Annotated in this window: 27 protein-coding genes and 3 pseudogenes; 21 read left to right on the top strand and 9 right to left on the bottom strand. The window is 61.7% G+C overall.

What is annotated here, in order from left to right; all coding sequences use genetic code 11:
• The first annotated feature begins 171 nt into the window (after positions 1–171).
• From BMZ69_RS28910 to BMZ69_RS28900, 3 genes and pseudogenes are all read left to right on the top strand, one after another.
• Complete coding sequence (locus BMZ69_RS28910) at positions 172–633, top strand: IS66-like element accessory protein TnpA (RefSeq protein ID WP_092163429.1); 462 nt, start codon at positions 172–174, stop codon at positions 631–633.
• A gap of 127 nt (positions 634–760) precedes the next feature.
• A complete protein-coding gene (gene tnpB, locus BMZ69_RS28905) occupies positions 761–985 on the top strand; it encodes an IS66 family insertion sequence element accessory protein TnpB (RefSeq protein WP_244543602.1) in 225 nt (74 codons plus the stop codon).
• Between the two features lie 98 nt (positions 986–1,083).
• Positions 1,084–2,562 (top strand): annotated as a pseudogene (locus BMZ69_RS28900) (IS66 family transposase).
• Between the two features lie 59 nt (positions 2,563–2,621).
• On the opposite strand, the pseudogene BMZ69_RS32270 reads toward BMZ69_RS28900, so the two are convergent.
• Both BMZ69_RS32270 and BMZ69_RS28890 read right to left on the bottom strand, forming a co-directional pair.
• Positions 2,622–2,795, bottom strand: a pseudogene (locus tag BMZ69_RS32270) (transposase); the annotation flags it as partial.
• A gap of 198 nt (positions 2,796–2,993) precedes the next feature.
• Positions 2,994–3,383, bottom strand: coding sequence for a transposase (locus BMZ69_RS28890; protein WP_348272509.1), 390 nt, complete (start codon positions 3,381–3,383; stop codon positions 2,994–2,996).
• Between the two features lie 102 nt (positions 3,384–3,485).
• Between BMZ69_RS28890 and BMZ69_RS28885 the strand changes: the two are divergent.
• Positions 3,486–5,079 (top strand): annotated as a pseudogene (locus BMZ69_RS28885) (IS66 family transposase).
• 4 nt (positions 5,080–5,083) lie between these two features.
• Complete coding sequence (locus BMZ69_RS32510) at positions 5,084–5,299, top strand: hypothetical protein (protein ID WP_092163426.1); 216 nt, start codon at positions 5,084–5,086, stop codon at positions 5,297–5,299.
• Here BMZ69_RS32510 and BMZ69_RS31385 read toward each other — a convergent pair.
• The 7 genes from BMZ69_RS31385 to BMZ69_RS28845 form a co-directional block, all read right to left on the bottom strand.
• Positions 5,259–5,726: a hypothetical protein gene (locus tag BMZ69_RS31385; protein ID WP_139219289.1), complete on the bottom strand. Its 468-nt coding sequence runs from the start codon at positions 5,724–5,726 to the stop codon at positions 5,259–5,261. The genes BMZ69_RS32510 and BMZ69_RS31385 overlap by 41 nt on opposite strands.
• Positions 5,727–6,419: 693 nt before the next feature.
• Positions 6,420–7,895 (bottom strand): HlyD family type I secretion periplasmic adaptor subunit, encoded by a 1,476-nt coding sequence (locus BMZ69_RS28870; protein ID WP_092163422.1) that lies wholly within the window; start codon positions 7,893–7,895, stop codon positions 6,420–6,422.
• On the bottom strand, positions 7,892–10,078 hold the full coding sequence (locus tag BMZ69_RS28865) for a type I secretion system permease/ATPase (RefSeq protein ID WP_092163420.1): 2,187 nt from the start codon (positions 10,076–10,078) through the stop codon (positions 7,892–7,894). Before BMZ69_RS28865 ends, BMZ69_RS28870 begins: the two co-directional genes overlap by 4 nt.
• A gap of 212 nt (positions 10,079–10,290) precedes the next feature.
• The gene (locus tag BMZ69_RS28860) at positions 10,291–11,946 is read right to left on the bottom strand and encodes a glycosyltransferase family 4 protein (RefSeq protein WP_092163418.1); all 1,656 of its coding nucleotides are present in this window, start codon (positions 11,944–11,946) and stop codon (positions 10,291–10,293) included.
• A gap of 87 nt (positions 11,947–12,033) precedes the next feature.
• Positions 12,034–13,494, bottom strand: a complete 1,461-nt coding sequence (locus BMZ69_RS28855; protein WP_175507031.1) for a calcium-binding protein — start codon at positions 13,492–13,494, stop codon at positions 12,034–12,036.
• A gap of 222 nt (positions 13,495–13,716) precedes the next feature.
• Positions 13,717–15,567 carry a class I SAM-dependent methyltransferase gene (locus tag BMZ69_RS28850; RefSeq protein WP_092163415.1) on the bottom strand — a complete coding sequence of 617 codons (1,851 nt, stop codon included), beginning with the start codon at positions 15,565–15,567 and terminating at the stop codon, positions 13,717–13,719.
• 11 nt (positions 15,568–15,578) lie between these two features.
• Positions 15,579–16,580 (bottom strand): acyltransferase family protein, encoded by a 1,002-nt coding sequence (locus BMZ69_RS28845; RefSeq protein WP_092163414.1) that lies wholly within the window; start codon positions 16,578–16,580, stop codon positions 15,579–15,581.
• Between the two features lie 151 nt (positions 16,581–16,731).
• Here BMZ69_RS28845 and BMZ69_RS28840 point away from each other — a divergent pair, with 151 nt between their 5' ends.
• The 16 genes from BMZ69_RS28840 to BMZ69_RS28770 all read left to right on the top strand — a co-directional run bounded on the left by BMZ69_RS28840 (position 16,732) and on the right by BMZ69_RS28770 (position 39,787).
• Complete coding sequence (locus BMZ69_RS28840; protein WP_175507030.1) at positions 16,732–17,805, top strand: acyltransferase family protein; 1,074 nt, start codon at positions 16,732–16,734, stop codon at positions 17,803–17,805.
• Positions 17,806–17,899: 94 nt separating this feature from the next.
• Positions 17,900–19,357 carry a class I SAM-dependent methyltransferase gene (locus tag BMZ69_RS28835; protein WP_092163411.1) on the top strand — a complete coding sequence of 486 codons (1,458 nt, stop codon included), beginning with the start codon at positions 17,900–17,902 and terminating at the stop codon, positions 19,355–19,357.
• Positions 19,354–20,601 (top strand): glycosyltransferase family 4 protein, encoded by a 1,248-nt coding sequence (locus tag BMZ69_RS28830; protein ID WP_244543601.1) that lies wholly within the window; start codon positions 19,354–19,356, stop codon positions 20,599–20,601. The genes BMZ69_RS28835 and BMZ69_RS28830 overlap by 4 nt, the downstream gene beginning before the upstream one ends.
• Complete coding sequence (locus tag BMZ69_RS28825; RefSeq protein WP_092163408.1) at positions 20,598–21,650, top strand: acyltransferase family protein; 1,053 nt, start codon at positions 20,598–20,600, stop codon at positions 21,648–21,650. Before BMZ69_RS28830 ends, BMZ69_RS28825 begins: the two co-directional genes overlap by 4 nt.
• A gap of 329 nt (positions 21,651–21,979) precedes the next feature.
• Entirely contained in the window at positions 21,980–22,768 is a 789-nt protein-coding gene (locus tag BMZ69_RS28820) for an ABC transporter permease (protein ID WP_139219287.1), read from the top strand.
• A 7-nt stretch (positions 22,769–22,775) separates the two neighbouring features.
• Positions 22,776–23,531 carry an ABC transporter ATP-binding protein gene (locus BMZ69_RS28815; RefSeq protein WP_092163407.1) on the top strand — a complete coding sequence of 252 codons (756 nt, stop codon included), beginning with the start codon at positions 22,776–22,778 and terminating at the stop codon, positions 23,529–23,531.
• Between the two features lie 123 nt (positions 23,532–23,654).
• Positions 23,655–24,518 (top strand): rhamnan synthesis F family protein, encoded by an 864-nt coding sequence (locus tag BMZ69_RS28810; RefSeq protein WP_139219285.1) that lies wholly within the window; start codon positions 23,655–23,657, stop codon positions 24,516–24,518.
• A 289-nt stretch (positions 24,519–24,807) separates the two neighbouring features.
• Entirely contained in the window at positions 24,808–27,393 is a 2,586-nt protein-coding gene (locus BMZ69_RS28805) for a rhamnan synthesis F family protein (protein WP_175507029.1), read from the top strand.
• 23 nt (positions 27,394–27,416) lie between these two features.
• A complete protein-coding gene (locus tag BMZ69_RS28800; protein ID WP_175507028.1) occupies positions 27,417–28,838 on the top strand; it encodes a glycosyltransferase in 1,422 nt (473 codons plus the stop codon).
• A gap of 96 nt (positions 28,839–28,934) precedes the next feature.
• Positions 28,935–29,903: a sulfate adenylyltransferase subunit CysD gene (gene cysD, locus BMZ69_RS28795; protein WP_280142135.1), complete on the top strand. Its 969-nt coding sequence runs from the start codon at positions 28,935–28,937 to the stop codon at positions 29,901–29,903.
• Positions 29,903–31,780, top strand: coding sequence for an adenylyl-sulfate kinase (gene cysC / locus BMZ69_RS28790; RefSeq protein WP_092163399.1), 1,878 nt, complete (start codon positions 29,903–29,905; stop codon positions 31,778–31,780). The genes cysD and cysC overlap by 1 nt, the downstream gene beginning before the upstream one ends.
• Before the next feature lie 136 nt (positions 31,781–31,916).
• A complete protein-coding gene (locus tag BMZ69_RS31380; RefSeq protein ID WP_139219283.1) occupies positions 31,917–33,347 on the top strand; it encodes a sulfotransferase family protein in 1,431 nt (476 codons plus the stop codon).
• The gene (locus tag BMZ69_RS28785) at positions 33,344–35,359 is read left to right on the top strand and encodes a glycosyltransferase (protein WP_175507027.1); all 2,016 of its coding nucleotides are present in this window, start codon (positions 33,344–33,346) and stop codon (positions 35,357–35,359) included. The genes BMZ69_RS31380 and BMZ69_RS28785 overlap by 4 nt, the downstream gene beginning before the upstream one ends.
• A 19-nt stretch (positions 35,360–35,378) precedes the next feature.
• Complete coding sequence (locus tag BMZ69_RS28780) at positions 35,379–36,023, top strand: class I SAM-dependent methyltransferase (RefSeq protein ID WP_139219281.1); 645 nt, start codon at positions 35,379–35,381, stop codon at positions 36,021–36,023.
• A gap of 202 nt (positions 36,024–36,225) precedes the next feature.
• Positions 36,226–38,727, top strand: a complete 2,502-nt coding sequence (locus BMZ69_RS28775; protein WP_175507026.1) for a glycosyltransferase family protein — start codon at positions 36,226–36,228, stop codon at positions 38,725–38,727.
• Between the two features lie 97 nt (positions 38,728–38,824).
• Entirely contained in the window at positions 38,825–39,787 is a 963-nt protein-coding gene (locus BMZ69_RS28770) for a CgeB family protein (RefSeq protein WP_139219279.1), read from the top strand.
• The last annotated feature ends 651 nt before the right edge of the window (positions 39,788–40,438 follow it).

Genomic DNA, 40,438 nt, shown 5'->3' with positions numbered 1-40,438 from the left:
CCCATCGGCCATCATTGTCCTCCTCGCTCGCACAGGCGATGACCGTGGCATCAACCATCGTGCCGGTCTTGACCGTGACCGCCCTGGCCTTGAGCGTAAGCGGTACGCCGAGCGCACCTTTCCGCCGGAGATCTGAGGGTCGATGTTGGAAGCCTGTGAGGGCTTCGACACATGACGATTTCAGAGCATACGCTTAAAACCAGCGCGGATGAGCCGGTCCGGCGGTTCGAGGTTTTTACCGGAGCGGGACGCCGGCGGGATTGGTCGGACGACGACAAGGCGCGGATCGTGGCGGAAAGCTACGAGCCTGGCGCCACAGTGAGCGATGTCGCGCGCCGCCATGCGATGTCGCCGCAGCAGTTGTTCGGCTGGCGCCGCCTCCTGCGTCGCGCATCCGAGACGGTGTCGCCACGATCCGCGTCGATGTTCGTGCCGGCAGTGATCGAAGCGGCGGTCGCGGAGCCAAAGCCGGCCCGGCAGTCTGCCAAGCGTCGTCGTCGCACGCGACGCGCTTCCGGCGGGTCCAGCGACGGGATCGAGTTTGAGATTGACGGCGTCGTGGTGCGTATCGGCTCGGGGGCGAGCCCGAAGGCGATCGCCGCGGTCATCGGCGCGCTGAAAGGCGGGTCGTGATCGGTCCGACCGGCGCGGTCCGCGTCATGATCGCGACGAAGCCGGTCGACTTCCGCAAGGGCGCGGAGGGCCTGGCCGCAGTGGTGCGCGAGAGCATGGGCGCCGATCGTTCTCCGGCGCGGTCTATGTGTTCCGGGCGCGGCGTGCCGACCGGATCAAGTTGGTCTACTTCGATGGGACGGGCGTTTGCCTGTTCTCGAAGAGGCTGGAAGATGGCAAGTTCCAGTGGCCCACGATTGCCGACGGCGTCGTGCGGCTGACGGCGGCGCAGCTTCAAGCCTTGCTGGAAGGCCTGGACTGGCGCCGGGTGCATGAGCGGCGCCAGACGCGCGTTCCAATCGCCGCAAGTTGATCGTTCGGTACTGGCAAGCCACTGTAATCCATGATTGAATCGGCTTCGTGAGCGACGCGGCCAAACCAGCGACCAATGATCCGATCGCGCTTCGGACGATGCTCGCGGAGGAGCGAGCCGAGAACGAGCGGCTGCGACAGATCATCAAGGAGTTGCAGCGCCATCGCTTCGGCCGCCGGGCCGAGAGCCTGCCAGTCGACCAGTTGCTGCTGGGGCTCGAGGAGGCCGAGCAGATCGAGGCCGACGGCTTTGCCGGCGAGGAGGCCGCCGATCCTGGCAAACGGGCCGACCGGGCCAGGAAGCGCCGTGCCAACCGCGGGTCGCTGCCCGCGCACCTGCCGCGGGGCGAGCAGATCATCGACATCCAGGAGAAAGCTTGCCCGTGCTGCCGGGGTGCGCTGCATGCGATGGGCGAGGATGTCTCGGAGCGTCTCGATATCATCCCTGCCCAGTTCCGCGTGATCGTGACGCGCCGCCCGAAATACGCCTGCCGTGCCTGCGAGGAGGTGGTGGTCCAGGCGCCGGCACCTGCCCGGCTCGTCGAGGGCGGCATCCCGACCGAGGCGACCGTCGCCTACGTTCTCGTCTCCAAATACGCCGACCACCTGCCGCTTTATCGGCAGACCCAGATCTATGCCCGGTAGGGCATGAACCTCGACCGCTCGACCCTGGCTGACTGGGTCGGCAAGGCAGCCTTCCTCCTGCGGCCCGTGCATGCGCGTCTGTTCGAGCGACTGAAGGCATCGACCAAGCTCTTCGCCGACGAGACCACGGCGCCGGTGCTCGATCCGGGCCGCGGCCGAACCAAGACCGGCCAGCTCTTCGCCTATGCTCGCGACGACCGTCCCTCGGGCGGCGGCGATCCGCCGGGCGTGGCCTATATCTACGCTCCCGACCGCAAGGCCGAGCAGCCGATCCGGCCTCTTCAAGGCTTCGCCGGCGTGCTGCAGGTCGATGGCTACGCAGGCTACAGGCTCCTGGCCGAGCGCAACGCGGTGAGCCTGGCGTTCTGCTGGAGTCATGTCCGGCGCAAGTTCTACGAGCTCGCCCAATCAGGCCCGGCGCCGATCGCCACGGAAGCCCTCGCGCGCATCGCGATGCTCTACCAGGTCGAAGGCGAAATCCGCGGCCGCGCGGCCGAGGAACGTCAGGCCGCCAGGCAGGCCAGAAGCCGTCCCATTGTCGCGGCGTTGGAGCCGTGGCTCAGGGAGAAGCTCGGCCTCGTCAGCCAGAAGAGCAAACTCGCCGAGGCCATCCGCTACGCACTCTCGCGATGGGCCGGCCTCAGTCGCTTCCTCAACGACGGCCGCATCGAAATCGACTCCAACGTGGTCGAGCGTGCTATCCGACCGATCGCCTTGAACCGCAAGAATGCGCTCTTCGCAGGCTCCGACGGCGGCGGCGAGCACTGGGCCGTCATCGCTTCGCTGGTGGAAACCTGCAAGCTCAACGGTGTCGACCCGCAAGCCTATCTCGCCGACGTCATCGCCCGCATCGTCGCTGGCCACCCGCAAAGCCAGCTCGACGACCTGCTGCCATGGGCCTACGCGCCTCAGCCGCTCAAGGCCGTGGCCTGAAAACAGCGGTTACCCTTGAGCTGGGCTGTCGCAGTCTCGAACAAGGTCCGAGCTTGTGCTCAACCAGCTTTCCACGATAGCGCACGAAGGCAGTGCGCTCCGGGGGGCGCCTCGGAGCGCGAGAACCCGCAAAAGCGGCGGAACGAGGCGCGGTCATCGAGCGCCTCGGCCAGCTTCATATCGGACAGATCATACCAGACCGACAGCAGCAGGGTCTTGAACATTGCCAGGGGAGGCCGGGCCAACTCACCCTTCGTCGCCGAATAGAGCGGCCTGAGCAACTCCGCGACAGGATTTCAATCAATCAGGCCGTCGAGCTCGTCCAGCGACGACACGCTCCGCGCGCCGATCACAAAGCCAAGCTGCTCCTGGCCGATCGAACGATGCGCCATCGTCGCTCTCCATCTCGGAAAGCCTAACGGAAGCAGATATCAAAAGCGCCATCTCCGCAGACCCGCGCACAGGTCTCTCTGGAGCCTCGGACATTTAATCGGGCGCATACCCTGCGTGTTTGAAGAGGTTTCGGCACTCGGCTGGTGAGAAGAGTTGGCAGACATCTCCGACGGCCTTCCAGAGTGCGTCGAAGGTCCGTGCGGCGGCGGCTCGCAGATGGCCTTGAGTTTTGCGAAGGCCATTTCGATCGGATTGAGATCGGGACTGTAGGGCGACAGGAAGAGGAACCAGGCGCCCCTGTCGGCGAGGCATTTGGCGGCGTGGTCGCTTTTGTGGACGGCGAGATTGTCGAGGATGACGATGTCGCCCTTCGAGAGCGTGGGAGCGAGCTGGGTCTTGAGATAGAGATAGAAGGCGATGCGATCCATTGCCCTATTGACGATCTATGGGGCAGTCAGGCCATAGCGGCGTACCCATCCGGCGAAGGCCGCCTTGCGGAGGTGGGGCGATGACCTGAAATCCTAGGGGTAATCCTAGGAGCAGTCAGATGTCCATGTCGCGAGTGGAGGTGATCACCTCGGTGGGAGGCCGAGGCCGCAGCTTCCTCCGTCGAGGCGACAATCGCCCATTTTAAGCTCATGATCGAGAAGCTCAAACGCGAGCTCTACGGCCAGCGCTCAGAGCGCACGGCGCGACTCATCGTCCGGATGGAGCTCCAGCTCGACGAGTTGGAGGCCAGAGCCACCGAGAATGAGATCGTGACGCAGGAGATTGCGTGCCTGGCATCACTGCCGGCGCCCGCTCCACGCCGGAGGCCCGCTCGCAAGCCCTTCCCCGAGCACCTGCCGCGTGAGCGCGTCATCGTGCCGGCGCCGACCAATTGCCCCTGCTGCGGCTCAATGAAACTGTCGAAGCTCGGAGAGGACGTCACCGAGACCCTCGAGATCGTGTCGCGATCCTGGAAGGTGATCCAGACGGTCCGCGAGAAGTTCACCTGCCGCCAGTGTGAGGCGATCACTCAGCCGCAGGCGCCCTTCCATGTGACGCCGCGTGGCTTCATGGGGCCGAACCTGCTGGCGACAATCTTCTTTGAGAAGTTCGGGCAGCATCAGCCCTTTTTAACCGGCAAAGCGAACGCTATGCCCGCGAGGGCATCGACCTCTCGGTCTCCGCTCTCGCCGACCAGGTCGGCGCGGCGACTGCGGCGCTGAAGCTGCTGCATGAGCTGATCGTTCGGCACGTCATGGCGGCGGAGCGCCTGCACACCGACGACACCACCGTGCCGATCCTGGCCAAGGGCAAGACCGATCCGGGCCGGAGCTGGACCTATGGCGTGACGATCGCCCCTTCGGCGGTGCCGGTCCGCCGGCGGCCCTCTACTTCGCCTCGCGCGACAGGCGGCAAGAGCATCCGGACGCGCAACTCGCGGGTTGGCGGGGCATCCTCCAGGCCGACGCCTACGGCAGTTACAACGGTCTGTATGATCCCGCGCGTCCGGGCGGATCGGTCACGTCGGCGCTTTGCTGGTCACATGCCAGGAGGGGCTTCTTCGACCTTGCCGACATCGCCGCAAGCGCGCTGCGCGGGCCAAGCGCGGCGCCGGTGTCGCCGATTGCATTGGAGGCGGTGAAGCGCATCGACGCTCTCTTCGAGATCGAACGCGGGATCAACGGCTTGAGCGCGGAGGAGCGCCGCGGCGCCAGGCAGAAGCTCAGCCGGCCGCTGGTCGATGACCTGCACGCCTGGCTCGGCGAGCAGCACCTCAAGCTGTCCCGCTCGGCGTCGGTCGCCAAGCTGATCGATTACATGCTCCGGCGCTGGAACGGCTTTACAACCGTCCTCGATGACGGCCGTGCCTGCTTGTCGAACAATGCAGCGGAGCGCGCCTTGCGCGGCTTCGCCTTGGGAAGGAAGGAATGGCTCTTCGCCGGCTCCGACCGAGGCGCCGAGCGCGCAGCCGCCATGGCGACATTGATCACAACGGCGAAGCTCAACGACGGCGACCCACAGGCCTGGCTTGCCGACGTGGTCGCCCGCATCGCAGGGGTACCCTAGGGCCGGCTTGCCGAACTGTTGCCGTGGAACTGGCAAACCGGCCCCCCCGATCGCCTGGAAGCCGCCTGACGGCATGGCCGCCGACGCCAACATCTTCACCATCGCGCTCGCGGCCCAGATGCTGGGCGAAACCGAAGATCGGCTCTGGGCACTCGCCGACCAGATGTATCCGGAGGACGGCCTCGTCTGGATCCATGACACGGATGGACGCCAGACCATGGCCTTTACGTCCCGCGGTCTCGAAACCCTCAGGGATCTGATTGCCGATCAGCCCTCGACCGAAAGCTGAACTCCCGCGGCCCGCGCCGAATGCTCACATGGCAGCGCAGGCCGACGATGAAGCTCTGGGTTCGCCAGTGTCCGAAGGGCGCCGAGGCAGGCAGTCTCTTTCCGCGCAGGCTGCGACCGCGCAGCCTGATCATCTTGGTATTGATCGCGGTCTCGTCGATGAAGACGAGCCAATGAGGTTCAAGCCGCATCAGCGGCTGTCGGCGCGTGATCCAGAGATTGCGCTGCTCCGCGATGTCCACGCGTGCGCATTGCGATGCCATCAGCGGTTTTTTTATATATGTGAAGCCCAACCGGCACAGGAACCGCGACAGGACCGCCGGTGCCGCGCGCGTCCCTGTCGTCTGCACCAGCCGTGCGGCGAGTTTCGGCATGGTCATGTCGGGCGTGGCTTCCACCTGAGCAACCAAGGAAGACGCGGTGCTCATCCAACCTGCTGCCGGGCGGCCGTCCCCGGCGGGCCGGACGCAACGTCTTCAGCCGGGCCGCGCGCTGAAGCAGTTTCACCGCGAAACTCTCGCTCACCCCGAAATGGCACGCCGCCGCTCGACGCCAATGACCCGCCGCGACCAAGCTGGCAACCCGTTCACGAAGATCGTTCGAATAGCTGCGACCCATGATCCGCCTCCAAAACGGTGAATCACAAAGCCGCACCAAAGGGAATCCCGCGATTCCGATTTCAAGTCCGACGATCTAGTCTCGCAACGCGATGCTCGGCTCGGGTTGCGTCTCTCCAAGCGTGTTCTGAAAATTCGCGATGCTCGCACGCCCGCCTTCACCCAAGGGCTCCAGCGTCGCTGACGGATGTTTCCAGGACGTGTTCAAACACGTCAGCCTTCGGTGCCCGGGAAGAGCGCGCTTGTTCGATCGATAGCGATCGGCCGGATCGCGCAGGCAACGTACACGCAAAAGAAACTCTCGTTTCTGAAGCGCCTATCCCCAAGTTTGTATGCCAGCACAGCCGACGCGGGAGACGTCACTTACCTGGCCTCGCAAGCGAACAAGGCCGCTGGATCATTACCTGCCTTTGCTCGGCGATTGAAGCACCCGAACGAGCTCCCCCAACCGCTTGATTTGCCGTCAAGGTGACGATCGACAAATGAGTCTGCCAGTCCAGCGGGTCAGCGCTCAGTTCCTGCTTGAGAAGCGGTCTCTCTCAGCGGCGCCAGGATGTAGTCAATCACGCGGCGAGAACCGGTACGAATTTCGACTGTCACCATCATGCCTGGAGACAACGAAACCGGCTTACCGTCGACGGCGATATGATTCTGGCCCAGTTCCACCGTCACCGGAAAAACCAGATTCTGAACTCGGCTCGTGCCGGTCCCCGTGCCGGAGTTGTTAGACCGAGCCGCCGACGCAGCGTCGGTGATTCCCGCATCCCTTTCATCAACCGCGTCAGGCGAAATGCGACGCACGACACCCGGAATAAAACCATAGCGAGCAAAGGGTAACGAATCCACCTTGATCACGGCCGCTTGCCCGAGTTCTACGAATGCGATGTCCCGGTTTTGTATAAGCGCTTCGACCTCTAGCTTTCCCTCGGTAGGAACCACAACCAGAACCGGCTGCCCGGTGGTCACAACTTGTCCGACCGTGGTTACCGCTAGTTGTTGGACGACCCCGTCAGTTGGAGCAAAGAGTTTTGTTCGGTCTAGCCGCGACGTAGCCTTGACGACGGTTTGCCGGAGTTCATCACGTCGGCGCTCGGCGTCTGTGATCTTGCCGGTCTGAGTTGCCAGAAACTCAAGCTTGAGCTGCTCGATACGCCGACTGAGGGAGGTTTGACCGGCTGCGTTCTCGAGCAGCTGACCCTTGTCGTAGGCGAGGCTGGTTTGTTGCTCGGCGAGCAGTTGCAAGGCATCGATGACGGACGCCCGGCTGCCCGCTTGGCGGGACAACAGCGTCTCGCGCATTTGGGCGCGTTCGTTGAGGAGGCTCATGAGCGATTCGCGGGCCGTGATGCTAATGACCAATCGCTCGCGCTGCGCCACACGCTCCGCGAGTTGCGCCTGCAACGTCGAGCGTTGCGCCCTGTATTGGCCGAGCTCAGCCGCCAGCTGCGTTTCTTGGCGCGTTCTCAACGCCGCACTGACGTTGGACGCAAATTCAAGGGCCTGCTCAGGAGCATCGTCACGCGCGGCGGCTAAAGCCGCATTCCGTCTGATGATCTCGGCGTCGATGGCCTGCAGTTCCTGGACAGCCGCGGTACGATCCGCTTCGGCCTCTGTCGGATCGAGTTCGATGAGAAGATCGCCGGCTTTCACGTGCGAGCCATTTGTCACGTAGATCGCCTGCACCCGACCAGGATCGATTGGCTGGAGGATCTTCGAGCGCCCGCTAGGCTGAATGCGACCTTGGGCAATAGCGTGAATATCGAGATGAGCGAACCAACTCCAGGCGATGAGCGCCGCCAGAATGCCGCACAGCAACCACAGCATCCAACTGGCGCGCGGCGACTCGGGTGTTTCCAGGATCTCCAGATGCGCGGGCAGGAACTCGAGATCCTCGCGCTCGAAGCCCGTGCTGCGCTTCGGAACCAGAGCGAGCCCCTTGGCGCTGCTTTTGAAGTTGTCTTGTCGGACCAGCGCGTTCATTCGCCAACCTCTCCAGCCTGAATTCGCCACAGCCGCCCGTAGAGGCTCGTCGGCATCTCAAGCAACTCGCGATGAGACCCGTCTTCGACGATTTTTCCGTCTTGTAGCGCAATGATACGATCACAGCCGCGGACCGCTGCGAGGCGATGCGCGATGACGATCACCGTTCGCCCGCGCACGATGTGGCGCATGTTCTCCTGAATGATGCGCTCGCTCTCATAGTCCAGCGCGCTGGTCGCTTCGTCCAAGATCAGGATGCGCGGATTCATGGCTAGTGCGCGCGCAATCGCCAAGCGCTGACGCTGTCCGCCAGACAGGTTTGCACCGCGCTCCTCGATCATCGTGTCGTAACCGAGGGGCAAACGCGTGATGAATTCGTCGGCGCCCGACAACCTGGCCACCTGGATCACCTGAGCCCGCGACAGTGCGGGGTTCGCGAGCGCGATGTTGTCGTGAACGGTCTTATGAAACAGCAGATTTTCCTGAAGCACGACGCCGACCTGCCGCCGCAACGAGGCAGGGTCGACCTGCGCGATATCGATCCCATCGACCATGATCTGACCACGTTCCGGCACGTAAAGTCGCTGGATGAGTTTCGTTAGCGTCGATTTGCCCGAACCAGACGGCCCAACAATGCCGATGACCTGTCCGGCCGGAATCTTCAAGCTGACATTGCTCAGAACTTCACGCGAACCTTCCTGATAGCGGAACGTGACATTCTTGATTTGAACGTCGCCTTTCAGAGTCGGCAGGTTTGCTTGAACAAGAGCAGAACTTTCAGGGTAATTGTTCAAGACATCGCCAAGTCGATCGACGGAGATTTTAACTTGCTGAAAGTCCTGCCAAAGCTGAGAGAGCCTCAGCACAGGGGCTGTCACTTGATTCAGAATCATATTGAAGGCGATCAAAGCGCCCACTGTCAGATCGCCTTGGATGACAGCCTGCGCTCCAAAGTAAAGCACCAAAGCCGTGGTCAGCTTGGTTACGAACTGAATCGCGTTCTGACCCGTGTTGGCCACAGACAGCGCGTTGAAGGATGACCTCACATAGGCTGCCAAGCGCTCTTCCCATTGAGCGCGCAGCACAGGCTCCACGGCCATGGCCTTGACGGTCTGCACGCCGACGATCGATTCGACTAGAAACTGCGTGCTCAGCGCACCTTTCTCGAATTTCTCCTTCATACGCGCCTGCAAGGAGGGCCGCGTCAGAGCCGCGATGATCACGTAGCAAGGCAGCGACAGAACCGCGATCGTCGCCAAGAAAGGCGAGTACATAAACAGGATCGCGATGAAGATGACCGCGAAGATCAGATCGAGCCCGGATGCGAGCCCCTGCCCTGTCAGGAAGTTGCGGATGCTCTCGAGCTCGCGCACGCGCGCAACCGTTTGGCCCGTCGCGCGTGTTTCGAAATAGCTGAGCGGCAGCCGCAGCAAGTGATCGAACAGTTTGGCTCCGAGCTCGACATCGATCCGGCTTGCGGTGTGCGCCAAGACATATGTTCGCAGCCACTGCAAGGACACGTGGAAGACGCCGAGCCCGATAAGTCCGACCACGACGAGGACCAGGGTCGAATAACCCCGGTGAACCAGCACTTTGTCGATGGTGATCTGGAACAGCAGCGGGGTAGCCAGCGCGCAAAGCTGCACGAAAAGCGAAGCGACGAGCACGCTGCTGAGTGCGCGGCGATACTTCCACAGCGAAGGCAAAAACCAGTGAAGGCCGAAATTGCCGGGAACCTGCTCCAGTGTGAAGCGTTTCGTAATCAGAATGGCCGTTCCGGACCACTCGGCCTCGAGTTCATCGGCAGTGAGGTTTCGCGCCTCGCGGCTCGCCGCATCGACGATGCGCATGCGGCCATCTTGATGAAGACGCCCGTATATCGCGAAGCGACCATCCTTCAATTCGAGGATCGCCGGTAACGGCATTTTCTGCAGGGACGCGACGCTCGTGCGCGAGGATCTGCGGATCTTCAGGCGCAGCCGCCGGCCGGCGCGAACCAAATCCACCGCACTCGCGGGACGATTACCGATACCGAGCTCATGCCGAACCTGACCGATATCGCAAGCGACGCGATGGAAAGCGGCGACCAGCGCCAAGGCGGCAAGGCCGCTGTCGGGCGCAGCCGAAGGTGCGGCCTGGCTAGCCGCAGGTTGGGCTTGAGATTGAACGGCGCTTGACGGCATCGATTTCTAACCCAAACAAACGGATCGGCGCCCCTCGGACGGACGGCGCCGAACTTCAACATCCGCAATCGTGGAGGGAGTTGTACTACGGTTAGCCCTGATGACAAAGGCGCCGTGCCCCAGCGAGCTGCCCTATGGGGAGATTGTGGCGAAGTTGAGCTTAGGAGTCTCTCGCCAAATCCTTAATGTTGAAGAGTGCATGACTGACCTCGTCAACCTTTCTCAGGTTCTAAGGTGACGATGCCCATCTTTAGAAGCCAGGCGATTGCCAAAAAGAGCTGTGTCCGGGGCATATCGGGATGAGCGGCGGCGATGGCGCTCAGGTTGGCCGCCTCGTTCTCGAGCGTGGCGAGAATCTGCGCGACCAGAGCCTCCGGCGGCAAGACCGGGGCGCTGTAGTTGACCGAAGCGAGCACGCGACGGTCGCCGGCAGCGCTGGGTTCGATCCCCGGCCTCAGTCGCACGCGGCTCGTCCAAGACAGCGCCCTGGTCGGATACGTCCTGAACAGCGCGAACGGGTCGGGCCGGTCGGGCCGGCGGGCGTTCGCAAGCTCTGGCGTCGTGTTCGGATCAGCGCGGCGGCGCTCCGCCAGCTCCTCCCATAGGGCTTGGTAGCGCCTGAAGACGACACGCCAATCGAACAGCTCGGCGACGCGCCGGCGCCCGGCCGCGCCCATCCGCCGGCGTAGCTCCGGGTCAGCGACCAGTTTTTCGTAGGCGTCGGCCGCCGCCTCGACATCGACTGCAACGAACTGGCTGACCGAGCCGACATAGACGTCGTAGTTATCGACATGTTGGTCGAACCGATCGGCGAGGATCGCGCCTGCGCCCGGCGGCGGCATGTGGGTCGCTACGCGGAACCCGTCTACGCCGTCACGCACCGTATCCTTGTAGCCGTCCCAGTCGCTGACGACGACGGGCAGGCCCGCCGCCATGGCCTCCAACGGAGTCAGGCCGAAGGTCTCCTGAATATTGTCGGAGAGCGACGTAAAAAGATCGGCGGCCGCCCAGGCCCGCTCCCTGTTGAGGTCGTCGGCGCCGTCCAGCCGCAGGAGCCGGACAGACGGGGCGAAGCGGCGCGCCTCGGACTCGAATGCACTGGCAACGGCTTCGCTCGGCGCCTGACCAAAGAGGATCAGGCTGATCGGCTTTCCTGTGCGCTGGGCTGCTTGTTCCAGCCCCAGGAACATGGGCATGGGATGGGCCTTGGCGTGAAAGCTCAGGCGCCCGACAAAAAGGGCCGCGACATCGTCGGGGCCCAGCTGGAGCGCTGCGCGGGCCGCGGTGCGCTGGTCGGCGGAGAAGACGAAGTCGGCACCGTGAACCCCGAGTGGAATCATCGGCAGCTGCGGGAGCGTGAAGCGGGTCGCACCGAGGCGGGCGCGCAGATGCTCGATCTGGGTCTCGAGCAGGGCTCGCGTGACGTCGCGCGCGACGGTCGACGTGCAGATCAGCGCGTCCCAGGAATACAGGGGGGCCAGCGGCAGGTTCGCCAGCGTCGTCATCGCGCCCTGCGAGGACAATGTGTGCGTGACGCCGCAAAGACTGTAGCTGCGCGGCGCCGCCATCTGCTGGCGCCGCCAGGCATCGTCCCCGATGCCTGGATCGGCACGGTAAAGCAGGCCTGCCTGCGCCAGCTTCGCCGGCTCGCTCCAAGGGATGAAACGGAGCTCCGGCGGCGTCGAGCTCAGTGCCTGTGCGTCCCGGCCGAAAAGCTCGGCCGATTGGCGGTTCAGGGCGTAGCACCAGATGCGCTCTGGCTGAGCCTCGAGGGCCGCCCTGAGGAAGCCGAGCCCGGCGGATTGCCGGCCCATCAGCTTGCCACGCGTGTCGAAGACATTGGGCGCATAGGTCAGCGCGAATTGCATCGGGACCACCTCATGGAAAAGGGGGCGGCCGAAGCCGCCCCCTCTGTCGCCGTTGCTGGATCCGGCGGCGAAAGCCGCCGGACATCATCACGCGATGAAGTCGCCCTTGTCGAACGTACCGGTGGAGCCGGTGACGCGGACCAGGTAATCGCCAGCAGTGGTGTAAGTACCGCTGCCGTCGATATCGACCACCGCGAAGGTGTCCGAACCTGAGGTGAACGTTGCGGCAGCAATAGTACCGGCGCCACCACCGGCTCCGAAGGCAGCCGCAACAGCGGCGTTGGCCTGGGTGTCAAGGTCACCACCAGCCACAGTGTTCAAGCCGAGGTAGAACGTCGCTGCGACACCGGTCGCAATCTTGTCCTGATCAGCATTGAAGTCCGTGATGATGTCGGAGCTGTTCGCACCACCTTGGTCACCGCCAACAGCGGTAAACAGGTCGTTGCCAGCGCCACCGCTCATGGTGTCGACGCCCGTGCCGCCAGTGATGCTATCATTGCCGGCGCCACCGAAGATGAGGTCATTGCCAGCGCCGGCGCTGAAGATATCGCTGCCGTCGACCGAACCGGCCGAGTCCGCTCCACCGTAGATGGTGTCGTTGCCGGCGTCGCCGATGATCGAGTCGTTGCCTTCGCCACCGTAGACGAGGTCGTTATTGGCACCGCCGATGACCGAGTCGTTACCCAGGCCCGCGAAGACGGTGCTGTTGCCAGCGCCAGAGGCGATGACGTCATTGCCTTCGTTGCCGTAGATGAAATCGTTGCCGCCAGCGGCAACGATCGAGTCGTTACCCGCGCCGCCGATCAGGGTGTTATTGCCAGCGCCAGCATCGATCGTGTCGTTGCCGCCGTTGCCGAAGATCAGGTCGTTGCCGGTGGTGGTCGTGATGACGTCAGCGCCGTCGGTCGAGTCAACGCCACCGACGATGGTGTTGTTGCCGGCATTAGAGGCAACGGTGTCAGCACCTTCGCCGAGATAGATCAGATCGTTGCCGGCAAGCGTGCCAACGACCGAGTCATCGCCCTGGCCGGCATAAATCGTGTTCGCACCACCAAGATCCGAGATCGTGTCGTTGCCCTCGTTGCCGAAGATGAAGTCGTTGCCGACATCGGCCGAGATGTTGTCCGCTCCAACGCCACCCACAACGGTGTTGTTGCCAGCGCCGGCGCTGATGACATCGCTGCCGCCGTTGCCGAAGATCACGTCGTTGCCGTTGCCGCCCGTGAGATTGTCGTTGCCGTCAGCCGAATCCTGGCCGCCGACGATCGTATCATCGCCGTCATCACCGAGGATCGTGTCCTGGCCTTCATTGCCATAGAGCTGGTCGTTGCCGACACCGCCGACGATGCTGTCATCGTCCGTGCCGCCATAGATGATGTCCGTGCCATCACCACCGACCAGGGAGTCGTTGCCCTGATTGCCGTAAAGAACGTCGTTGCCGGTGCCGCCCGTGAGCTGATCATTGCCGGCCAGACCGACGGCGCTGCCGCCAGAGTTGTCGCCCGCGAAAACGTCGGCCGCCGCCGTACCCGTAAACGTATAAGCCATTTCCAAACCTCCGAAAGGTGGCGCTTTTTTGTGCCCTTCGAGCAGCTGCCCGTCAGGCCGTCTCCAGCGAGCGCCAACGCCTTGATTGTCGCGGCCCCCTGAGATCATAGTCGTGGTACATTACCAAGAGGCGGGGGGCAAGACCGATATCATCTCGATTTTAGCAGGTTTTTCCACTGTGACGCCCCGGCCACACCCCGATTAAATGCTTATACAGCCGACTTAGGGCTTAGCCGCAGTTGAAAGGTGCGAAGCTGGTTCCGTGCCGAAGAGGCTCGCCCGTTCGGAGAAGGCTTGAGTCAGCGGCTGGCGCCGCCGCCAGAGATCGCGATACCAGTCGAGCCGTGGCGCGGGGTCGAAGCGACGTGCGCGCGCGATCTCGGCGCGGGCCGCGGCGCCGAGTTGTGCCCGGAGGCCAGGCTCGCCATGGAGACGCGCCAAGGCCTGGGCGAAGCCAGCGGGATCGCTGGCGATCAGGCCGGTCTCACCGTCTCGCACCGATTCGCCATAAACAACCGGGCTTGCGATGACGGCGAGGCCGCGGCTCGCGGCTTCGACAAATTTGATGTCGCTCTTGAAGCGTTCGCCGGCGGCGCCCTCCAGCGGCATCAGCGCAATGTCGCAACGCGCCATCGTCGCCAGATAGGCGTCATAAGGCAAAGCGGGGCTGAAATGCTTGCGCACCGGTCCGAGCGCTTCGAAGAAGGCCTTGTCGTGGACGACGACGAATTCGATGTCGGGATGGGCCGCGGCATATGGCGCGAGCGCGGCCGCGACCTGCGCCGAGATGCCCTCGCGATTCAAGGCACCGAAGAACACCCGCAAAGCGTTGTCGCCACGGGCGGGGACCGGTTGCGGCAGCGCGAAAGCATCGTTGCGAAAAACCGCGACCTCGGGATTATGCGGGCGGATTGCGTCGGCCAGTGCCTCGGTCGATGTCTGCACCGCATGGACGAGGCGGACGAAATCCCATGACTCCTCCTGCAGCGCGCGTTTATGGACGGCCGCGAGCAATTCAGGGTGGTCGTCGAGCTCGGCCACCACGATCCAGCCGGCGCCGATCATCTGGCGCATGGAATGAAGCCACGCCGCCCGGTCGCCGATCGAGACGCGCTGCAGGACCGCGATCTTGGGCTGCTCAACCGGAAGCCGCGGCAGCTCAATCTTGCGCTCGGACAGTGATGTGGTTGTGCCGGGAGCCTTGGCGAGTTCCTTGAGCGGCAGATGCGTGCGCGCGTCGAGAAAGGCCGGGGCCATCGCCGCGAGATGAATGTGGAGCGCCGGGGCCGCGGGCTCTGCAGCCGGGGTCGCGGGCTTCGCTGGTGCGGGCCGGGCGGCGGCCGAGAGCTTGCGGCTTTCCTCGATGGCGCCACCGAGCCGGAAATAGATCGCGCGAACCTCCTCCGGCCGCGCCGCGGCGGCCGCAAAGAAATCGATCAGTTCTCGGGGGATTTCCGGTCCGTACCCCAGGACACCCAAGCCGTGACCGTGCAAAAACTCGAAGGAAGGCCTCGTCGGCGCCAGTTCCGCCCAGAGCTTCCAGACGCCGAAATCACGCTCGCGCACATTGGTGTCGTGAAACAGCACCACCGCCCGCTCCGAGAGCTTCGGCAGCCAGGTCTCGTAATCCTCCTTGGCGTCCTCGTAGAAATGCCGCCCGTCGATATGAAGCAGATCGACGCTGCCATCGGCGAAATGCGGGGCGGCCTCGTCGAAGCGGGCCCGCACCAGGCGCGAAAACGCCGAGTAGCGCGGATCGTGCCAGGCTTTCAACTCATGGAGGATCTGGTCGGAATACTGACCGGCATGCTCGTCGCCCTGCCACGTATCGACGGCGTAGCAGCGCGTCTCGAGCCCAAGCCGCTGCACGGCCTGGCAAAAGGCCAGATAGGAATAGCCGCGATGCGTCCCGAGCTCGACGATGGTGCGAGGCTTCAGCGCCTGCGTCAGCCAAAAGGCGAAGGGGCCATGCTGGAGCCAAGCCGAGAGCTGGATGTTTTCCGGCCACCAGAAGGAGGCAGGCGACAGGAACGCATTGAGATCGGTCGGGGCTACAGCCGGGGCGGCGGTCATGCAATGGGCTCTCAGATACGAACGGGGGCGGGAATGTCACCCGGCCGCGACAGGAGCCGGCGCCCCCAGCGCTGGGCAGGGCGCTCGATCCGCGCGTGGACGAGCCAGGCGAGCAGGAGCGAGACCGGCGCCGAGAGCAGGACCGCGGCCCAGGCCGGCAGCGCGAGGGCCGGCGCGGCAAGTCCTGCCAGGTTCGCCAGCGAACAATGAAGCAGGTAGAGCGGGTAGGAGACGAGGCCGAGCCAGGCGAAGACACGCAGCGCTGTGCCGGCCCGCGACAAGCCGGAGGCGAGAAAGAGCGCGGTCGCCATCGCCAGGGCGAACAGACCGTAGACCGGCCCGGAGACCTGGGCGAAATCGCCGCGGCCGAGAAAGGTCGTGGCCAGCGCGAGTAACAAAGCGAAGCGGCCCGCTGAACCCATCTCCCGTTCGCGCCAGCGATAGAGCATCATGCCCGCGACGAAGAAGGGCGAGAACTGCGGCGCGACGACGATATAGGCAAGCTGAACCCAAGGTCTTTCGGCGTCGAACGCCATCGCGCCGGGGGCGACGATCCGGTAGATCAGCCCGGCCGCGAGCCAGCCCAGCGCGATCGCCTCGATCCGCGCCGTGGCTCCGAGCCGAACGACGATCGTCATGCCCAGATAAAAGGAAAGCTCGAAGGCCAGGGTCCAATAGGGGTTGGTGATGTTCGGCACGCCGAGAAAGGACTGCAGCATCGTCGCGTTCACCAGAACCGCGGCGAGGTCATATTTGCCAACGGCGAGCACGTAGAGCGCCGTGACGAGCACCGACACCCAATAGGCCGGATAGAGCCGGACCATGCGCGCCAGCCAGAATTCGCCGGCCTCGGGCCTGCGTGCCACGACCATCATGATCACGAAACCGCTGACCATGAAGAAGAATTCGACGCCCAGGAGACCATAGCGAAAGAGCTGATCGGGGTTCGGCGTCGCGAATGCGATATGCTCCCAATGGAACAATGCCACCGACAGAGCCGCGATCCCGCGCATAGCGTCCACGCCCGGAAGACGGCGCTCGGGGGTTGCAGGATGAGAGCTCAGCTGTTTCACAGCTTGGCACTACCTTGAGCGATCCCCGATCGCAAGACATGGGCGCCGCGGCTCTTCGCGAGCCGCGGCGCCCGCATCTCCGGAGTGCCTCGTGGCCCGCCTCACTGCCATTCAAGCGCTGCGCGCCTTCGCCGCAATCGCGGTCCTGCTTGCGCACGCCATCGGCGACATCACTGCCAGGGCAGGCATCGAGCTCGTGCCCCGGATCGCGGCCGGGGCAGCGGGGGTTGATCTCTTCTTCGTCATCTCCGGCTTCATCATGGTCTATTCCAGCCAGCAGCTGGTCGGTCGCCCGGGGGCGGGCCGGATGTTTCTCGCCCGGAGACTCGCCCGCATCGTCCCGCTCTACTGGCTGGTGACGCTCGTCTATCTCCTGATGCAGATGGCGCAGGGAAAATGGCAGGTCCTCCAGCCCGACTGGATCCTGGCATCGCTGCTGTTCCTACCCTTTCCGGGGGTCACGGGCGCGGGTCTCTCACCCATTTACGGCATCGGCTGGACCTTGAATTTCGAGATGATGTTCTACCTCGTCTTCGCAATCGCGCTGAGCTCGTGCCGGCTTGGTCCGGGGCGGATCGTCGCCATCGTCCTGCTCGTCGCCGTCGCGATCGCCGGCATCGTGCCGCTGCCGCCGGTCCTGCGCTATTGGTCGCATGAGATCGTGCTCGATTTCGTTTTCGGCATCGCCATCGCCTCCGCATTCCTAAGCGGCCGGCACCTCCCGCGCGCCGCAGGCGCGGCACTGGTCGCTGCGGGGGCCGCGGGCCTGGCGACGAGCACTGCCCTCGGTTTCATGGCAGGACTGCCCGACCAGGCGACAATTGCGCCGCGCAGTCTGGCCTGGGGATTGCCGATGGCGCTTATCGTTGCCGGCGTCGTGCTGACACCGTCTTCGGTGCCGAACACGCCCAGCGCGGTCGGCCACGCGGTCAGCCGTCTCGGCGACGCCTCCTACTCGATCTATCTCCTTCATCCGCTTGTGATCGTTGCGATGCGCCCGGCGCTGCCTGCAGCCGTGGCAGCGCTCGGCCCGGTTGCGGGCGCCCTCCTGCATCTCGCGCTCGTTCTAGCCCTCGTGCTGGCGGCGTCGCTCGCAAGCTTTGCCGCCTTCGAAAGGCCCATGGCGACACTTCTTCTGGGCCGCCGCGACGAGAGCAGATCCTGAAAGGCCGTCCGGGACGCCCAAGCGATGGTTTACCGGAATCGCCGGTTACGCTACAGCGCGCCGAGCGGCAGAGCTAAAGGCATCAGAGCATCCGATGAACGACTGGGGACAGGGCTACGTCACCGACGTCGACTACACGCACGGCTTCTATAGAGATTTAGCTCCCGGCTTCCTGCGGCTATTGTGCCGGCTTCAAGGCGTCGCGGAGCCGCCGGGGCCCCTCACATATCTCGAACTTGGCTGCGGCCAGGGCTTTGCGCTGAACGCTCTCGCCGCCGCAAATCCTGATGATCGCTTCGTCGGGGTCGATTTCATGCCCTCGCAGATCGTTGGCGCCCGACGGCTCGCAGAGCGCGCCGAACTCGACAACGTCACTTTCCTGGAGCGAAGCTTTGACGAACTGGTCGATCGCGACGACCTGCCGGCTTGTGACATCATTGTCCTACACGGCGTCTACAGCTGGGTCGGGCCTGCGCAGCGGGAGGCGATCCGCAAGATCATTCTACGCCATCTCAAGGCCGGCGGTCTGGTGTATCTGTCGTATAACTGCATGGTGGGCTGGGCCCAGTTTTTGCCTTTCCAGCGGCTGTTGCGCGATCTGGCGGTTTCGCGAGGCGGCGTCGAGGCGGCCACCGAAACGTTCGGCCGGATCCGCGAGCTGGCGGCGACGAATATCGGCTATTTCGCCGACAACGCGGCGATCAAGGCGCTGCTCACGGATTTGGAGAAGCGGGATGCACGCTATCTCGCGCATGAGTATCTGAATGGCAACTGGGAGCCGCTCTACTTTCACGATGTCGATCGCGAACTGCGCAGTTGCAGGCTCAGCTTCATCGGCTCGGCGAGCCCTGCGGACAATGTCCCCAAATTCGCGGCCGCGCCCGAGGCGGCTGCGCTGCAGCAGAGCGAGCGCGACCCAGCGCTGCGAGAACTGGTCAAGGACATCGCGCTCGGCCGCCGGTTCCGCAAGGACGTCTATCAGCGCGGTCCTGTGCGGCTTGACGCTGGAGAGCGCGGGGAGGCTCTCGCCGATACGGTCTTCGCCCTGACAAAGCCGCGGGGGAGCATCCCGCTGAAGGCCCCGGTGCCTCTCGGGACCCTAGAACTGCGCAGGCCGGTCTATGCCGCGATCTTCGACGCGCTCGACCTCGGACCTCGAACGCTCGGTGCCATCGCGGGTGGCCCCGACGGACTGCATGAGGTCGTGACCGTGCTCATGCAGACGGGCGCGATCCACCCCTGCGTGGCGCCGGGCGTAGCCGGCGGCGCGGCCGCGCGGCTGAACCGGGCCATCACCGAAACGAGCGAGGACCGTCAGCGTTTCGGCTTCGTCGCATCCCCGGTCATCGGCACTGCCATTCCCGTCCCCGCCGCAATGCGCAGCGTCCTGTCGATCTGTCTCTCCACGCCGGATCTGGAAGACCTTGAAATCGCGGAGCAGGTCAAAGCTGCCGCAAACCGGGAGCCAGTCCCGGACAGCGAGAACGAGCTCTCCGCTGCAGATATCGGGCAGCAGCGTCGAAGCTGGCGACAGCTCGGAATAATTTCGTGAGCAAGGTTGAACAACTAATGACGCAGAAGCGCACCTATCTGTTCATCCACCAGAATATGCCGGCCCAGTTTCTGCACCTTTGCCGCTATCTGCGTGACCATGGCCACCGCGTCGTCTTCATCACACGCAACAAAACAAATCATCTCCAGGGCGTGACCAAGGTCAGCTACGAAACAACGCGCGGCCCCCATAAGGACAGCCACGTTTATTTGCGCGCGGCGGAGGACGGCGTGCTCCATGGGCAGGCCGTCTTTCGCGCGATCAAGCAGCAGCTCGGCCCCAATTTCAAGCCGGATATCGTTATTGGCCATGCGGGTTGGGGCGAGATGCTCCTCGTCAAGGAAGCTTTCCCGGATGTCCCGGTGCTTTCTTATTTCGAGTTTTTCTATCGCAGCAGAGGCCAGGACCTCGGATTCGATAGCGAATATATGCCGGATCTCGACACGATGCTGGCGACGCCCATCAAAAACACAATCAATCTGCTATCGGGCGAGGCCTGCGACTGGGGGCTGACGCCGACGCGTTGGCAGTTCAGCACCTATCCCACTGGGATCCAGTCGAAAATGTCCGTCATCCATGAGGGCGTCGACACCCAGGCCATCCGTCCGAAAGACGATGCTAGCTTCACCACACCCAGCGGCAAGGTTCTGAAAGCCGGGCAGAAGATCGTCACCTTCGTCGCCCGCAATCTGGAGCCCTATCGCGGCTTCCATATTTTTATGCGGGCCTTACCCGAGATCCAGCGGCGACATCCCGACGCAGAAATCCTGATCGTCGGGTCGGAAGGCACCAGTTACGGCCGCAAGTTGCCAGAGGGCGACAGTTACAAAAAGCGTATGCTAGCCGAGGTGTCGTTCGATCCAGAGACTGTGCATTTCACCGGCCATCTTGACACGCCGCGCTTCCGAGAGGTGATGCAGGTGTCTTCGGCGCATATTTATCTGACTTATCCATTCGTGCTTTCCTGGTCGATGCTAGAAGCGATGGCGTCCGGCTGCCTACTGATCGGGTCACGCACAGCGCCGGTCGAGGAGGTGCTGATCGACGGGCGGAACGGGTTGCTGGTCGACTTTTTCGACAGGCAGGGGCTCGTCGACAGGATCTGCGAAGCCCTTGCCAAGCCGGAGCGCTTCATCGAGATGCGCCGCGCCGCCCGCGAAACCGTCGTTGCGCATTACGATCTTCGTTCGCACTGCCTGCCGCGCCAGCTCGGTCTGATCGCCCATCTGATCGGCTCGCGATGAACCTGGCGGCCCAGACCCCGCTCGAGCGGCAAAATTCATTCGATCTGATCCGTTTGTTTGCAGCGCTTTGCGTTCTGATTAGCCACCAGCTTGGCATGGCCGGCTACCCTGAACTCCCACTGGGTCCGCTGGGTATCGCGCTTGCCAGTACGGGACTCTACATCTTCTTCGCCCTGAGCGGATACCTCGTCTGCCACAGCTGGCTGCGGGCGCCTTCGCTACGGCGCTTTTTGAAGGCACGCGTTCTGCGGATTTATCCAGCCTTCATCGTCAATATCGGCTTTTGCGTCCTGTTTGGCGCTATGCTGACGACATTGTCTGCGAGCGACTATTGGCTCTCTGCCCAAACTTGGCGATTCATCGTCTTAAACGCGCCGATCCTGACGGTTCCCACCCAGTTCACATTGCCGGGCGTTTTCGTCGACGCGCGCTGGCCGATCGTTAATGGCTCCATCTGGACGATCAAATACGAATTGCTTTGCTATCTCGCTAGCGCAGCGCTGATGCTGGCGACTGGCACGCGCAAGGCGCTGGCTCGCAACGCACTGGCGATCGTGCTTTTTTTACTGATAACCGCCTACGTTTATCGAATCTCGGTTTACGAGCCCCCCCAAGGCGAGGCTTTTTTTGGCTACTACAATGCTTTCAACCTGCTGCGGTTCTTCATGACGTTCGCAGCAGGCGCTCTTTATGCGCTGAGCGAGCCGCTTTCGGACCGCGCGCGGCTCGTTTTTCTGGCGGTTCCCGCAGCCCTGATCATATTCGGTCCGAGCCCGGAGTTCAGCCGGGCGGGCATCATTCTGCTGCTGGTCTTGCTTATGATCGAGGTCGGCAAGACGGAAATCTTCTTTAGCTCGGCGTATCGCAGGGTCGGCGACTTGTCCTACGGCACCTTTCTTTATGGCTATCCCATCCAAAATCTGCTGATGACCCGCTATTACAACGGCAGCAATTTTTCGATCGTGACCGCTGCTACGGTCACGATCGTTTTGGCCATCGCCTGGCTCTCCTGGCGGCTGGTCGAGAAGCCGTTTCTTCGAAATAAATGACGATTTTGAGTCATGCTACGATGGTATGCTGTTTGCGCCGGACCGCCTATGGCGGCTGCCGCACGACGCGATTTTCTGGCTATGGAGAAGTTCATCTGCATTGATGGCGCGGGTGTCTCGGTCGATCTTGCAACTGTGGCGGCCACCCGGCGCGCCCCCTTTTGCCTCCCGTCAACACCGCGGGATGCCTGGAACATCACGGGCTACAGGCGGAAATATAGGCTATTATTCTCAAGCTTACCACGATGGGAAACTTGCCAACCGGCTGCGGTCTATGCTTTGGGGACGCCGAAGATAGCCCGATCGTATCGGCGCGTAGGAAGGTATTGATGGCTCTGTTGATGCGAGGAGCCGCCGACGTGGCCGGCGGATTTGGCGTCTGGCGCATCTGGTGGATGCTGGCGAAGAACGACATCGTGCGTCGCTATCGTCGCTCGCGAGTCGGCCAGCTTTGGCTGACGCTGAGCATGGCTGTGCTGATTTTCGGCATGGGCGCCGTGTATGCCTCTCTGTTTGGGACGTCGATGGCCGACTACCTCCCTCACTTGGGCACGAGTCTGGTAATGTGGGGGTTAATATCGACCACAATAATCGAAAGCTGCTCAGGTTTTACTGACAACGAGAATATTATCCGTCAAGTTGCACTCCCACGATTTACCTATATACTTCGGACGATTTTTAGAAACATCATTGTATTTGCGCATAACTTGACCATACTCCCATTTCTTTACGTTTTGACTGGATCTCAAATGAATTGGCATATGGCTTTGTTCATACCGGGTATTCTCATCGTTATTATAAATTTGGCCTGGATTGGATATATTCTTGCGATTGTATCGGCGCGATTTCGAGATATTCCTCAGATCGTAGCTAGCTTGGTCCAAATCGCATTCTTCGTGTCGCCGGTCGTTTTCAAGCCGTCTCAGCTCCGCTTCGATCACCCGGTGCTGATCCTCAATCCATTCGCGAGCATGCTCGATGTGGTGCGAGAGCCACTTTTGGGCAATTTACCTCATGTATCTTCCTATCTGATTTTGCTTGGACTGCTCATCTTTGGGTGGCTGTTGGCATTATATTTCTCGGGAAAATATTCAAATCGTATTGTTTATTGGCTTTGAGGGTAAAATGGCTCATATCATCCTCGACAAAACCGGTGTCGAATTGGCCATCTACAATACGCGTGGCCGGGCTCTCAAAAGCGAGATCCTCCGTCGGACGGTCGGCGGCGGATTGCAGGATGTACACGACAGCAGTGTTCAGGTCGTCAACGCGCTGAAAGAAGTCAGCTTTGAAGCCGCAGATGGAGACCGCATTGGCATCGTTGGCGGGAACGGCGCCGGAAAAAGCACTCTGCTGCGGGTACTGAGCCGTGTGTATCCCCCAACGTCGGGGCGTGCAGTCATCTCTGGCCGCGTGTCATCGCTGATCGATCTGTCGATGGGAATGGACACGGACGCGACCGGCTATGAGAACATCGAGATGCGCGGCATCATGCTCGGCCTCAATCGCAAGCAGGCGCAAGCGCTGATCCCCGACATCGAGGAGTTCAGTGAACTCGGCGAGTTTCTCTCGCTTCCGATCCGAACCTATTCCAGTGGCATGATGCTGCGCCTGGCGTTTGCGGTTTCGACGGCGGTGCACCCGGAAATTCTCGTGATCGATGAAATCATTGGCGCTGGCGACGCCGCCTTCGCTGAGAAAGCGCAGAAGAGGCTACAGCAACTCATCGAGAAGGCCAGCATCATGTTTCTGGCATCCCACGACAACACGACGATCGAACGTCTGTGTACGCGAGCGCTTTGGATGAAGAGCGGACGTCTGATGATGGACGGTTCACCCGAAGCCGTTCTCGCCGCTTACAAGGCGGACAAAGACAAGTGAGTTGCCGCGGCGAAGATAAGCAGCAGGCCGGTTTTCCTCGCGGCCGTCTTGAACTCGGTTCGCAGGCGGCTCATTTACCTAATCGAGATCGAAACCCGGATTTCAATCTCGGCTGGGCCAAGCATGGCGTCTGACATGCATCTATCCAGAACTCACCGAGCTTTGGCTATCACACGACATTATTGGCAGAAATTGAAGGCTAATACCCTCGGTCGACTCTTCGTATCCAACGGTGGCAAGAAGATAAGGCGTGAATTGGCTGCCTTTGGCACCCGGCCTCGCACCCCGAAGCTGAACATCGCTTTCGTCGCACATGTCTTCTACCTCGACCTGGTCGAAGAGATCATCGAGTTGCGTGGCGTTTTCGAACAGACCGTGCCGATCCATCTGACTGTTCCTCATGACAAGGCGGCGGAACTCGCAAAACGTCTTAGCGGCCTCGACGAGATCCATCTGCACCCTTGTGAAAACCGAGGTCGCGACATCGCACCTTTCTTGTCGCTACTCTCTGCGGGCGTCTTCGACACGTTCGACGCGGTGCTGAAGCTTCATACCAAGCGCAGCCCGCATCTGCTCGACGGCGATCTGCGACGCAAACTGCTTTTTGCTTCGCTATGTGGCGAGCGCTCCGCGACCTATCGCATGCTGCACGCGTTTGAAGAGCCCGAAACGGGATTGGTTGGGTGGAGAGACTGCTTCCGCACCGACCCCGTGTATTGGATGGCCAATCGGGATCGCGTCCTGACCATTGCAAGGACGATGAATGCGGAAGACGCTATGAGGCTCGGCTTTTTTGAGGGTTCGATGTTCTGGTTCAGGCCGAAGGCGCTCAAGCCGCTACGTGAGCTTCGGCTTCAGCCCGCTTCCTTCGAACCGGAGGCAGCCCAGCTCGATGGCACGCTACACCATGCCATCGAACGCTGCTTCACGATCGCGGCCTGGTCACGCGGCTATACGGTCCGTGACACCCGCGGGCGCGTCCTCTAGAACTCTCCACGCAGATGCGTTCGCGGGAGAAGTGCTGCGCATTCATCGATTGGTCCAGAAATCGGTCGCTCTGGGCAGGGCTATGTCCCGGCATTTGGTGTGGTCGAATGCGGAATATTGTGGAAGCGTCTAATCCGGATGTCCGAACGGACCGTGGCACGCTTGGCGGCTCTCCGCCGCCTGGCAGCGACATGTCGATCAAGCTCAACGCAGGGTGTGTATGCGACGTAGAACACTTATTCGACAGAGCGCGATCGCTTGGCCGATCATCCCTGGCCTGATTCGCATCGTGCGTTTGGCAGCCAGCTTCCGCTTCCCCGAACTCACAATCGAGCTCTTAGCCCAGTTTCGCTTCTGGCGTGCTCGGCGGCGTGTTGCGGCAAGCGGCATCTTTGACGCGCCCTTCTATCAAGCGCAGTTCGAAACGGCCCCTGCCGATCCTATATCTCATTATCTTCGTACCGCAGCGGAGGAAGGACGTTGGCCTCATCCGCTGTTCGATTCGGAATGGTATCTCGCGCAGAACGCGGATGTTAAAGCATCCGGCCTGAACCCCCTGCTCCACTACATCATGACCTGGCAAACAGAGGGCCGGCGCACCAATCCCTATTTTGATCCGCGATGGTATTTGACTGCAAACCCTGACGCGCGGGGATCCGGGCTCGACCCGCTTTCGCATTATTTGCGGATCGGCGCCGCCGAGGGAGCCGATCCGTCACCTGATTTCGCGACGCGCTGGTACGGTGAACAGAACGCAGACGATCTCCCCAAAGGGACCAATCCACTTGTGCACTTCCTTCATCACGGGCGTCACCAAGGCCTAGCCCCGTGTCTGCGATCGTTCCGCTTCGTTCACGGCAGGCCTGTCGAGGAGGCCCAGCTCTTCGGACCCGACCGTCTCCCCGCCCTTGGTAATGAGATCGCCCTGTTCGTCACGCACTCGCTGGACGGGCGGCTCAAGCCCCACCTGCGGACTTATCTGAGCGCACTGCACGCCGAAGGGATCAGCGTCATCCTGATCGTGGCGGCCGATCGCCCTCTCCAATCGACGGAGCCATGGCTGTCTTCATTAGTAACCTGCGTCTTCGTGCGTCAGAACATCGGCTATGATTTCGCAGCCTGGTCACATCTGTTGCGTCGGCATCGCGAGCTCGGCAATGCTGAAATCCTTTATCTGCTGAACGACAGCCTGATCGGTCCGGTGGATCAGGCCGCATTCGGGGACGTCATCCGCCGAATTCGTCTCAGCGGCGCCGATATCGTGGGCCTGACCGAAAATCGCGAGCGGGGATGGCACGTTCAGAGCTACTTCCTTGCCATCAAACGAGCCGCGCTCGTATCAGTTGCCTTCCATGAATTCATGCTGGACGTCGTTTCCTTCGCCGACAAGATGGACGTCATCGATACGTTCGAAGTAAAAATGGCCTCTCGCTTGCAGGCGGCCGGCCTCACGGTCGAGGTGCTGTTCCCGACCAACGCGCTCCACAACCCGACCTTGCACGATTGGAAGGGCCTGCTTACTCGCGGGTTTCCGTTCATCAAGGTCATGGCGATCCGCGACACCATTCAAGGCGTTGATAAGAACGGTTGGGAAGCGGCTCTCAGTGCCAAGGGTTATGATGTCTCGCTCGTGCACGCATTGCTACAGACTTGGCTTCAGCCGATTGTCGATGCTGACACCCCGTCAGAAGCGCTGCTCTCCGACCACACCGACATAGAAAGCGCCTCGGCGCCTAGGATCGGCTACTTCGGACCGCTGAATTACGACAATGGACTTGGCTTCGCGGCGCGTGGTTATGTGAGCGCGCTCATGCAGCGCAGGCTGCAACTCGGCGTATACAGCATCCACCGCCCGTTCAATGCGTATCGCCGCATGGTTCCATCAGTCGACTTCGCTGATTTCGATGGCGACTGTGACATCGCCATCATCCATCTGAACCCTGACGCTTGGGGCACTCTGCTGAACGAGCGTCAATTGCAGCTCATCGCCGCCGCCCGATCGCGCATTGGTCTGTTCGTGTGGGAATCGCGCACGATACCGGACTATCTCATCAAGGGCTTTCATCAGGTCGATCGTATCTGGGCGCCCAGCCGCTTTTGTGGGGAAAGCTACGCCGCCGTGACGGACAAGCCGATCGATATCGTGCCGCATGTCGTCGAACCCGTTTCTATGAGCGCGAGCGATCGAAGCATGGCTCAGATGGCCGCCCGCCTCGGCCTAGCCGGGTCCGACCGTCTGATTCTCTATGTGTTCGACGCTTCCAGCTATGTCGCCCGCAAAAACCCCCAAGGCCTTATACGCGCATTTGCGAAAAGCGGCTTGGCTCGCGAGGGCTGGAAGCTGCTCCTAAAGACGAAGAATCTTCGACAAAGTTCGCCTGACTGGCTCGAGCTCCAGCAATTGCTCGTTTATTCGGACAATGTCGTGCTAATCGATCAAAACATGTCGACCACGGAAATAGGTGTGTTGCTCGATCTTGCGGAAATCTACGCATCCAGCCATTGCTGCGAGGGTTTCGGGCTGACCATCGCTGAGGCTCTGGCACGTGGCAAGCGTGTCGTCGCGACGAATTATGGCGGCAGCTGCGACTTCCTAACTGAAGAAACCGGCTTTCCGGTCGAATTCCAGGAGTTCCGTCTATCCTCCGACATCGGGCCCTACCGCGCAGGCACAATCTGGGCGGCGGTTGACGAAGACCATTTTGCATTCTGTCTCGCCTCTGCGGCCCGTCTGAGCCGATCGAAACAGCGCGAGCTGGCGGGCGCCGCCCGTGCGATGGTTCGCGATACCTTATCGGCGAAAGCGGTGGCCTCACGCATGAACGCCAGCCTAATGCGGGCATGGTCCGAGCCACCAACCATCTACGCGATCTAGTCACCGGCTGCTGGAAATCCCGCATGTCGCCGTTCGCGCTCCAGTCGATCGCCCTCACCGATAGAGGCAACCAGGAAGTCCCGTGGACGATCGTCACGGAGCCATCGGACGAGTGGGTGGTGCTGGCGGACCGGGGCTGCCGCATCAATCCGAAGTTGAATCCGATGCTGATGCGGGCCGCCGCGACGAGGCCGGACATCACAATCTTCTTCGGCGACGAGGTCGTCGTCTCCGGCGAGGACTGCCAACATTTCCAGACCGTCCTCAAACCCGAGTTCGATCTGACGCAGCTCTTGGCGATCGACTATATTGGGTGGCCGCTGCTCGTTCAGGCGCGGGTTTTCGAGGCCGTTGCAACGCGGTGTGACGCTCGATCGGAGGCGTTCACTTACGAATTTCTGCTGAGGGCGGTTTCCGCCGGTCACGGTATCGGACGCATTCCGGATATTCTCAGCAGCAGAGGCGAACGCGTGCGACGCGCCACAGCGCACGCCAGGCAAGCGATCGCCGCCGCCTGGATGGCGGAAGTCGATGCCGAAAGCGAGATTGTTCCCGGCCAGGCTGCGGGAATTTCGCACATGTCGAGGCGCTTCGTTGACTATCCGCCTCTCAGCATCGTCGTGCCTGCCCCCGTGCAGGAAGGTCGCTTCGGCGCTTCAAAAATGCCCATCGTGCCGAGCTTCATCGAGGGCTTGGATGGAGATTCCTGGCCGGCTGACCGGCTCACGATCCTTGTGGAAAGCTATGGAGGAGACCACGGAGTTTGTCCGGATCCGCGCTGGCCGTTTGCCGTCGAACGCGTCGCCGTGGATGCCGGGAATGGGCGGGTGCAACGACTGAATGAACTTTGGCGCCGATCGAAAACCGACCATGTGATCTTCGTCGATAGCGACGCGGCCGCGCATGATCAGGATTGGCTGCGTGCGCTGATGAGTTTCGCGATGATCGACGATGTCGGAGCCGTCGGGGCACGGCTTCTCGATCGCAACGGCGCAGTTAAGCCGATCGGAATCGCAAGCGAAGATCAGAGGCGGGCCTTAGTTTCTCGGAATGCGGCCATGGTGGCAGGATTGGGCTTGTCTCTACCGGACGTTCAGCACGAATGCTCCATGGTGCCGGGCACGGTCCTCGCAACCCGCAGGAGTGTTTTGGAGCGGATCGGCGGGTTCGACGAACGCTTCGAGACCAACCTTTACGATCTCGACGCCTGTCTGAGGCTGAGAATGCTCGGATACCGGATCATACACACACCCGATGCCGAGCTGATAGTGAACGCGGATGCTGCGTTGGAGCATCGCTCGGGATCCGATATCAGCCTTTTCCTGCAGCGCTGGCGCGATTTTCTGAATGAAGATCCGGCCGGGCACCCCCGCCTGACGAACCAAGCGGCCATGGCGACGTCTGGGCATCATTTGCTGCCCGATTGGGCCAGGTCATCGCCTTAGGCGCGACAGGTGTTGGGCTTCGGTCTCTTCGAAGATGCCGCGGTCGGGGTCGACGGCTTCGCCGCGCCTGTTTGCAATTGACAAACGCCACCGTGCATCCGCAAAAGGGCCGGGCTCAAGGCAGTTCTATACCCTCATGGCCCGCCGCGAGCTCGCTACAGGACCTTCTCGATGGACGCTCACCTCCGCGCGCTTGAAGCGGAATCGATTCGAATTTTAAGGGAGGCTCGAGCTCTGTTTCAGCGTCCGGTGATGCTGTATTCGGTCGGCAAGGATTCATCCGTGCTGCTGCATCTGGCGAGGAAGGCTTTTGCCCCGACAGCGATTCCTCTGCCTCTCATGCATATCAACACGACCTTCAAGTTCCGGGAGATGATCTCGTTTCGGGACAACATCGTCGAAGCGGCCGGTGTGAAGCTGATCGAAGAGATCAACCAAGCTGCACTGGACGAAGGCATCAATCCCTTCGATCATGATGCGTCCCACTACACCGCGCTGATGAAGACCGTCCCGCTACGTCAGGCGATCGATCGTCACGGTTTCGACGTCGCGATCGGGGGAGCGCGGCGAGACGAGGAGCGGTCGAGATCAAAAGAGCGCGTGTTTTCGCTGCGAGAGCCGGGACATGTTTGGGATCCCCGCAATCAGCGGCCGGAATTCTTCAATCTCTACAACACCCAGCTCGAGCCGGGCGCGACCATGCGCTGCTTCCCGCTATCGAATTGGACCGAACTGGATATCTGGCGGTACATTCTGGCGGAGGGCATCGCGGTCGTCCCACTTTACTTCGCCCAGAAGCGCCCCGTCATTCGCAGGAATGGCCAACTCATCATGGTCGACGACGATCGCCTGCCCGTACGGGCGGAGGAGCGTGTCGAGGAGATGAAAGTGCGGTTTCGAACACTCGGCTGCTATCCGCTCACTGCCGCGATCGAATCCAGCGCAGAAACCCTCGAAGACATCATCGCCGAGCTGTTGGCCAGCAAGCGCTCCGAGCGGGTGGGTCGCATCATCGACCATGTCGGCTCTTCGATGGAAGACAAGAAGCGTGAGGGTTACTTCTGATGCTGCCGTCCCAGTCTTCGCAGGGGGCGGATCTGAAGCTGTCGACCCACGGCAGGGCGCGCTTGCGCCTCATGACCTGCGGGTCGGTGGACGATGGCAAGTCGACGTTGATCGGCCGGCTGCTGCTCGAATCCGGGGCTGTTTTCGAGGATCATCTCGAAGAGGCTCTGCGCTCCAGCGGTGGGGCTGATTTGGATTTGTCCTTCCTGGTCGATGGCCTCAAGAGCGAGCGTGAACAGGGCATCACGATCGACGTCGCCTATCGCTATTTTGCGACGCTGAAGCGGTCTTTTCTCATCGCCGACGCGCCCGGTCATGAGCAGTACACACGCAATCAGGCGGCGGCCGCGTCGCAAACGCAGCTAGCGGTAGTGCTGATCTCGGCCAAGGATGGCGTTCAGATCCAGACGCGTCGCCACCTCGCGATCGCCTCGCTGTTCGGCGTCAAAGATGTGGTCCTTGCGGTGAACAAGATCGACCTCGTCGATGATGCCAAGGCAAGGTTCGGCACCATTGTCGCCGAATTGCGCCAACTCGTCGGCGTGCTCTCCATGAACGTGGCGGCGGCAATCCCGATCTCAGCGAAACTCGGGGCCAATGTCGTGACGCTAAGCGAAACCACACCCTGGTATGCGGGCCCAACGCTACTGGACGTGCTCGAAAACTTTGAACCTACGCCTACGACATGCGGCGAGCGCACGATCCTGCCGATCAGCCTGACAGGGCGCTTCGAAGGCGGTGGCCGCGTCTCTTATGGTACGCTCGAAGCCGGCACAATTCGTGAAGGAGACGACCTCGTCTCAGAGCTTGGCCTGAGGGCGAAGGTGACGCGCCTTTGGCGTGCGGGCGAGATTAGCCCGATGGCGAAGGCCGGGGATCCTCTGGCGGTCGAGCTGCTGCCGCAGATCGACCTGGGGCGAGGCGCGGTTCTGACAAAAGCGGAGGGTGATCTGCCGCTGGCCACCCAGTTGCGCGGGCGCATGGTCTGGCTTTCACCGGAAGGGCCACAGCCGAACCGCGCCTATGATCTGCAGATCGGTACCGGCCGCAGCTCGGCGACCTTGACCCGCCTCGAAGGGGTGCTCAATCTCGACGCTTCGGCCGTGCTGACCCCGGCCGAAGAGGTGCAGCCAAACGATATCGCCATTGCGCGATTGAATTTGACGACTCCGCTCGTTGCCCTCAGCTTCGCCGAGAGCCGCGAGCTCGGGGCTTTCCTTCTCGTCGACCGCATGACGCGCAGGTCGGTCGCCGCCGGCGTCGTGCTCTCGATCGAGCGGCGCGCAGGCGACACTCCCTGGCAGTCCGTCGACGTCAAGCCCGCAGACCGGGCCCGGCTGATGGGACAGGTGCCCTTCGTCGTCTGGCTTACGGGCTTGTCCGGCGCCGGAAAAAGCACGATCGCCAATCTGCTGGACCGGCAGCTTCAGACCCGCGGTCGCCATTCCGCGATCCTCGATGGTGATAACCTGCGTCAAGGACTCAACGCCGATCTCGGCTTTACGGATGCAGACCGCACGGAGAATACCCGGCGCGTTGGTGAGGTCGCCGCGCTGATGGCCGATGCAGGCTTGGTGGTGATCGTTTCGCTGATCTCGCCCTTTCAACGCGATCGGGATGCTGCGCGAGTGGCAGTAGGGCCCGAGCGTTTCCTCGAGGTGTTCGTCGACGCGCCGCTTGAGATCTGCCAGCAGCGTGATCCGAAGGGTATGTATGCTCGAGCCAAAAGTGGGAATCTGCCGCGCTTCACCGGCATCGGCGCTGATTATGAGGCACCTGTCGAGCCTGACGTTCACCTGCGAACCGACCAGGCCGATCCGAACGAGGGAGTATCGACGATTTTGGCAGTGCTTCGGAAGCGTGGCCTGCCTATCTAACAGTCGCTGAGCCTGGCGAGCCGGTGCCTCGCTCCGCCGCTTGGCGCACCAAGTTGCACGGTCGCCGCAGTTCATGGCAACAGCACAGACAATGCGCCAGCTACGCGAGCCGGCAACGAAGAAACGGGAGAATAGGGTGACCGGAAAGACTGCGGTGCTGATCACCGGCATGCATCGGAGCGGCACCTCCGCATTGGCGCGTTGTGTCTCGCTTCTAGGAGCAAAACTCCCGGACATGCTCGTCCCTGCCAATGCGGGAAACCCGGAAGGGCATTGGGAACCCAAAGCCGTCGTCGATCTGAACGACCGGATGCTCGCGGACGCCGGATCCGAAGTCTATTCGATGATTGATTTTGGTCGCGCTTGGTTCGACTCGGCTCGTGCTCAGCTTTTTCGCGAGGAAGCCGCCAAGCTTGTCGAAAGCGCCTATGACGGCGACCCTTTCATCATCATCAAGGATCCGAGGACGGCTCTTCTGCTGCCCATTTGGGAAGATGCGCTGCGTCGATTGGACTATCGGGTGGTCCATATCCTACCACTGCGATCACCAGCTGAGGTCGCAGACTCGCTGAGGCGGCGGCATCTCAAGGATTTCCCCTATGACGGATGGGCTGCTCCGCGCGGCGAATTCGTCTGGATGCGCTATACCTTGTCGGCTGTGCAGGGGACCCGCCCGTCGCCGCGGGCTTTCGTCAGGTACGAGGACCTGCTCGCCGATTGGCGTCGCGAGATGCGCCGCGTCGCGCAGGAAACAAATATTACGTGGCCGAGGCTGGGATCGATCGAGGCCGAGCGTGCGATCGACGGTTTTCTCCATGGGCCCGAAGCTGGTCCGGTCCATCGTGATGCGATCGGCGATGGAGAAGCGCTTTCGTCAGTCACGCCGAGCCAGCTGGCGGAGCGGTTTTACCGGACCCTGTCGGAACGGGGCGATGACCAGCAAGCGACCGACGCCATCGCCTCCGAGTTCGCGACCCGAACCACAAGGATGGGCGAGCTCCTGGCTGCGTTCGAGGCAATGTATCCGGTCGTCTGGCGCTATTACGAGGAGTCGACGCGCGCCGCGGCGCAGATCGAGTCGGCTCGACGGACGGAAGCCGGGATGCATCAGGCCATCCAGGCTCTCTGGACCAAGCTGAACGAGCATGTCGACGACAAAGGCGCATTGCGACAACTGCTCGATTCGACCAGCGAACGTGCACGAAGCTTCGAACAGCACGCCATCTCCTTCGATTTCGAGCGCGAGGAGCTTAAAAAGCTCATCGCCGAATTGCGGAATCTCTACGATCACGAGGTCGCGGTTCGGCGCGACGCGGAGGAAGGGCGCGAAGCGCTGCGCGATCATGCCGCGGCGCTGCATCGCCAGCTCGAGCAAGCCGAGCAGGACCGCGAGGCGCTTCGCAATCATGCCGCCGAGGTGCATCGCCAGCTCGATGAGCGCAGTGTGGAATGCGAGAATGCTCATCAGGCACTCCGCGGGATCCACCGGTCCTTGGCTTGGCGACTGAGCGCTCCGCTCCGGGCCGTGGCGCGGCTCACAAGAGCAGTCTCGGGACGCGCCCGATGAGGATTGCACTCGTTGCCAGCGAGATTCTCGGCGCCTACAAGAATGGCGGCATCGGCACTGCGACGTCCCATCTCGCTTGCCATCTGGCGCGATCCGGTTTCGACATTGCCGTCATTTATACGGGCGCCGCGCCGGTCGACTATGCTCATCCCTGGTTGAAGCGACTCCACACTGCCGGGGTGAAGGTTACGCATCTTCACTATGCGGGGATCGAAGTTTATCCTGAGTGGCTTCGCGAAAGCACGGTGATCTTCGATTATCTGCGGCACGAGACCTTCGACCTCGTTCTTTTCCAGGATTGGGAGGGTAGCGGCTTCGCTTCGGTCATCGCTAGGCAATGCGGTGTCGCTCTGGGCGGGACGCGGTTGGGGGTGATCGCTCACGGCCCCACAGAATGGCTACTCGACGCCAACAGGACAGCAGCCCGAAGCCAGCGCACACTCGCCCAACTGCACATGGAGCGAAGTGTGTTCCTCGGTGCGGACGACGTCATCTGCCCGTCCGAGCATATGCGAAGCTTCGTGACCGCTCATTTCGACCGGCCGACTGGCGCCCCACAGGCTTTGCCGCTCTATCTGTGGTCCGATCCCGAGAGTGATCGGGTGGCTCGGCGCGAACGGCCACTGGATCAGGTGCGGAGACTGGGCTTTTTCGGCCGGCTCGAAGAGCGCAAAGGCATCGAGATTTTTCTGAATGCCATCGTCGACGAGACGCTGGCTTTCAAGGATTTCGACGTTATGTTCGTCGGAAAGGCGGCATCTCGCCGTCGCGAGGACATCCAAGCTTTCGTCGATGCCCGGCGTCCGTGGCTGGGGTCTCGCTTGGCGTTTTTCGAAGACCTCGATACCGACTCGGCGCAGGCACTGCTCGTCGAACGCGATTGTCTGGCCGTCATTCCCTCGCTGATAGACAATGCGCCCTGTGTCATCTCGGAATGCCTGAGGCGCAACATTCCTTTCCTTTCCACGCGCGCTGGCGGCATCCCCGAGCTCGTCGCGCCGACCGATCGCGACCGCGTGCTCGTGGAACCGACTGCCCGCGCTCTTGCCGCAAGGCTGGCGACATCGCTCGGTCAACCTTACGCCGCGGCCTCTCCCTCCTATGACGAAGCCGATATCGGCACTCGTTGGATCGAGTGGGTGGAAGCGCGTCGACCGGTTCCGCTGACCGTCGATACCACCGGTCAAAATCCGGGCGGCTCCGTAGAAGTTGCATTGCCTGCAACGGTGGCCGATATCGAGAGCCCTATCGTCAGCGTCGTGGTCACCCATTACGAACGACCTGCGCTGGTCCGCGAAACGCTGCGCTCTCTTGCTGTGCAGAGCTTTCGCGACTTCGAAGTGCTGCTGGTCGATGACGGCAGCCCTTCGCCGGAGGCGCAGAACGGTCTGACGGCCCTGGCGAATGAGCTCTGGCCTTTCGAGCTCAAACTCATCAGGCAGGCTAACGCTTATCTTGGCGCGGCTCGCAACACCGGCATCGCGGCGGCGCGTGCGCCCTTCGTAATCTTCATGGACGACGACAACATCGCGTTTCCCACTATGATTGAGACGCTGGTCCGAGCCATCGAGCGGGCGCAGGCGGATATCGTCACGAGCCAGATGCTCATCTTCAGGGAACCGACCGGCCAACCCGATCTCGATCTGGTCGATGGCGGCGAGCGCTGGGCTTTCACCGGGGGGCCGGCCGAACTCGGACTGTCGATCAATTGCTATGGCGATGCGACCGGCATCTATCGCTGCGACGTCTTCGAGCGGATCGGTCGCTTCCATGAATGGCACGGGATCGGCCATGAGGACTGGCATCTGCATGCGCGGGCCAACCTTGCAGGCTTGCAGCAGCTGTCTCTGCCCGTTCCTCTGTTCTGGTACCGACGGGTGCAGACTGGAATGCTAAACAGTACCGACCGCTACGCCAATAATCGCATCATCTGGGATCTCTATCGACAGTCGCTGCCGGCCAATCTTTCGCGCCTCGTCGACCTCGCGATCCGCAACGACCTCGTGCCCTGAGCGCCCGAAAGGACTAGCGATGAAGCTTTCTCCGGAGGATGCGAACTGGTTCGCGCAGGTTCAGGGCGAGTGGATGCGGCGGGTGAAGCCGCATCAGGAACCACTGGGCCGCCACGTCTTCGACGTTCCGCCCAAGCTGGAGCAGTCGGCGGTGGAAGGTGCGACGCTCTACGCCGACCGCGTCGAGGCGATGAGAAGTCTTCCACGCGGCGGTTGCGTCGCAGAGGTCGGCACTCAGACCGGCTGGTTCGCGGAGCGCATCGTTGATTACCTCCAACCGCGTGAGCTGCATCTCTTCGACCTGTCGTTCGATCTTCTCGACGCGCAGCGCCCCGCTCTCCGGGCAAGACCCGAGGTTGTCATCCACCACGGCGACTCGTCTCAGCAACTGGCCCTGCTCCCGGACGGGCATTTCGACTGGATCTACGTCGACGGCGATCACGGACTCGAGGGCGTCAAGCGCGATGCCGCCGTCGCCCTCCACAAGATCAAGCGGGACGGCGTTCTCGTTTTCAACGATTATACGCCGTGGAGCATCATGGAATTAGCCGATTACGGCGTGATGCCGGTCGTGAATGGGCTGCTTTCCAGCGGCGAGTGGCGGGTGCGCTATTTGGCGCTACACCCCCATATGTATTGCGATATCGCCATTGCGCGCCGCTAACAGTGATCCCGGCTCCTCGTTCGGATTACAGCACGAGGTATTTTCACCGAGGCGACGCATCGCGCTCAAGGAGAGCCAGGCGCTTAAGACATCAATCATGACGGATATGCAGCGCCCCGACTGACATCAACCGGACCGCCGTCTTCCCTTTTTCTTCATGGCCCGCTATCGCTGCCGGCAACAAATGGATTTCTCGGCGCCCATGCGTGTTCTGTTTCTCGACACCAAACCGAATAACCCGAATCGCTATATCGCGAAGGCGGCATTCTCGGCTCTGAAAGAGAACGATCACGTCAGCGAGGCCGTCTGGGTCGAGTATGGCAACGCACTGATCCAGGCGCGGGAGCAGGACTTCGATGCCTTCATCGCTTTCGATGGAGAAGAGGCTGATAATTTCGTCGTTCGAAACCTGGCCGAGCTGATTCCACGCTCAGCCATTTGGTTTACAGAAGATCCATACGAGACTTATCGCAACACCAAGGTGACGACGTCCTTCGATCTCGCCTTTTCGAACGATCGGGCCTCCGTTCAAGCCTATGGTCCTAAGGGGCGATATCTGCCGCTCGGTGCCGATCCTGGCATGTTTCGTGCGATCAATGTTGCGGAAGCCTCTCACGATATCTTCTTCGCGGGAACGGCTTGGCCCAATCGCCTCGATTTTCTGAGGAAACTGCGGATCGCCCGGCCATCTCTGCGGCTCAACCTCGCGCTCGTCTCGAACGCAGCCCTGTCCGAGCACGTCGCAGCATACGCCGACGAGTTTTCGTTCGGGCGTGGCCTCGCCATGCGCGATTTCTGCAGCGCGGCGAACCGCGCTAGACTTACGCTGACGCTGCCGCGGGCCTTTTCGACCGATCCCGACAATCCCACAGCTGCGAGCGACACGCCAGGGCCGCGCTTTTTCGAAGTCGCCCTGGCAGGTTCGACGCAACTCGTCGACCGCTCCATCGCCGCAACGGCCGCCGATTTTCTGCCGTCAACTGCGTTTCTGGCGTATGACGATTTCGATCAATGTCTCGGCTTGATCGATCGAACGCTCGCTGACGAGGACTCGCTCCACCGGATCGCGGCTGAGGCGCAGAACGTGACCCTTGAGCGTCACCTCTACGCCAATCGCATCGCCGCAATCGTCGATGAGCTCATTGCCTTGGAGCCTCGGCCCCGCCGTGAGTCCCATGCGCAGCCCAAGATCCTCATCATCAGCCATAACTCGGTCGCGCAAGGCTGGTTTGGCGGTTCGGAGATCTACGCCGACCATCTGCTGACCGGCCTCGACGCGGACGTCGCGATGATGGCGCCCGTTGTCAGCGAATACGGGATCACCGAGTACCGGGTTACCGATCGAACCGGTGCGGAGATCGATCGGGTGGTCATCGATCAGCCGGTCTTGCAAGGCGATCTCGTGCATGAAGGATTTGAACAAGAATTCCAGGCTTTGCTAGCTCGGCACGCATTCGATGTCGTTCATGTGAACCATCTAATTCGCTATCCGGTTTCATCGCTGGCGTTCGCGAAAGCTTCAGGCGCAAAGGTCACTTTCAGCCTGCATGACTATTATCTTGCCTGCGAAAACTTCACGCTGCTCGGCTTCGAGGGGCGTTATTGCGATATTCCCAACAGGCCGCCTGCAACCTGCACCATTTGCCTGTCCCGGATGCGCGATTTCCCTATGGTCCAGCAGGCCCCCCGCCTGCGCATGATGCGTGAGATGAGTCACCATATTGATCGGGTCCTGTACGGTTCCGAGGCGAGCTGGTCGATCTTCTCGGCCCTTTTTCCTCATCTGCAGGATCGTGGACAGCTTCTTGCCCCACCCGTGTCGGTTCCGCCGCAGCCGGCGAACAGGACCGGTCCGAAGCGACTGCGCGTTGCGGTTCTCGGCAACTTCAGCAGCGTCAAAGGGGCAGATACGTTGCTGAAAGTATTTGAGGGCGCGCATGCACTCGACATCAGCTTCGACATCTTCGGCCGCGTCGACAGCGAATATCTGCCTGCCCTGGCGCGAATACAAAGCGTTGAGATCAAGCAGCACGGGATCTTCCCACCCGGGAAACCGCCATCGGAAATTTATGACTGCTGCGTCGCCTTGATCCTGTCGCCATGGCCCGAAACATACTGCATGACCTTGTCGGAACTACAGATGATGGGAATCGTGCCGATCACGACGGATATCGGTGGCCAGGGCGAGCGCGTTCGGCACGAGGTCGACGGGCTGAAGGTCCCGATCAGCGATCCGTCTGCAGTTATCCTCGCTCTAAGGCGGCTCTCGGCCAATCCTCAGGATATCGACCGGATGGCTGCCGCGCTCAGGAAGCTCTCTTACGACGGTCCCGCAGCCTTCGCCGCCAAAGCGGACAGCATCTTTGCAGACGTCGTCGGCTCTGCAGCGCGTTTGACGCCAAGCCAGACGGGTCATCGTGTCTTCAGGTCCGATGAGATTGGCATCTTTCTAGCCGCAAAGCGGTTCATCACGCCTAATCGCGTGACGATCGCGAGAGAACCGATCGTGGCCGACAATCTCATGACGGTTGCGAATGCCGTCGCACCCCATATCGCCCATGGCTGGCGAGACCGAATGAGTTTTTCCCGCGTTCTCATGGGACGGTTCACGCGGATAGCCCGCGAGGACGGAACGATGGCCGCATTCCGTCGTTCTGCCGCCTGGGCGCGATTCTGGTTCATTAGACGGGTGCGCCGTCGGTAATGGGTTTGGGAAGCCCTCAGCGCGCTTGCAATGACATTTGTTGCGCAGCCCGCAGAACGAAGGCGCACGCCGCACGATTCCGACTGGAGTGTCGACTTTGAAGACGTTGAAGCGAGCACTGATCGTCGGGGGAGCGTCCGACGAGTTGAACACGAACAGCATTCTGCGCCAATTCGTTGCGGAGGGGATGCAGACCGCTTTCCCCGAGGCGCTCATCGTCGAATGCGGCCCCGATCGTGCCCGCGATCACGTCCGAAATTTGTTGCCGGAGCTGGTGCTCATCTTCGGCTCGATCATGCTCGACGACGTCGATCATCTTCCTGCCGTGGAGACCGCGCGGCGGGCGGGCGGGCGGATCGCGTTCTGGCTTCACGACGATCCCTACGAATTCGATTCCGCGTATCGCGCCTTGCCGATGGCCGATGTGATCTTCACCAACGAAGTCGCATGCCTTGACTTCTATCCAGCTTCAGTCCCGACGCATCATTTGCCGCTGGGCGCGTCGATCACGCGTCATTTCAGGCCCGTTGGCTACAGATCGGGCGCCGATCTGTTCTTTTGCGGCCATATGTACCCCAACAGGCAAGACGTTCTTTCTGGGATCGAGTCCTTAAGCGAACTCGACGCAATGAACATCGTCTTCTGCGGATCGTCAGATTCGCCGATAGTCAGCCCTCATTGGACGGGTCTCAGGCTCAGCAATGCCGCCCTCGCGGACTTCAACAATACGTCGCTGTCTGTTCTAAACGTTGGCAGAGAGCTGGATCTGGCGAATGCACGCTTCGATGTGAAACCGGCAACGCCTGGTCCGCGGACATTCGAGGCGGCCATGTCGGGAGCAACGCAGATATTCTTCGGCCCCGGCCACGAGATCGAGCGCTACTTTGAACCCGGACACGAATGCCTGCGTGCGTTGAGCCATGAAGAGCTTGTCGACCATGTCGCGCGCTTGAAAAGGGAGCCTACTACCAGCATCGCGATCGGTAGCGCTGCCCAGGCGCGCGCTCGGCGCGACCACAGCTATGCCGACCGCGCGAAGATCCTCGTTTCGCACGTCTAAGTAAGAGCAGAGTTCTGGAGATTGCCATGCTCGTCCGAAATCGCTTTCCGGAATTTCAGCTGGAGACTATCCGAGCCGCTTGGGTGGGCAGAGCAAACCTTTAATGATGAGATTTGTGCGCGGGTCTGCGGAGATGGCGCTTTTGATATCTGCTTCCGTTAGGCTTTCCGAGATGGAGAGCGACGATGGCGCATCGGTCGATCGGCCAGGAGCAGCTTGGCTTTGTGATCGGCGCGCGGAGCGTGTCGTCGCTGGACGAGCTCGACGGCCTGATTGATTGAAATCCTGTCGCGGAGTTGCTCAGGCCGCTCTATTCGGCGACGAAGGGTGAGTTGGCCCGGCCTCCCCTGGCAATGTTCAAGACCCTGCTGCTGTCGGTCTGGTACGATCTGTCCGATATTGAAGCTGGCCGAGGCGCTCGATGACCGCGCCTCGTTCCGCCGCTTTTGCGGGTTCTCGCGCTCCGAGGCGCCCCCGGAGCGCACTGCCTTCGTGCGCTATCGTGGAAAGCTGGTTGAGCACAAGCTCGGACCTTGTTCGAGACTGCGACAGCCCAGCTCAAGGCCAGGGCGGTCACGGTCAAGACCGGCACGATGGTTGATGCCACGGTCATCGCCTGTGCGAGCGAGGAGGACAATGATGGCCGATGGG

This window comes from Allobosea sp. CRIB-10 (assembly GCF_900112185.1).
Classification (GTDB): Bacteria; Pseudomonadota; Alphaproteobacteria; order Rhizobiales; family Beijerinckiaceae; genus Allobosea.
This window is presented reverse-complemented; position numbering and strand designations above follow the sequence as displayed.

Excerpts from the sequence above, each read along its gene's own strand:
- BMZ69_RS28810 (WP_139219285.1), top strand. The coding sequence starts at position 23,655 with ATGGCGTCTGACATGCATCTATCCAGAACTCACCGAGCTTTGGCTATC.
- BMZ69_RS28850 (WP_092163415.1), bottom strand. The coding sequence starts at position 15,567 with ATGACCGCCGCCCCGGCTGTAGCCCCGACCGATCTCAATGCGTTCCTG.
- BMZ69_RS28865 (WP_092163420.1), bottom strand. The coding sequence starts at position 10,078 with ATGCCGTCAAGCGCCGTTCAATCTCAAGCCCAACCTGCGGCTAGCCAG.
- BMZ69_RS28820 (WP_139219287.1), top strand. The coding sequence starts at position 21,980 with ATGGCTCTGTTGATGCGAGGAGCCGCCGACGTGGCCGGCGGATTTGGC.
- BMZ69_RS28845 (WP_092163414.1), bottom strand. The coding sequence starts at position 16,580 with ATGCGCGGGATCGCGGCTCTGTCGGTGGCATTGTTCCATTGGGAGCAT.
- BMZ69_RS28890 (WP_348272509.1), bottom strand. The coding sequence starts at position 3,383 with ATGGATCGCATCGCCTTCTATCTCTATCTCAAGACCCAGCTCGCTCCC.
- BMZ69_RS28775 (WP_175507026.1), top strand. The coding sequence starts at position 36,226 with ATGCGTGTTCTGTTTCTCGACACCAAACCGAATAACCCGAATCGCTAT.
- cysC (WP_092163399.1), top strand. The coding sequence starts at position 29,903 with ATGCTGCCGTCCCAGTCTTCGCAGGGGGCGGATCTGAAGCTGTCGACC.
- BMZ69_RS28780 (WP_139219281.1), top strand. The coding sequence starts at position 35,379 with ATGAAGCTTTCTCCGGAGGATGCGAACTGGTTCGCGCAGGTTCAGGGC.
- BMZ69_RS31385 (WP_139219289.1), bottom strand. The coding sequence starts at position 5,726 with ATGAGCACCGCGTCTTCCTTGGTTGCTCAGGTGGAAGCCACGCCCGAC.
- BMZ69_RS28855 (WP_175507031.1), bottom strand. The coding sequence starts at position 13,494 with ATGGCTTATACGTTTACGGGTACGGCGGCGGCCGACGTTTTCGCGGGC.
- BMZ69_RS32510 (WP_092163426.1), top strand. The coding sequence starts at position 5,084 with ATGGCCGCCGACGCCAACATCTTCACCATCGCGCTCGCGGCCCAGATG.
- BMZ69_RS28835 (WP_092163411.1), top strand. The coding sequence starts at position 17,900 with ATGAACGACTGGGGACAGGGCTACGTCACCGACGTCGACTACACGCAC.
- BMZ69_RS28815 (WP_092163407.1), top strand. The coding sequence starts at position 22,776 with ATGGCTCATATCATCCTCGACAAAACCGGTGTCGAATTGGCCATCTAC.
- BMZ69_RS28800 (WP_175507028.1), top strand. The coding sequence starts at position 27,417 with ATGTCGCCGTTCGCGCTCCAGTCGATCGCCCTCACCGATAGAGGCAAC.
- BMZ69_RS28860 (WP_092163418.1), bottom strand. The coding sequence starts at position 11,946 with ATGCAATTCGCGCTGACCTATGCGCCCAATGTCTTCGACACGCGTGGC.
- BMZ69_RS28785 (WP_175507027.1), top strand. The coding sequence starts at position 33,344 with ATGAGGATTGCACTCGTTGCCAGCGAGATTCTCGGCGCCTACAAGAAT.
- BMZ69_RS28870 (WP_092163422.1), bottom strand. The coding sequence starts at position 7,895 with ATGAACGCGCTGGTCCGACAAGACAACTTCAAAAGCAGCGCCAAGGGG.
- BMZ69_RS28825 (WP_092163408.1), top strand. The coding sequence starts at position 20,598 with ATGAACCTGGCGGCCCAGACCCCGCTCGAGCGGCAAAATTCATTCGAT.
- BMZ69_RS28910 (WP_092163429.1), top strand. The coding sequence starts at position 172 with ATGACGATTTCAGAGCATACGCTTAAAACCAGCGCGGATGAGCCGGTC.